Genomic DNA, 57,671 nt, shown 5'->3' with positions numbered 1-57,671 from the left:
TTCTGAATAGGCAGCAATCGGCTTTGAATTCAACCGGTCACGTCAGGCAGAAATCGGCCCAGAGTGTGTAAAAACGCTAAATCGGGTTTTCTATAGCGACACTAGGAGACCGTGCTTAGGTTTTGCAAAATGATCAAGGCTACGACGTTTTCCAGGAACAGTTTGTAGGGCTCAGCAGCCGCTAGGGGTGCCGATGATTTTCATAACCTTTTTCAGATTGTAGACAAGCACATTCAGGCTCATCTCTGCACTTACCCCGTTAAGCTTTCGGGTCAGGACGTGTTGTACCTATCCATTGTTTGAGCGTCTCAAAGGGATGCTCAACAGTCCGTTTTCGGATTCGCATCATCTCCGGCGCGTTGCTCAGCGGGATCTGCATTTCCTCCAGCACGGCTAAATGTTCCCAGCGCCGGACTCACCGCTCCGTACTCAGTGTGCACTGCGGTTTCATGGCGTAGCCCCGGCATTTCGAACTCCAGTAACGGTGCAACATCAGGTTTTTTTCAACATTGGTATAGCGCCAGAACAGCGCCTCTCCAGTCGAGCAAATGCATTCGTTTTTTGCCGCGTCATAGATGAGGGCATCGTTATTGAAACGCCCGTCAGCCTTGGCTCCGGAGGTCATCGGGTTGGGCCCATAGGCGGTTATTTTTGGCATCGTGACAAGCTTGGATTTCTTCGCTTTTGAAATAGCCTCTATCAGCCACTACCGACAGCGCTTCTGGCGCCATCGCTTCGCGGGCCTGCTTGGCCATCGAGCTGAGTTGATCGCGGTCGGAGCCGACGTTGGCGACCTCATGAGCAGCGATCAGATGGTGCTGGGTATCGACCGCTGTCTGCACGTTGTAGCCGACGATTCCAGTGCCGCCAACCTTCGTAGGCCAAACGGGCAAGGCTTTTCAAGTGGTTATCTACCCCCATTGGCTGTAATCCCTCAGTCATACAAAGCTTTGTTGATTGTTAAAATATAATTCTAACAATTAGATAGATTTTGTTTTTCTGCACCCATTTTCGCGAATAACTCTCCAATGAGCGCGCTGCGTCTGCATTGGGCTCTCATGTAAAAGCCCATCTCTTCCGGCTTAAAAGCGTAACAAGGGATTTGAAAAAATGACCTAGGCTCACTCCTTGGCGGTAACACGAGTTGCCAGCCTTCTCAGCCTCACGCTATAGGAGAAGTCAAACATCAACCTTACCCTCAAAAGAACAAGTATTGTTCCCCATAGGAAGTTTATCCTCGACAAAGGTATCGTTAGAGTTCACGTAGCAGGTAGTGACGCCTACCAACTACCTTCTCTCCAAGAGTCGGTAATATCTTCCATACTCTCCGGAAAATTTGTGCTGATGGTGCTAATCAGTCACTCAACCGAAGGCTCGACCACCGGTTGCTTCTACGGAGAGCGGACAGAGTCACTGGCTGAATTCGCGGCTGCCAGCATCTCAACCGAGCTCGCCTCCTTTGAGGGCGGCGAGACGCCGATCGATGACCTGAATTTAGAGGATCAAGTCAACGCCCGCTATTGGAATGACAAATCCTTCCATCAAACACTTCGTCAGACCAGACGGTTCGCCGATGTCGAAGCTTCGAATTACGGCGCTATTTTCTTTGTGGTGGCCAGGACACGATATCGCCATCAGCGTAGTGGGTTTCAGTGCTAAGACTTACAAAGTTCTAGCTGTGCTGTCGGACTATGTCAAATGAATGCTCGACGGTGTAATCGCGCAGCAATGCGATGGTGACGCCCATAGCACCAATCAGGTACCACTTGCAGCGCACATAGTGACAGACCGCGAGCTGGTTACAGTATATGACTCGGCCGGCCTCTGGACTCGGAGCAGCAGGCTAATTACTGAAGCACCTTAATTGAATCTAGGTATACGTTGAAACAAGTTCACTGCTATGCCAACTGCTGGAGATGGAAACCATGAATCTGCAACTCACCGACAAAACAGCCATCATTACGGGTGCGACGGCCGGCATTGGTCTGGCCATCGCTAAAACGTTGGCCAGCGAAGGCGCGGCAGTCACGATCACCGGTAGAAGTAAAGACAAGCTTGACGATGCCGCAGCGCAGATCGCGGCTGTAGCCCCCGGAAGCAACGTCAAGACGATCGTTGCCGATGTGAGCGAAACCCAAGGTGTTGCCAGACTTATCGAAGCACAGCCGGACACAGACATTCTCGTGAACAACCTCGGTTTTTACGAGGCCAAGCCGTTCGCCGATATCACAGATGAAGACTGGCATCAAATGATCGACGTCAACCTGATGTCTGGAGTTCGTCTGTCGCGCCATTACTTTTCACGAATGCTCGCGAAGAATTGGGGTCGCGTGATTTTCATGTCAAGCGAAGTCGGTGCATTCACCCCGCCGGACATGGTGCATTACGGCGTGAGCAAATCAGCGCAGCTTGCCCTTTCCCGGGGAATGGCCGAACTAACCAAGGGTACCGGTGTTACCGTCAACAGCGTGCTGCCGGCGGCCACCCGCTCGGAAGGCATCGTGAGTTACCTAAGGCAGACTGCTCCGAGGCCAGGGATGAGTGATGCCGAGATCGAATCGCACTTTTTCAACACGTATCGACCCAGCTCGCTGATCGCCCGGATGATCGAGGCCGATGAAGTTGCGGCAATGGTTGCCCTTCTGGTCAGCCCGCTTGGTGCCGCATCAAATGGTGCCGCCGTGCGTGTTGAGGGCGGCACTTTTCGTTCAATTCTCTGAGTCGACACCTTGATGTCCAATCTCGGTTTCGTTGACTTTGTGCAAGACAAACCTGGCTGTGCTGGCTTGTACGGTAGCGGATAGCCAAAACGCATCCAGGCTACTTCATGTGCATTGAGTTAACTAATGCTACTCAAAAAAAACAACGGTTCATCATCATGTCCCATCTTCCATTTTCCTTAACCATTCTCACGCTCACAACTGCTATCACTTTCCTCCAAACCGCAAGTGCGGCCGAAGGCATTCGACTGGAGCGCTGGCGTAGTTACGCAGGTGTGAGTTGGGAACCCTCACTTAAAGAGGTTACTGCAGTACCCTTCGTCGACTCGGTAAATGCACCCATTGCCGGGTTGCATTTCGACAACCAAGGTACGGCCTACGTGAGCACTCCCCGCTTGGCCTCAGCGGCTCTCACAGCGACACTGAGCACGCTGGACACCAGCGTGCAAACCGGCCCCGCACGCCTGACAGCATTCCCGTCAGCGCAAGCTAATGCAGTCGCGGGCTCAGCGTCGGATAGCCTGCGAAATGTGCTTGGGTTTTACGTGGATAATCGCAACGGTTGGCTTTGGGCTCTGGACATGGGATTTGTCGCAGGTGAGTTCGAAGCGCCAGCGAATTCTCAGAAGGTGCTAGTACTCGACCTGAAGTCAGGACGCACGGTGAAACGCATTGAACTTGACCAGGTAGCCGACCGCTCCGGGAGCCTTCTGAATGATATCGTGGTCGATGAGCGGCGCCGTGTGGCGTATATATCAGATAGCGGCTCACGCAGTGCGCCGAAAAACAGCGTAGGTCTTATTATCGTGGATTTCTCCTCGGGTAATTCACGGCGTGTATTGGATAGGCACCCTGCGTTGGATGTGGAGCCCGGCGTGAGCGTCATATCTCATGGCGCAGAGGTGTGGCCTGGCAAACCACTGATGATCGGCGTTAACGGAGTGGCGCTGTCCCCGGACGCCGATACCCTTTACTGGACAGCTACAACAGGCACCCGTGCCCGCTCGATTCCTACAGCAATCCTGAGAAAATCCGATTCCACCACCACACAGATCGCAGAGGCAATTGTAGACCTGGGCGCAGTAGGAGGTAACACGGATGGAATCGTCACTGACGCCAAAGGCAATCTCTACATCACCGACGTCACGCGAAATGGCATCGTCAAGTACGACCCCCGAACCAAGGCGATGGCATTGATTGCTTCGGATGACAAAGTGCATTGGCCGGATACGCCATCCTTTATGCCTAACGGCGATCTGCTTTTTACATCAAGCGCACTGAACGACCACCTAGCGGGTTCAGTCAAGCCTGGTACTGAACGTTTTGACCTGTGGCGTCTGTCGATAGGTAAGTAAGACAACTCAGCCAGTTTCGGCACTTGAGCTGATGCGAACCGCTTAAGCAATTTCAATCTTGCACATGTTACTCAACATGCCTGCGTTATTGCCTCGCAATCGTGCCGATCTCTTTTGTGCGTAGCAAAACCAAATTTGGTTTGCCTCGAGAACAGGCAAGCGCCCGAGCATCTGAGGAGAACACTATGAAACAACACAATCCGCCACCGCAGGATTCAGCGGCCAGGCGAATTCTGGTCGGATATCTCGGCCTTTATCCGACGCTTTTGCTGGTTCTGACTTTACTGGGCCCTGTCACCCATCACTTAAGTTTTCCACTCATGGTGCTGGTGGAGGTCGCGGTACTGGTTCCCGTGACCCAGCTCGTGTCTTTTCCGCTCATCAGGTGGCTGCTTTCCCGATTGGAGCGCCCTTAGCGGTGATCTCCTTGATGTTTCACATGAATCCTAAATGCCGATTCAGTCGTGACGCGACAGACATTGAGCGTTTTCGGCGTCAACACTTTTAGCCTGAGGAAAGGACATGCAAACGCTGATGATCAATGGACAGTCGAGGCAAGTCGACGTACCTGAGGATATGCCGCTGCTCTGGGTACTACGCGATGTTCTGGACATGACCGGGACTAAGTATGGTTGTGGGATCGCACAATGCGGCGTCTGCACTGTACATCTCGATGGGCAGCCCATTCGCTCATGCGTGATCCCGGTCGCCGCGGTGGCTGGCCGCCAGATCACCACTATCGAAGCCATTGATGAGACCGCAGTGGGTCAAGCTGTGCAACGAGCCTGGCTGGAGCACGAAGTCGTGCAATGCGGCTACTGCCAGTCCGGGCAAATAATGGCAGCTACCGCCTTGCTGCAGAACAACCCAATGCCGGATGACCAGGCCATCGATACTGCAATGGCAGGCAACCTTTGCCGGTGCGCCACTTACACCCGAATCCGCACTGCCATCAAAAGCGTTGCTCGCAGCTGAAACAGGGAGGAGAACTCGAAATGCCAATGCAGAAAGAATCCACACTTGATATCTCCCGTCGCCGCCTCCTGCAGGGTGGGAGCACCGCCCTCACCGGCCTGATCCTCAGTAGTTGGTTACCACCCCTAGTGTCTAAAAGCGTGGCCGCCGAAGCCGCCACTGCAGGCCGGTTGGGCGATCAGTCCATTGATGGTTTTGGTGCATTTGTGCGTGTTGGCCACGATAGCCGTGTCACCGTGATATCTCCGAAAATCGAAATGGGCCAGGGTATGCAGACTGGCATCGCCATGATGGTAGCCGAGGAGCTTGAGGTAGGCCTTGAGCACGTAACCATTCAGGAAGCGCCACCGAACACTGCGCTGTATGCCGACACGCTGATGCAGTTTCAGGCGACCGGCGGATCCACATCGACACGTTATACTTGGGAGCCGTTGCGCCGTGCGGGCGCCACTGCACGCATCCTGCTCGTGCAAGCGGCCGCACTGCGCTGGCGCGTGGCTCCAAGCTTGTGCCGTGCCGAAAATGGCCGGGTGCTTGGTCCCAATGGCCAAAACGCGAGCTACGGCGAACTGGTCGGAGTGGCTGCAACGCTGCCGCTGCCCACTGAAGTACCTCTGAAGACGCCGGAGCAGTTCAAGCTTTTGGGAACCCCGGCGCGGCGTCTTGATACGCCGTCAAAGGTCAACGGCAAGGCCCGCTTCACCATAGACCTCCAGATCCCCGGCATGTTGGTTGCCTCCACCGTAACCTGCCCGGTGTACGGTGGCCGGCTGCGCTCCGTCGACGACCAGCAGGCTCGCAAGATACTCGGTGTGCGGGATATCGTTCGCCTAGAAAACGCGGTCGCGGTCACCGCCAGCAATTTCTGGGCTTGCCAGCAAGCGCTCAAAGCGCTGCGCATCGAGTGGGATTTGGGAGCGAACGTCAGCATCGATTCGGCGCAACTTGATGAAGCCTTGATCGAGGCCAGCAGCCGGTCTGGCGTCATTGCAAAACGCGAGGGCGATATCGAGCAGGCCCGGCAACAATCGGCCAGTCAGTTCGAGGCCGTCTACGAGCAGGCGATGTTGTCTCATTCGCCACTTGAACCCATCAGTTGCGTGGCCCACGTGCGTCCAGACGGCTGCGACTTGTGGGTTGGAACGCAGGTACCCGTCTTCGCCCAGCAAACCGCAGCGAGGATCACCGGACTGCCCGAGAACAAGATCCAAGTACATAACCAGTTGATTGGCGGCGCATTCGGCCGGCGGCTGGATTTCGACTTCATCACCCAGGCGGTTGCCATCGCTCGGCAGGTCGATTACCCGATCAAACTGATCTGGAGTCGTGAAGAGGATATGACCCACGACCTCTACCGACCTCTGTATGCCGACCGGCTCAACGCTGCGCTCGACCAGCAAGGCCGGCCAATCGGCTGGGAGCACCGTATTGCAGGGGCCTCGGTGCTCGCGCGTTACATCGGTAGCCTACCGTCCAGTGGTGTTGATGCCGATGCCGTAGAGGTAGCGGTGGAGCCCATCTACCACCTGCCGAACTTGCAAGTACGCTATATCCGCGAGGAGCCAGGAGTGGTGCCTGTTTCCTGGTGGCGAGGGGTCGGCCCGCTACGCAGTACCTATGCACTTGAATGCTTTATCGACGAGCTTGCACATAACGCCAAGGCTGATCCGGTGACCTACCGGTTGAGCCTGATGGAGCGCCAGCCTCGCGCGCAGGCAGTGTTACGCCTGCTCGCCGAGAAAACAGGCTGGGGTCAACCCTTACCCGCCGGGCAAGGGCGAGGCATCGCGGTTAGCGCGGTGTTCGGCAGCTACGTGGCAACGATGGTGGAATTGGAGATGCAGGGCGAGACGGCGTTTCGCATCAAGCGGTTAGTCAGCGCCGTGGACTGCGGCCTCGTCATAAACCCGACTTCGGTCACTGCCCAGATCGAAGGCGGGACGTTGTTCGGCCTGTCCGCCTCACTGTTCAACGAGATCCTGATCAAGAACGGCCAGGTGCAGCAAACCAATTTCCATAGCTACCGGCAGTTGCGTATCAGTGAAGCGCCCCCAGTGGAGGTGCACTTGATCAGCAGCTTGGAAACACCGGGCGGAATAGGTGAAGCCGGCACCGCCCTGATCGGCCCGGCCTTGGTCAACGCACTTTTCGCAGCCAGCGGAAAACGCATCCGTCGGCTGCCGCTGAGTCGCATGGGCTATTACCCGGTTTAAGGAAACCTTTATGAAGCTAACAAACATCCTGCTGGCGTTTTTTACGGGCACGCTCGTTGCTCACTCGGCGCAGGCGCAAGAGGACCTGATCCGTCAAGGCGAATACCTGGCACGCGCCGCCGACTGTGTGGCTTGCCACACAGTACCGGGTGGCAAAGCTTTTGCCGGTGGTGTCGAGTTCAAGTTGCCGTTCGGCTCGCTATTTTCCCCGAACATCACACCAGACAAGGAAACCGGCATCGGCAACTGGACTGACGACGAGTTCGTCAGCGCGCTGCAAAAAGGTGTCGGGCGTGACGGCAAACACTATTACCCGGCTTTCCCTTACACGTCTTACAGCAAGATGTCTCGCGATGAAATCCTAACCATCAAGGCCTACCTCGGCAGCCTGGAGCCGGTACAGCAAGCCGCGCGCGAAAACGACATCGGCTTCCCATTCAACCAACGCTGGGGAATGTTCTTCTGGAACCTGCTGTTTCATGACGATGAGCAATTTCAGGTCGACAACCAGCGCTCCACAGAGTGGAACCGTGGCAAATATCTGGTGGAGGGGCCTGGACACTGTGGAGAATGTCACTCCCCGCGCAACCTGTTCCAAGCGGTGAGCAGCGACCGTTCCCTGGCTGGCAATCTGATCCAGGGCTGGAATGCCTATAACATCAGTTCCGATCCGGTGCACGGCATCGGTGCCTGGCCCACCGAGGTGCTGGCTGACTACTTGAAAGAAGGCATGGCGCCTGGTTGGGGCGTAGCTGGCGGCCCGATGGCCGAAGTGGTTGAGCACAGTCTGCGCCACATGACAGATGCCGATCGGCAGGCGATTGCGGTGTACCTGAAGAACACACCGGCGCGCAGCGAAGGGGTGGCACGCCCGGCGCCGACCACGATGACGGAGAAAGGAGATGACAACGCGCTGGGCCGCAAGCTGTTCGCCGATGCCTGTGCCAGCTGTCACCGTTGGGACGGCAGCGGCAACCAGAGTCTGGCAGCCACGCTGATCGGGCTGAAGACCGTCAATGATCCTGCAGCCAGTAATCTGTTGGGTATGCTGCTCAGTGGGCACGGCTCACGAGATACACCAGTTGATCGTCGGATGCCATCGTTTGGCACCCTCTATAACGATCAGGAACTTGCGGCATTGTCGCGCCTGATCCTCAGCCGCTTCGGTAACAATGAGGCGCACGTATCTGAACAAGCGGTCGCCAAGCGACGCACCGAGTCCCTGCATTGACTGGAGGTTGACCATGTCAAGTATAGACGCGCTGCTCGATGCATTGCAGACAGCACAAGACGGTGGCCAGGATTGTGTCCTGGCCACCGTCGTCAAGGTCGAAGGGTCCGCTTACCGGCGCACGGGCGCTCGTATGCTGGTTTCGTGTTTTGGACGCGCCGAAGGAACCATCAGTGGCGGCTGCCTGGAAGCGGCTGTGGCAAAAAAAGCTTGGTGGCTGACGGAGTCCGGGCCGGTGGTGCGCAGCTACAGCACAGCCATCGAAGATGATGATAGCGATGAGGCACTAAGTTTCGGCCTAGGCTGTAATGGCAAGGTACACGTCCTGTTCGAGCGTATGTCCTGCAGCGCTCCTTGCTTACTGACCGACGCATTGAAGCAGGTACGCGATTCGCGGCAGCCCGCCGCACTCGCGACGGTCATTGCCAGTCATCCACTGGGGTTGCACGTGACGGGTGAACGCTTGTTACTGATGTCGGGGCAAACGGTCACGGGCGATATACCTCGCAACGCTCTCGCCGGTCAGATCGGCACCGATTTGCAAAAGGTTCTGCAGCAGAAGAAATCCTCTCTGCACCACTACATCGATGGCCATGAAAAGATCGAGGTATTCCTGGAATACCTGCCTCCTGCTCGCCGGTTGGTGATTTTTGGCGGAGGTCATGACGCTCAACCTCTCGTGCGCATGGCGAAAATGCTGGGTTGGCATGTGTCAGTGGTCGATAGCCGGGCACATTTCGCGCGCCCTGAGCGTTTCCCCGAGGCCGACCTCGTAATGGTGGGCGATATCAGCCGTCCATTTGCCTATGGCGAACTGGTTGAACAGGCCGCGGTGGCCATTATGACCCACAGTCTGATTCAGGATGCGCATTGGCTAGATGGCGTACTGCAGTGCCAGCCAAGCTACATTGGCCAGTTGGGCCCCCGCGACAGAACCGAACGCCTACTCACCGATATCACTAGCCGCCGGGGAGCGCTGTCAACGCTCGACCTTCTGCACTACCCCATTGGGTTGGACCTGGGCGGAGATACCCCGGAAAGCGTAGCCATAGCTGTACTGGCGGAGATCCAGGCAAGTCTAAGTGGCAGATCAGGCGGACATTTACGGCTTAGGCCTACAAAGATCCATGACATAGATTCGTTTGCCGTCAGCAGCCTAGTTAAAAGAGAAGTTAGCGAAGAGGTCCATCAGCCATTCGCCATAAATCGTTGACGATTCATCTAACAAGGAATAATTCATCATGAACCATGAAATACGAGTAGTTGCGGTACTGCTGGCGCGGGAAGGGAAAGAGGATCAGGTCGAACAGATATTGCGCGCCTGCATCCAACCATCGAGAGCCGAAGCTGGCTGCCTAGCGTACACACTGCATCGAAGCATCGATCAACCGGGGCAGTTCGTGTTCTTCGAACGCTGGAGTAGTCGAGAAGCGATAGATTTACATCGTCAGATGCACCATTACAAAACACTGTCCGATGCCCTTATCGATATGCTGATCGACCGCAAGGTGCTCCTCCTGGAGGAGATTCCTAACAGTCCGGAATCACTGTCCAGCTCAGGCAACATGAGTTGAATATCGACCGACATGGCCGACGTTTTCGTAAGCTTCGGCTGAGTCTCACGGCTGCCTGCAACTTTGCCTGCACCTATTGTGTGGCAGATGGTCGGCGTCTGGTCGCGGCGCGTGACGAGCTGACAGCTCAAGCCATGCTCAGCGCCGTCAGGCTATTGAAGAACGTCGCCGGTATAAATGCCCTGCGCATTACCGGTGGCGAACCTTTACTCAGTGACAGGCTCGAACCTTTTCTCCTAGGGTTGGACACGCTGGGATTGGGGGACATCAGCCTCACCACCAATGGTCAGCTACTTACGCGTAAACTACCACTGTTAGTGCGCGCCGGTGTCCGGCGACTTAACGTTTCGCTCGATACGCTCAATCCCGACACCTTTGGACACATCGCCAGAGGGGGCGATCTGAATAGCATCTTGCTGGGATTAGAACAGGCGCGGAAAGCCGGCATCGCGATCAAAATCAATATGGTCCCCATGCAAGACCTAAATCTGGATCAGGTCCTACCGATGCTGCAATTCTGCTTGGAACAAGGTTACGAGCTGCGCTTTATAGAACTGATGCGCATGGGCCATCTGGCGGAAAACCCCAGGGCCTTTCGTAATCGTTACGTGGGGCATGGGGAGCTATTGGATCTTGTCAAAAAGCGCTTTGAATTCGTGCCGGTCGGCGCGCCTAAGGATTCCACCGCGCTCCGATACAAAGTGGGCGATCTGGGAACTTTTGGAATCATTGCTAATGAAAGCGCTCCGTTCTGCCGAAGTTGCAATCGTCTGCGTCTATCATCTACTGGCTGGTTATACGGATGCCTATCGTCGAATCGCGGCCACTACATAGGAGACCTGTTGCAGCAGCCTGAAAATCATACCAACTCGCAACTGGAGAAGTTACTAGCCTATGCCCTAGCGGACAAACAGGAGACTGAGTTTACCGGCAGCGCACTCATCATGAAGTCAGTGGGCGGGTAAGGTTGCTCGCCACACTTTAAAACTCATCCGCTTCCAGAAAATTTCACATTGCCTAAAAGCGCTCAAGTTCTAACATCTTGCGCCTCCCTTTGTTGGTGATAGCCTACCTAGCAGCCGTCCTTTTAGGCTGGTAAACACATGCAAGACAGTAGAGCCATTCCCCAACACCCCCCGTGCAACACAGCCCAAGGCGCAAGGTGGCTGGAAGTTAAGTCTCATATCCCCCCCAAAACCCTTGAGTTTGACAGCGACCCCAGACTCCAATGAAGAGGTCTCATTTCGGTAGTTAATGCAGACACATAGTATTGTTTACAATGTAGAGGCAATGCTCGAGAAACGTACAGCATCTAAACTTGCATGCGCTAATGACTCAGCGAGATCTAAGAGCATTGATTTATAAAGCCTTCGCCCAGTGTTGCCACGATTACATGATTGAAAAGCGATGGAATGTAAGTTATAGGCCGGAAGAATTGGATCGGGACTGATCCGCCACCTCTCGGGTCAAAAAGTCGATCAATGCACGGGCTGCTGCCGACAATTGCCGATGGGGAGGATAAATCACCGAGAATGGTCTGGAGCGTCCCCCCGACTTTTCGAGCAGCGGCACCAAACGCCCCGTTCTAATTCGATCACGGACGATAAAATCGTAGGTCTGGCAGATACCCAAGCCATGCTCAGCCAACGACACAATACCCAGTACGTCGTCAGACACTTGAACTGATGCTTCTGGTATCAACTCACAATCGATCCCTTGTTCACGAAATAGCCAAGGCCCGACCCGCCCGCTGCTGGGCATGACAAAGGGCAGGCACGCATGTGACGCCAAATCTTCCACGCGTTGCGGTATGCCGGCGCGATCCAGGTAACTCGGTGCGGCAACCAGACATAGGCGCGCATCTTCAAGTTTTCGCCCAATGAGACCACTGTCAGGTAATTGCCCAAGACGGATAGCCAAGTCGTAGCCTTCAGCCACCAGGTCAACATTGCGATTGATGATGTTCAACTCGATGCGAACAAAAGGAGACTGTTGGGTAAAGCGGCTCAGCAATGCCGGCAGTCGATAGTGTCCGTAGGTAGTAGGTACGCTGAGCCGTACAAGGCCATTGAGCGCGCCCTCCTGCCCCCGCATTGCCCGCTCCGCATCATCGATCAGTGCGAAAGCCGCACGCGACTGTTCGAGGTAAAGTTGACCCGCTTCGGTCAGGCTCAGTCGCCGCGTGGTGCGTCGCAATAACTGCACCCCCAGACGAGACTCCAGTCGGGAAATCGCTCGGCTGACAACCGAGGCGGTAGTCGCCAGCGCTACAGCACCTGCGCTCATAGACCCCTTATCCACCGAGGTTACAAACACCTCGACGTCAGCGAGATAATCGAATCGACGACTCACTTGAACCTCCAAAGAATAATTCATTTCCCTTGTGCGATTCTATCGCTGATGGAGCCATGAATATAGTCAGCGCAACCTGTAAGCAGATGCTAGACGACAAATATTTTTGGAACTAAGGCACATCACTAATCCCAATCGCCAATCGCCAATCGCCAATCGCCAATCGCCAATCGTGGGGCTACAGCACATGAATTATCTAGTAATACAAAATAACTCTAACTGGTAGATATCCTTGAAACCCAACCTAGAGAAGCTCTGACACGTCTGACGACGCATCGGCCAAGTGAAACTCCTGAAATTTTTCGGCCGTTTAATCACGTGAGGAGTGTTGATCGGCTCCTTATTTCTGCACCGCCAGAATGATCGTTTTGGCATAAAATCTGACGAATATAACTCAATGCTAAACCGTATGAGATTTAGGATATTGACTCCACAAACCTAGAGTATGCATAAATGAGACAACTGCAAACCACCGCTGTGAGCATTATTCTCGCTGGAACATCAGCGTTAGCTTTTGCTGAATCGTTCACTATTCGAAGTGCAGAACTTGAAAATGGTGCGTTCAACGAAGCGAACATGTTGAGTGAACCCTACGGCTTTGGTTGTACCGGCAAAAATGTTACACCATCATTTTCTTGGAGTAACGCCCCTGCTGGAACCAAAAGCTTTGTTCTTACCATCTACGACCGCGATGCACCAACGGGAATAGGCTGGACACATTGGGTTGTTGCAAATATACCGGCCTCGGTGAATAGCCTTCCCACTGGCATTGATGCGAGTGGCAAAAATTTACCTAAAGGCGCTCTTCAGTCACGAACTGATTTTGGTGTATCTGGCTACGGAGGACCTTGCCCGCCTAAGGGATCGACACATAATTTTGAAATAACTCTAACCGCCCTGAAAATAGATGTGCTGCCTCATGTGAGTGCTGAATCCACACCTGCACTGGTGGGATACTTCACTAAAGCTAATGCCATTGGGGAAGCCAAATTAACAATTGCCCAAGGACGGTAAAAACTATATCTGCAGGGTGCCCCCCTACCCTTAAGTACACTCTGCAGTGGTAATTTAATCCCGCACTTGACTCGACCTGAGCTGGCGCCAGCCCACCGTTGAATTGATAAGATCGAATCCAATTGTATCGATTTATTAGGATATGACTGTTGTACCGATAGAGTTTCTGAATCGTTCGGTAGCCCGTGGAAGGCATCTACTCAGCTTTCAATCCCACGATTCAAGTTTTCCGGGATCTCTAGCCGGTCCGCCGTAGTTTTTATTTGCATGCTCGCTGTATGCTCACGATTGGTAGCTAGCGCCTAAAATTGCGGACCTAGAAACGCCACGCTGCTCTGCATCTTTAGGCATAACACAGATTATGCTACAGCTGGCCACTGTACTACACAGTGTGTGTGTGAACAGTTCATAGACAACCAGGCGGCGCAGCTAAAGTCGCTTAAGATCAGTAGTTCACTCCCTAGACTGACTATAGGCGCAGTAACAAGACCAGACGATCTTGAATCACGTTGTACAGCTAATCTACAACTATTTGAACGCCGACATTACAAATCAGTGCGAACGTTAGTGATCTTCCGAAATTAAGAGCACGATAGACTTATTGAATACCGACTTCTTCAGCTTAAGACGAGCCACCTGAGACAGCAACTTTTCAATGTTTTGATGTTCCGGCTTCCGAGATTCGCTATGCGGCTACCATCTTCTCGCCATTAGATTAAGACATAATTATAAACTCGGCAGCCTCGCGTTTCAATTCAGCAAAAAATAAAACTCGTTTCGTAGTCATCTGACACCGTTATCTGGCGAGCATTTCCGTCCAGATGGGTATTGGTGTTTATCAGACCACTACTCTCCTCGTCCGTGACCAAATTGTTCACAGATCGAATCCCTGAAGGGTTAAGTCCGAACTTTTTACGAAAACGAAATGAAAAGCGTGAACTACATTCGTATCCCACCTCGCAGGCAACGGAAGTGATTGGAAAATCGGTAAACTGAAGCAGAGTCAATGCTCGAGACATACGGACATCTGTGAGTAGTTCTTGGAAATGCGTGCCTTCCGTGACCAACCTACGCCTCATCGTGGCCACGCTCATTCCCAACTTCTGAGCAACGTCAGTAGCCGTCCACCCTTCCCCTGGGTTGCTATTAATCAACAGTCTCACTTTTAGGCTGACATTGCTTATATAACTAAGGCTAAAATAGCCACCGTGGTGATCAAGCCAAGCGAGCAATTCAAATAACCTAGAACGGACAACCTCGCTAGGAAACTCACTCTTGGACTTGACGCCTGCGCAAGCATGGTTAAAAGAATCGAGCATTGCTGAGTAATCCGGGTGTATTACCTTTAATTCGGCTATACGTTGCCCCGTCGGTCTACGCTCAAGAAAGTCTCTCACAACATCATCTTCACAAATTAGCCATTCAGCTTTATATACACCACCTGACGCGCAAGGTGTATTAATCTCATCAAAAGTTTGTCCAGCCGCAAAGGCAACTAGATCCCCCTCTTGAACTAAGACCTCTTTACCCGCCCAACGTAAACACTTTTGTCCACTTCGGACAGCCAGCAACGTGGAAGCCTTTAGGTGAACCTTGCGGAAATGCAGCTGCCTTGATTGAGTGATGCGTACGCTCGCCCCTGATCCAGTCGGTTGAATTTCATTGCAACTCATGGTGACCTTCCTCGCACTAAGAGCAGATGGGGGGGGGGGGCAGATAGCACAACCCACTTGATCGGTGAACCTGCACTCTACTTTTTCGCTTCGATCTTAGACCACGAGGTCATTACGACCACCTGACCTCACACACTCCATCTATTTACCGCGAGCGTTATCCTTCGGGCGAAGACATGGATGCTCAGGTCCATTCCAACCCCCGCGGGTATCAGTGCAGACTACATCTTGCCGTTGAAAAATCATGCTGCCCCTGCTTCAATGCCCACACGAGCCGCAGTGATCGACAGCTACAGAGAAACGCCTGTTCCAAGACGTGCTCAACGGTAGCGTGACCGTTCCCAAACGTTGGGACTTCGATTTCAGTCACCTTCACCAAACCTTGCAGGCGCTCAAGCTAGGTGGCGAAAGTAGCAAGTGGATTGTCGACTGAACGATCCAATGTCCAACCCGTTCGACCAGCCATAAAACGACAGCGCCTTAGGCTCCTGACGTGGAGCTCGGCCCGCAGCTGCAGCATGATCCGATAGCGGCGCGGTGGTTATGCCTCAGCGAAGGTTTCCTTTTTTTCCAGCCAATCGATCATCAACTCGCCCCAAGCGATATCGGCCTGCATAGCTTCTTTGGCTTTGGCCGAGTCACGGGTACGCAAGCCGTCTAGCACTTCGAAATGCTTGTGTTTGGCGCTGGCCAACTCTCGCTTGGGCACCTCGGCATGGAACCTGCTGAGCAGCGGCCCCATGATGACCCACATGTTTTCCAGGGTTTTCGACACCACGGGCATCCGCGCCGCAGAAATCAAACCAAAGTGAAACTCCCGGTTGAGCAACGCTGCTTGCTTGTAGTCGACCGCGACGGCCTTTTGAAAAGCATCCTGAATCGCTTCGAGCTTTTCGATTTCGGGCCGAGTAATGCGCTGGGCGGCCACGCCTGCTGCCTCGCCTTCAAGCAAATGGCGGATTAACTGGATTTCACGCAGTTGACTGACCGTCAGCTCCGGCACATAGATCGAGGTCGCCGCTTTCATGTCCAGCGCATGGTCGCTGACCAGACGGAAGATTGCTTCCCGCACAGGGGTGATCGACACACCGAATTCCTCGGCCAACTTACTAATGCGCAGCCGGTCGCCGGGTTGGTACTGCCCGTCCATCAACGCGGTGCGAATAATGGAATACACCTGTTCGCTCAAGTTGCCTTTATCAATGGGCTTATGCACGGTCACGGTTACTCGATCTCCAGATTCAATAAAGGTGCGCCGGCTTGGCAGCTTGACTGACCTGCAGGCCTCAAGCGCTGATAACGCATCATACATCATCGGCTTACTACCGCTACTGCACCTGAGATGCATCACCATCTTGACGAACTCTCGCTTTGAGGATATATCATATATCACAACAAAATTATAAGGGAAAAAAGCAATGCCTATCACCGGTAAAACCCGAATCGTGGTTCATCTGACATACCCTGCCAAGCACCTGCGCACCCCCGAATTTTTCAACCCGCTGCTGGAGCGGCTGGGCCATGACGGCGTGCTGGTGCCCTGGGAAGTCTCACCGGCCAACCTCCCCAAAGCATGGGAAGGTTTGCGCGGGATAGAAAATCTGGCGGGAGTGATTGTCACCGTGCCGCACAAGCTTGAAGTTGCGAAATTGTGCGATGAACTCAAAGGCACGGCCAGTCTGTTGCAAGTATGCAACGTCGCCAAACGCCTGCCAGACGGCCGCTTCAGCGGGCGCATGTTCGATGGCGACGGCTTTGTCGCCGGCCTGAAAAAGCAGGGCCATGACCTGACTGAAAAACGCGTGCTGTTGCTGGGAGCGGGTGGCGCCGCGACCGGCATTGCCCATGCGTTGCTTGCCGAAGCTATTCAAGAACTGGTGATCAGCAACCGCACGCCGGCCAAGGCCGAAGCGCTGGCCCAAGAGATGCGCCAAATGTTCCCCGGTCGGCAGATCAATGCCGGGGCAGCCGACGCCACTGGTTTCGATGTTGTGATCAACGGCACCGCTTTGGGCCTTAAAACTCAGGACCCGTTACCGCTGCCCGTCGAGACACTCGCACCCGGCACTGTAGTCGGCGAAGTGGTGATGAACCCTGACATCACGCCGCTGCTAAGCGCTGCCGCCGAGCGTGGCTGCGTCATCCATAAAGGTGCGCACATGGTCACCGGCCAGATCGATCTACTGGCCGAGTTTTTGTTTTCCAAAACCGGCGTTTGACACTCCCTTCTCTGTGTAAAGGAAATACCATGAAAAAAATTGCAATCGTCACCGGCGGTGGCTCCGGCATCGGCCTGGCCACGGCACAACGCCTGCACGCCGACGGCTATGAAGTGTTCACCGTCGGGCTCGGCGAACCCGAGCAGCGAGTAGAGGGCATCCATTATCAGGAACTGGACGTCATCAACGACGAGGCGGTGACGCGCTTCTTCGAGCAGTTCGAGCGAGTCGACGCCATCGTCAATGCCGCCGGCATCATTGACCACAACCATGAGTGGGAGTTGGACGGCTTCAGCCGTGTCATGGACGTCAACCTCACGGCCGTGATGCGCATCACCAACGCTGCTCTCCCCGGCCTGAAAGCCGCTCGCGGTGCGGTGGTGAACTTTGCCTCGATGCATGGGATTTTTGGTTCCGCGAAGACCCCCGCCTACGCGTCGAGTAAAGCCGCCATCTCAGAGCTGACGCGCTGCATGGCCGTGGCCTGGGCGACCGATGGCGTGCGCGCGAATGCCGTTGCGCCGGGTTGGATTCTCACCAACCTGTCGCGGCGAGCCTTTGAAGATCCGGCACGCTCGGTAGGGATCATGGCGCGTATTCCGATGAAAACTTGGGGCGCGCCACAAGACGTGGCCAATGTGATCGCCTTCCTGGTCTCTGAAGATGCACGCTACGTGACGGGCACGACGCTTCCGGTCGATGGAGGGTATTCGGTCGCCTGACGTCATCTCGTCGATTGAGTACTTGACCACCTAAAAACATCATATATCATGCATCAAACAAGATCGAGCACTCGGCAATCTGCCGTAGAGCTTCGGATAACAATACGCAGTGAAGTGAGAGGTGCTGAATGAATCTGGTTTTTGGCTCGCCCGGACGCTACATCCAGGGCACTGAAGTGCTCGCCCAAGCGGGCACTTATCTGGCGCACTGCGGACGCAGGGCCGTGGTGGTGATCGACAGCTATGTGCTAGGTCTGATCCGCCAACGACTCGATGACACTTGTGCGCAATCCGACGTCGAGTTGCACTACATCACGTTCGACGGCGAGATCACCGCGGACGGAATAGCTGCCTTGAGAGCGTCGACTGCAGAGGTCGGGTTCGACATGATCCTCGCAGTCGGTGGCGGCAAATGCATCGACGCCGGCAAAGCCCTCGCCCACACCTCGGGTCGTACACTAATTACCATGCCGACGGTGGCCTCCAACGATGCACCCACGTCGAAAAACTATGTGGTCTACGACGCTCATCATCAACTCAGTGAAGTAGGTCACCTGCTCGTCAGCCCTCGCTACGTGTTAGTGGACACCTCACTGATTGCCCAGGCACCTCGTCAGTTTTTGCTAGCCGGGATTGCCGATGCGCTGACCAAAAAGTTCGAAGCCGAGCAGTGCTATAAGTCCGGTGGCGTGAATATGTTTGGCGCCCGCCCGGCGCTCTCGGGCTTGGTCCTGGCGCGCGAGTGCTACCACATCGTTCGACAATACGCCGAACCGGCGCTGGCGCAGGCCGGCACTGGCGAGGTAACGGTTGCCTTTGATCACTTGATTGAAGCGGTGCTGTTGATGAGCGGCCTAGGGTTCGAAAGCGGCGGCCTGTCCATTGCCCACGCGATGACGCGCGGCCTGTCGAAAATCCCCGGTGCGCAACAGCAGGTTCACGGCTGGCAAGTAGCTTATGGCTTGCTCGTGCAGTTAGTGCTTGAAGATCGCAATGCCGAACTCATGGGTGACATGTTGAGCTTCTATCAACGCATCGGCCTGCCCCGCAACTTGGCCGAACTGGGCGTACTCAGCATCGATGATTCGGTGTTGATGCAAGTGGCCGAGCCCACCTTGAAAGCGCCTCACGCTCGCAATTTCCTCTCGGTATCGGGCGACGCACTGTCGTGCGACGAACTGATCGGGGCGATGCGCGCACTGGAAGACCTGACCCACTGAGCACTACTCAAAAGCGCCGTTGAACCCACCAATATCCGTGTGACGTTCAAACCCCGCCACTGAGATTCAACTTCAACAAATTAATGCCTGTGATTGGAGGTAGAGATGTCTGCACCCCGCAAAACACTCGAACAGTGGAAAGCCAGTAACTTTGTGCCTTCCGCCGAGACTGTTATCAAGTTGAAAGACCGAGCGAAATTCGTTCGTCTTGAAACAATTCGCCTAATTGAAATCGCCAAGACCGGGCACTACACCTCGGTGTTTTCCGCCGCCGAATTGTTCTCCGCGCTGTACTACGACGTGATGACCATTCGCCCCGACGAACCGAAATGGCCGGGGCGCGACCGCTTCCTGATGGGCAAGGGCCACGCTGCCGTAGGACAGTTCCCGATCCTGGCGGACCTTGGCGTATTCCCCAAGGAATGGCTCGATGAATACACCCGCTTGGGCAGCCCTTTGGGCGATCACCCTGACATGCGCAAGGTGCCCGGCATCGACTTCTCTTCCGGCTCCATCGGTCACGCCCTCTCCGGCGGCCTGGGCATGTGCCTGGCACAGCGATTCACCGGCGAAGTCTACGACGTGTTTGTCATGCTCGGAGACGGCGAAATGCAGGAAGGCCAGGTCTGGGAAGCCGCGATGAGCGCAGCCCATCACAAAGCCAATAACTTGATCGCGATTGTCGACCGCAACGGTTTCCAGCTCGACGGCTCGGTTGACGACGTGATCGGTATCGAACCGCTGGACGAAAAATGGCGTGCCTTCGGTTGGGAAGTGCACGTCATCGACGGCCACAACATCGCCGAAGTAACCGAAACCCTGCGCCGTGTCAAAGCCGATGAGGCCCGTGACAAGCCGGTGTGCATTATCGCCAAAACCGTCAAAGGCAAAGGCGTTTCCTACATGGAAACCGAACCCGGCTGGCACCTCGGTTACCTCGACCCGGAAGACGCCAAACGCGCAATCGCTGAAATTGAAGCCATGGAGATCTGAACATGAACGCCCCTCTATCCCCCAATTCCTGGCAGTACCGTGGCCTCAATGCGCTCAACCCGGGCCTGTCGTACCTGTCCGACGCACTGATTGAACTGACCGAGGCCGGCTACCCTGTAATGGCCGGTTCAGCTGACTTGCAGTACTCCAACGGCCTGAACAAGTTCGCCAGTCGCTACCCCGAGCGCTACCTGCAATTCGGCATCTCGGAGCAGAACATGGTCACCGCCGCTGCCGGCCTGGCCACTTGTGGCGTGATGCCCTTCGTGGCGACCTTTGCTTCCTTCCTCGGCCTGCTGTGCTGTGAGCAGATTCGCATGGACGTCGCCTATTCGGCGCAGCCCGTGCGCCTGATCGGTCACCACACTGGGATCTCCCTGGGCTTCTATGGCACTTCGCACCACGCCACCGAAGACATCGCCACCATGCGCTCCATTGCAGATCTGGCGGTGGTTTCTCCAGCGGACGGGGCGCAATTGGTAGCGGCGATCAAAGCCTCGGCCACCTACGACAAACCGGTGTATTTCCGCATCGGCCGTGGTCGTGACCCGATCGTCTACGAGGACGGCGTGGTCTTCGAATTCGGCAAGGCACATGAGCACTTCGAAGGTGAGGAGCTGACCATCATCGCCTGCGGCATCACCGTGCATCCGGCACTCGCCGCCGCCCGCAAGATGAATGCCGAAGGCCGCTCGGTGGGCGTGATCGACATGGCGTCAATCAAGCCGATCGACCGCGACGCCATTCTGCGAGCTGCTGCACGCAGCAAACGGATGATGACCGTCGAAGAGCACAACGTGCTCGGTGGCCTGGGTGCCGCTGTGGCCGAAGTGCTGGCGGATGAAGGCGTCGGCGTGAAGCTCAAGCGCCATGGCATTTACGACGAGTACAGCCTGATCGCCCCACCGACGCACTTGTACGAACACTACAAACTGGATGCCGCCGGGATCGAGGAAGTGGCGCTGGCGCATCTGAATTCCTAACACACCCACCTGCAGGAACCGGCTCACTGGCGATAGCTTCACTCCGGCGCACCTCAAGTACCGGGGTGTTTCAATCGCTGGCAAGCCGGCTCTTACAAGGTTAAGCACTTCAGGGAGACCGCGTTTTTCAGGGAGATTTACGTAGCCTGTTGTTACCCGCCACCTATCGTGGTTCATGAAACATCTCGGAGCCAACAATGAATAATATCACCGAGACCATGTCCGATCTCTCGATCGGACAGGCCAAAACAAATTCATCCCTGCGCAGAAAATCCTTGATGGCCACCGGCGTCGGCAACCTGCTGGAGTGGTTCGACTGGACGATCTATACCGTTGCTTCGGTGTACATCGCCGCTGCACTCTTCGATAAAAGTAACGCAACTTCGGCCCTGCTCAACACCTTGGCGGTGTTTGCCGCCGGGTTCCTGTTAAGGCCGATTGGCGGCATTTTTTTCGGCATTCTGGCGGACAAGCTCGGCAGACGCACGGTGTTGCTCAGCACTATGTTGCTGATGGCCGGCGCCAGCCTACTCATCGCCTTCATTCCTTCCTACCAATCGATTGGCAGTTGGGCGTCGGCATTGCTGTTGCTGGCCAGGCTGATCCAAGGGTTTGCCCACGGTGGCGAGACCACCACTTCTTACGCTTACATCGCTGAAATCGCCCCACCGAAACGCCGCGGATTGTGGTCGAGCACGGTGTTCCTGGCCGTCGGTTGTGGATCCTTATTGGCGACGTTCTACATGGCGCTGCTGACTTCGTTACTGTCGGTTAGTGAAATGCAGGAATGGGGCTGGCGCATCCCGTTCGCCTCCGGTGGTCTGTTGGCGGTCTTCGCTTTATGGCTGCGCCGCAACATGATGGAAAGCGAGCACAGCCCAAGTGCCGCAGGCGCACCCGAAGCTCCGGCGTGGAGTCGAGGCAAGATCATTCAACACGGCGTTCGTTTGTTTCTCTATGAAGCCGGTGCAACGTTGACCTACTACACCTGGGTCACGTCGGCGTCGATCTACGCCATCAGCATTAAAGGCATGGATCCGCGCAGTGCGTTCACCATGAGTTGCATTGCACAGGTCATCTACCTGGTGTTCCTGCCGATCTCGGGCTGGATCTCCGATCAGTGGGGACGCAAGATTTCCGCGCTGATTTCCTTGCTCGGTATTGCCACCACGCTGTTCCCTCTTTGGAACCTGATTTCGAGTGAGCCGTGGACGTTAATGGTGGCGCAAACCGCGGGCTTGTTGCTGGTGGCCTTCATTACGGGTTGCAAACCGGCATCAATCTCTGAACAGATCCCGACCCGTTATCGCACCCGGATGTTCGGGGTATGCATTTCTCTGGGCGTTGCGGTGTTTGGTGGTACAGCTTCGTACCTGACCACGTGGTTGTATTCGGAGAACATTGGGTGGATGTTCAACATCTATCTGATCGTGGTTGCCGTGATTGCCAGTGCTGTAGTGCTGATGTGGAAGAACAACCACGGCGTGGCAATCGACAAAATCTAAAATACCTCAGTCACCTCATAAAAAGCCCGTCCCCGCAGCACCAGATAGTCTTTGGGACGGGCCTGCCTGTCGCTGTCCCGACCTCGCAACGCGTTCACCAGCGTTGCATTGAGCTCGGCATGGATAAATGCATGACCATGTTTTGAATACGCTCCCGCAGGCAACGTTCTTTGCCAGCACCGGTCACTGCGGGAGCCCCGTTCATCATCTAAACATTGACCAACAGTATTAGCGGATCGTCCGCTCCCAACTTCAAACTACAAAAAAAGGGTCGATACAAATGAAAGAAAATAAAGCGACTATCGTTTTCGCAACGAGTGCTCTTGCACTAACCACCCAGGCACACGCGGACTTCCTGAGTGACAGCAAAGCCAACCTAGGTTTGAAAAACTTCTACTTCAATAACGACAACCGAGACGGAACCGCCGCCCCTTCGAAAACCAAAGAATGGGCGCAGGGTTTCATGCTCGATTACAAGTCGGGATACACCGACGGGCAACTCGGTTTTGGTGTTGACGCACTAGGACTGCTGGGCGTGAAACTGGACAGCGGCAAAGGAAACCACGTCGGCAGCAGCATGATTCCGTCCGACAGAGACAATAATGCAGTGGATGAATGGAGCCGCTTGGGCCTGACCGGCAAAGTAAAAATATCGAAAACCGAATTGCGCCTGGGCACGTTGCTACCGAAGCTACCGATCCTAGTGTCAAACGACGGGCGCCTGATGCCGCAAACCTTCGAAGGCGGCCAATTGACTTCTGGCGAGTTCAAGGACCTGACCCTGATCGGTGGCAGGATCGAGCACGCCACCGGCCGAGGATCCAGCGATCAAACCGGCCTGGCGGCCATTGGTGGTAAACGCGAGAGCAACCAGCTCGACTTCGCCGGCGGCGACTGGAAAATAAATAAAGACCTTACTGCGCAATATTACTACGCCCATTTGGACAACTATTACACCCAGCAATTTTTCGGCTTGATCCACACGCTGGCAATAGCGGAAGGCCAGTCTCTGAAGACTGACCTTCGCTACTTCAAGACGGATTCGTCGGGAGAAAACAGCGAAGGCACTTCGGCCTACCGAATCAGCGGCTACACCCAAGGCAATGATGGCGAGATAGACAACAAGACCTGGAGCGCCGCGCTGGTTTACACCCTGGGTGGCCACGCTTTAACCGCTGGTTACCAAAGCGTGTCCAGTGGCAGTAACTTCACTCAACTCAATCAAGGCGCGCTGCCGGACAAGGGGGCAGGTGGCACCAGCCTTTACCTGTACACCGACCGCCTGATCCAATCCTTCACTCGTGCGGGTGAACGCACAGCGTTCGGTCAGTATGCCTACGACTTCGCGGCCCTCGGCGTCCCGGGTCTTAAGGCTTCCGTCATGTACCTCAGCGGCAACAATATCAAAGTCACGACCGGCTCAAACCAAAAGGAGTGGGAGCGCGATTTCAGTCTCGATTATGCGTTGCAATCCGGCCCGCTCAAGGGGCTTGGGTTTGGCTGGCGTAATGGCAAATCAAACAGCGAGGCATCCCGAAACCAGGATCAGAATCGATTGATCGTAAGCTATAGCATACCGCTGCTTTAACCACTCGATGTCGCTCACAGTTCAAGGATGCTGGCCTGGTGCTGTTATATCAGCGCTGACACAGAGTCAGCGCATACAACGGCCCCTTGCGGTCTATCCGGTGATTCTTTTACACGCGATAAAACGCTAATGAGCGACGTCGCTGGTTTACACCCCCGGTCGCTGTCATGGCCCGGTCGATGCTCTTGTTGTTCAGTGCCGTCAATTTATGGCTGGTCACGTTAAGCCTCTTTTGTCCCCCTCCACAAAGGTGAAAGTATGTGTGAAGTCCACATCTGGATTACCATCGAACGCCCTGTCGAACAGGTCTGGTCGCTACTGGGTGCCTTCGACTGGCTCCCCCGCTGGGTCGATGTCATCGCCAGCAGCACCCTGAGCGACGGAGGACGCCTGCGCCATCTGAAAACCGCTGACGGTGCCATCATTGTCGAGCGCTTGATCACCTTCGACGAAGATGAAAAACATTACAGTTATGCGCTGCTTGAGGGTCCGTCGCCGGTCACCGACTATGTCGGCAGGATGTCAGCCCAGAGCAATCAAAAAGGAGGAACACTGGCATCCTGGTCAAGCACCTTTCTTGTCCAGGAAGCGGACGAAACACAGGTGGTCGCGCGTTTAGAGTCCCTCTACCGCACAGGCCTCGAACGCCTCAAAACCATTGTCGAATCCACGGACTGACCACCGCGAAAGCGTCACTTGCGATTCATGAACGCCTGCAGACGCGGCAGCCTAAAGTCGAGGAATGTCCGGATACGCTAGGGCACATGTTGCCCATCCTGATACAGCGCATGGACTTCCTCGCAATCATGTACGGTTTACGCAAGCACCTCTATCAGACAGTCCTTAGGCAGATCCTCGTCAATGTGAAAGTCCGCACTCAACTGGAGGGGTGTTGCACCGTCAGCTCGACTGCGAAAATTGCCCGCAACTCCCAGGCCTGCGGGCTTACCGGCCGTGGCCAGCCGGCCCCCTAGACGTGTCCGCGCCGCGTGCCATGAGCGCCGCCGAAGTCAAAGACGTCATCCGTGATTTTGCCCAAGCGGCCAGCAATGCAATTGATGCCGGCTTCGATGGTATTGAGCTACATGGTGACAATGGCTACCTGATCGAGCAGTTCCTCAACCCGCTGGTCAACGACCGCACCGACGAGTACCGCAGTGACACCCTCGAAAATCGCTCGCGCTTCCTGCTGGAGGCAGTCGATAGCGTCATCGAGCGTATTGGTGCTCAGCGAACGGCTGTTCGTCTGTCACCTTTTGGTGGCTATTCAAAATGGGTCTGTACGACAACGTCGAGGAAACCTACCTATACGTGACTGACCATTTGTCCCGACGCGGCCTAGCCTACGTACATTTCATGGACCAAACTTCGCGGGGTAGCTCGTCCATCCCTCTGGATTTTCTGCATAAATTACGCAATCACTTCCTCGGCACCTTGGTACTCGCCAGTAGCAAGACACAGGACCGCGTCGAGCAATTTCTCAATGACGGGTTGATCGACATCGCGGCGTTCGGCGAGCCCTTCATTGCCAATCTGGACCTGGTTGAACGACTGCGCAACGGATGCCCACTGCTCAAACCGGACCGCGCATTGTACTGTGACAGAGGTGCTCAGGGGTATACCGACTACTCCGCCTATTCAATCAATTGAGGCTCGCTGAGTAGCATGCCCATGTCAGCCGCTACCTCATGAGTGAGAAAGTCGATCAGCGCGCGTGCCGCCGCTTGCAACTGGCGATGAGGTGGATAGATCACCGAGAACGGTCGGAAGCGTCCACTCGACTGTTCGAGCAGCTCCACTAGGCGCCCGTTTTGAAGTCGCTCGCGAACGATAAAATCGTAGGTCTGACAGATCCCCATGCCGTGTTCAGCCAACGACACAATACCCAGCACGTCGTCAGACACCCGAACATTCGCCTCGGGTATCCACTCCCGATCAACTCCCCGTTCGCGAAACAGCCAAGGCCCGATTCGCCCACTACCGGGCATCACAAATGGGAGGCAGGCATGCGCTGCCAGCTCATCGATACTGCGGGGTGTGCCCGAGCGTTGCAGGTAATCCGGCGCGGCAACCAGGCACAAACGCGCGTCCTCAAGCTGGCGGCCAATCAGGCCACTGTCTGGCAATTTCCCGAGTCGAATGGCCAGGTCATACCCCTCTGCCACCAAGTCCACGTTTCGGTTGCTGATACTCAATTCGATGCGCACTTGCGGGTGCTGCCGGTTAAATCGGCAAAGCAACGCCGGCAACCGATAATGCCCGTAGGTGGTCGGCACGCTGAGCCGGACACGTCCCGTAAGCTCGCCCTCCTGCGCCTGAATGGTTCTTTCCGCATCATTGATCAGAGAAAACGCCGCCTGAGACTGTTCGAAATAAAGCAGGCCAGCCTCTGTCAGGCTCAAGCGTCGGGTCGTACGCCGCAGGAGCTGAACGCCGAGACGCGTCTCTAGACGAGAAATAGTTCGGCTGACAACCGACGGAGTGGTCGCCAAAAACACTGCACCAGCGCTCAACGAACCTTTTTCCACCACGGCGACAAAGACTTCAACGTCAGCGAGGTAATCAAACCGACGACTCACTTTTACCTCCAGAGAATAGGTGATTTCCTGTTGTGCGAGTTTATCGCCCGAATAGGCATGAATATAGTGACATTACCGATCAGCACACAGCCGATCGACTCACTATCAGGAGATCCCATGCGCCCCGCCCGACTCGCCCTTGCAATCACCCTGACTACCGCGGCCCTCAACGCCCAAGCCGCGAACGTATTGGTCGTGCTCTCAGACTCGGACCACCTTGATCTCAAGGACAACAAAGTCTTCGCTACCGGTTTCTATCTGAACGAATTGATGCAGCCGGTAAAAATGCTACTCGAAGCCGGGCACTCGGTGACCTTCGCCACGCCGGAGGGCAAGGCACCGACACTGGACGAATCGTCCAACAACAAGATGTATTTCAACAATGATGTCGATGCTTTGCGTGAGCACAAAACATTGCTGGAAAACCTAAAAATCACCTCTCGGGAGGCGTCGCCGGTGATCAGCCTAGCACGGGTCGAACAGATCGGTTACGAGCGTTTCGACGCTGTCTACATTCCCGGTGGCCACGCACCGATGCAGGACCTACTGCACAGTACCGCGTTGGGTAAACTGCTGAACAATTTCCATGACAACGACAAGACTACCGCCCTCGTCTGCCATGGCCCGATTGCACTGCTGTCGACCCTGGCCGACCCTGTCGCTTTCACCCGACAACTCGAAACCGAACGCAAAACCTCGATCAACGGCTGGACTTACGCCGGTTATAAATTCACGGTCTTCAGCAACCAGGAAGAGGAGTTGGCCAAGGGGTTACTTAATGGCGGCGCAATGAAGTTCTATCCGCAAACGGCCCTCGAACAAGCCGGGGGTTTATTCAGCAGTAACACTTCGCCATGGACCTCACATGTAGTCATCGACCGCGAACTGATAACCGGGCAAAACCCAAGCTCCGCAGTGGACGTAGGCAAGGCGATCGTTGAGCGACTGAAGTCACGGAGTGCCACTAAAGGCTAATACATTCAGCATCGAGATGCAGCTGTTAGTCTGAAGCCCGGGAACCCGCATCCAGCAGCTCTCTCCTGAAAATGATGACGGTCTGAGTCATAGGATCATCCGCTCAAAATAGGTTGAGAGTTGTGCGCATACATAAATGAAATGGGCTCTAGAGCCGCAGGCTTAAGGTTAAAAGCTAATTTTTTTGTTCGCTAAGCGACGGCTCACCGAACCACAACTAGATACTCTTAGTCGGGCGTCGCTGGCATATAAACGGCTCTTTTTTCGAAACATGGCGCAAAGGGTTTTCTATCCAACGCCTATGTAATCACAGCAAAAAAGCATGAGGCCCTATTCATGAGCAAAGTGTCATATGTACCTCCTAAAATCTGGAAGGAAAGCGCCCCCTCTGGTAGTAAATTCTCCAGCATTAACCGACCGACAGCCGGGCCGACCCATGAAAAAAAGTTACCGGTAGGTAAACATCCGTTACAGCTCTATTCGATGGCTACACCCAACGGCGTAAAGGTCACCATCATGCTGGAGGAGCTGCTAGCGCTGGGGCATAGCGGCGCCGACTATGACGCCTGGCTGATCCGCATCAATGAAGGCGACCAGTTCTCCAGCGGCTTTGTCGAAGTCAACCCGAATTCGAAGATCCCGGCGCTGCTGGACCGAAGCGTTGAGCCGGCCATGCGTGTTTTCGAGTCGGGTTCTATCCTGCTTTACTTGGCTGAAAAGTACGGTGCGCTTCTGCCTGCAGATCCGGCAGAGCGCACTGAAACCCTTAATTGGCTTTTCTGGCAGATGGGCGCCGCGCCATATCTGGGCGGCGGGTTCGGGCATTTCTACGCCTACGCGCCCGAGAAGTTCGAATACCCGATCAATCGCTTCACGATGGAGACCAAGCGGCAATTGGATGTCCTCGATCGGAAACTAAGCGAAAGCGCTTACTTGGCCGGCGATAGCTACACTATTGCCGATGTCGCGGTATGGCCCTGGTATGGCCAATTGGTACTGAACGAGCTTTACTCGGCAGCGGAGTTTCTTTCAGCATACCAATACACCCACGTGCAGCAATGGGCGGCGAATATTGCCATTCGACCTGCGGTAATCCGTGGACTGCGAGTAAATCGGACGTGGGGCGATGAAGCGAACCAATTACCCGAACGGCACCACGCCGATGATTTAGGCTAAGTTAACCGCCGCTTCGCGATAAACTGCATTTTTTATGCGAGCCTAAACGGCTGATGCTGCGGAAATAAATAGCGTCCCCTATCTGTCTTGCTTGCGTTTGGCGGAACGAGGCCCTACCACACGCTAGATTCAAAGGTCACGCGAGCGCTTGTACTCCTTTGTGAGCATCGGCGCCTTTGCAAATGGTGACTCGCCGCAGCAGTCGAAACTGAAGCGCCAGCAAGGCGGGCGGTAATCGCTGTCAGGGTCTTCAATGCAGAGTGTGTACAATCCGTATGTTTCCGCACCGAGGCGCATTTTCAAGAGCAGTACGACTATACCGACGCCGCGCTGGCCAACCAATTGCACGCTCTTGGCCGAGCTCCACAACGCTCACGCAAGGCCTGACGCCCCGCCAGCACGGATGGAGGCAGACCGCAGACTGAACTGCAATTTAGGGGTAAAGCTGCAACCATGCAGACGGTATTTCCAGCAAAGCATCTTTGTTGTCTCCTAGATGTTAGGACCAGCTTCTTCGACCTGTGTGTCAGATCCCCCTATCATTATGCTCAATCTCGAATTTGCAAAGTTTATCTTTTAAAGCAGAACAGTTGACCACATAAACTCCTTTCGTCGTATGCACGAACTTGATATTTCTCAAGGACCTCCGAATGCCTACTCGTCAGGAAGAAGTTTGCACCGCAACTATCGATCAGCTGCACGGGCCGCTCTGACTCGGTTCACGTTCCTTCGCGACAGGCAACTGTTGGCCAACCGAAGCTATTGGCGGCAACGCATCTCCGACCTTCCCGACAGGTCATTCGGTGTGGTCGTCTGAGCGCTCAACGTGTCCAGTCACCAAGGGTCACATCCACTTCAATGTAGCGCGCTGCCCAGTGCACATCCCGCCAACCTACATACTCCATCAACGCCTTACTGCTCCATTGATTGCGACTGGCCCAGGTGGCAAAGCCACGGCGCAGTGAATGCGCGGTGTAACCCCCACCAGCAACACCGCTGCGCAGAAACGCCAGACGCAAAATACGCGATTCATTATTAGGTTTGCCTCGCTCTTCCACTAAGTGACCCCAGCGATCAATGGCGCGAAACACCGGCCCTTTGATGATGCCACTGACCAACAGCTAGTGCTGGTAGGCATCGACTGAGCATAGTCGCTTCGGCTCCTTCTCCGGCTGGTTCTCTCATGCTGTGGAAAAACGTCTCCCCACCGCGCCTGTAACCATCCTTTTGCAGAGGTCATCCACATGAAATCGATCACCCTGATTACCGGTGCATCCAGCGATTTTTGCGCCCTTGCCGCCCGCGCACTGGCCGATGCCGGCCACAGCGTCTACGCCAGCATGCGGGAAACCCTAGGCCGCAACTCGCCACAGGAGGATGAGGTGCAGCGCTACGCCGAGCAGCATCAGGTAGACCTGCGTTACGTTGAGCTCGACGTCGCGTCAAGCGAATCGGTCGAATGTGGCGTCGCGAAAACCATCGAAAATTGCGGTCTGCTGGATGTGATCATCCACAATGCCGGGCACCATGTCCTTCGGTCCCGCCGAAGCCTTTACGCCCGAGCAGCTCGCCCAGCTCTATGACATCAACGTCCTGAGCACTCAGCGGGTCAACCGCGCCGCGCTGCCGCAGTTGCGCAAGCAGGGCCAAGGGTTAGTGCTGTGGGTGTCGTCCAGCAGCGCGCGGCGGCACTCCGCCGTACCTAGCACCCTACTTTGCAGGGCCGAGATGTTCCGCCGCATCGGCTTGGAAGACCTACTCAAGGCCGCTTCTCGCTGAGGCAATCCGTCCAATATGACGGCCCAAGGAATTCCTTGGGCCGTCATCGCTCCCGAAAAATTGATGATTGAGAGGAGCACGCTCATGCGCCAGACCAATTTCATGCCAATATCTGACAAGCACTCAATCACTTGGATGCATGCCGCAGATGGCTTTCAAGTTTTCTGATTTAACTTGCGTAACGAAATTGGTAATTAGCCCATAAATGATCTGGCCCTTCGTTCCTCCGTCCTAATTGATTAGCAGGCTCAGCACCATGCTGCCCAATGACCATTTTTTGCGCCCCTGCACTCACTTTTGCTGCAAAACCGACTCGCCCGCCTGCGGCGGAAGTCTCAGGTTATCCAATAATGCAACGCCTGCAATCACTGCGACCAACAGAAACGTTAGCTGGAAATCGGCGGTTTCTGCCTGCCCTGTGGTGCCGTGGATATTCATAGCGAGACGTAGCAGCAATGCGCCGGTGGCCACCCCCACCGCCATACTCAGTTGGAAGAACATACTGAACAGGGTTGAAGCACCACTCATCTGCTCCTTGGGGATTTCGGCAAAGGCCAGTGTGTTGAACAAGGTGAACTGCATGGAGCGTGACAGACCGCCAACGAACAGGATGAACAGAATCAGCGCCCAACTCATGCGCTCATCCAGCAATGCACACGCCGCAATCGCCAGGACGCCGAGGATGCCGTTGATCATCAACACAGGGCGCAATCCCCAACGTCGCATCACCATAGTGGTGAACGGTTTCATTGCCAAATTGCCGGCAAATACGGCGAGCACCAGTAACCCCGCATCGAATGCAGAAAGACCGAAGGCCAGTTGAAACATCAACGGTAGAAGGAACGGCAAGGTGCTGATGGAAATTCGAAAAATCGACCCACCCCACAGGCAGACACTGAAGGTACGAACGCCCATCACATCCAGCGCTAGTAACGGTTGCGTATGCCTACGCATATGTCGCCAGGCAAAAACACCAAGAATAAAACCTGCACCGCTTAGTGACAGGCCCTGCAATAAATTGGCACTACTTTGCCCCAGCATTTCTACACCGTACAGCAGCGCAGCGCTGGCGACGCCAACCAGTAGAAAACCACTGAAGTCGAATGTCCGCGAACCTACGTCGTCTCGCTTGGGAATCAACACCAGAGTCGCAATCAAGGCAAGCAAACCCAACGGTAAATTAAGGTAGAAAATCCACGGCCAAGAAGCGTGGGTGACGATAAAACCACCCACGGGAGGTCCGAGTACCGGAGCGACCAGACCGGGCCAGGTGATGAATGCTATCGCCCGCACTAGGTCTTTCTTCTCGGTAGCGCGAAGCACCGCCAAACGCCCCACCGGTACCATCATCGCTCCGCTGATACCTTGCAACACGCGCGCGGCGACAAAGGTTTCCAGGCTGTCACTCAACCCGCACATCAACGACGACACGCTAAATAGTACGATCGCCGAACTGAATACAAGTCGCGAGCCGAATCGATCAGCCAACCAGCCGCTGATAGGAATGAACACCGCAACGGAAAGCATGTAGGCGCTCATGCCCACGTTCAAGTCTACTGCTGCGACACCGAACGTGCGGGCCATGTCCGGCAATGCAGTAGCGATCACTGTGGCATCCAGGTTCTCCATGAAGAATGTTACGGCTACCAACAAAGCAATTAATGTTGAGCGGCGTTGGGACATCTAAGTAACTCCTGTACTTACACATCTAGACAAGACTTCGCGTTTTTACACGCTTTGGGCCATATCTATGTGAATACTCCATCTACGATCCAAGGCTCGCGTTACTACGCGAAACCCTTAGCTCTTTCATGAACCGTGGTCACTCAAAAAGAACCAGCGCGCACCAAGTTTGATCCTTTATTGATCGACGCTTGGCGCTCGAACAATGTCCACGCAACCTAGTTGTTAATACCCTGCCACATTGCGCGCCGAGCCCGCTGTCGGCTCTGTATACACAGGGCCGAGGCGATCAAGACGACCGCTCCAGGCGGTCAGCGCCCACGCGACCAACACCACCAGGCCACCAATCCACGCGGTGTGGATCAATCCCATGTCAGCAACGATCAATCCACCGCCCCACGCACCACCGGCAATGCCGAGGTTAAACGCCGCAATGTTTAGCCCCGACGCCACGTCCACCGCATGTGGGGTGTGATGCTCAGCCTGACGCACCACATACACCTGCAAGCCCGGCACATTACCAAACGCCACCCCACCCCAAACCAGCACGGTGGCTAGGGCCAGCCATGAATTGCCGGCGGTGAAGGTCAGCACGAACAGCACAGCGGCGAGCAATGCGAAGATGATTTTCAGGGCGCTGATCGGGCCGCGTTCGTCGGCCAGTTTGCCACCACAGATATTACCGATGGCCACGGAGATCCCGTACACCAACAACACCAGGCTGACGGTGCTGGCGCTGAAACCGGAGATGTCCTGAAGAATCGGTGCCAGGAAGGTGAAAGCGATGAACGAGCCGCCGTAACCGACCGCCGTCATGGCATACACCAGCAGCAGGCGTGGTTGTTTCAGTACTTGCAATTGCTGCAACAGCGAAGCCGGTTTGCTGTGGGCGATGTTTTTCGGTACATAAATCAGGCTACCAATGAAGGCTATCAAACCCAGCACCGACACGGCGAGGAAGGTTTCACGCCAGCCGAAGTTTTGCCCGATGAACGTCCCCAGCGGTACACCTGTCACCAAGGCCACGGTCAGGCCGGTGAACATGATGGCAATTGCACTGGCAGCTTTCTCTTTCGGCACCAAGCTGGTGGCGATGGTTGAGCCAATCGAAAAAAACACGCCGTGAGCCAAGCCGGTGACGATCCGCGCGATTATCAGCGATTCGTAACCTGGAGCCTTCCAGGCCAGCAAGTTACCAAGGGTAAACAACACCATCAGCGACAACAGCAGCAATTTGCGTGGGACCTTGCCGGTCAGGGCGGTGAGTACCGGCGCGCCAATGGCGACACCCAGGGCGTAAAGGCTGACCAGAAGCCCGGCCGTCGGCAGGCTGACCCCAAGGTCGGCACCGATAGTGGGTAACAGGCCAACGATGACGAACTCGGTCGTCCCGATGGCGAAGGCGCTAAGGGTCAGCGCGAGCAGGGCAATGGGCATGGCTGCAACTCCGGAAGAGTTTGAGTGATGGGGCGCAGTGTCAGGGCTGGGGGCTTTCGGAAAAATAGCAAGGCAGGCAATTGATATTTGACCGAAAAACAAAGATCTAAAAATCGCTGCCTGGTGACTGGCATTTACCCTACTTTCGACGAGGAACTGTTCACCTTACGGAGCGGGAAATCACTCGATGGATGCCCGCGCCTGATGAGTAACTCCAGCAGTATGCTGGGTGCCGGTTCAAAGAAACCGTCCCGGTAAAAAACAAGGTGCACAGTGACGAACTACTGAAAAGCACCGACTCGGTGTTGATCGACAGCAAGCCTGAGTAACTAGAACAACGTCGAGCCCATTGATGATTTCTGATCACAACACCTTTGCGTAAATCAACGTTCTCCTCATGGATACCTGAAGGGATACTACCGGCCTTAAGTGTGGCGCACCCATGACCACTCAAGGCCTGTAACCGGATTGAAATGGCTTCAATCCGGTCTTTCATGAGGACTCACAATGCACGCTGATTTCGCCGCCTGGTCTTGGACCGCGGGTAAAGGTATCGACGGTTTACAACTGATCCGCAACCCCCTTGTGCAACCTGGCCCGGACGAAGTTCTGATTGCCAACCGCGCGCTGGCGTTGAACCCGGTGGACTGGAAAATCATTGAATGGGGCCACTCGGCATGGAAAACCGGCCACGTGCCGGGTGTGGATGGCATGGGGATAGTAGTCGCAGCAGGCGCCGGTGTGCAGATCAAGCCGGGAACCCGTGTGGCGTATCACCAGTCACTGGAGCGAGATGGCAGTTTCGCCGAGTTTTGTTTACTGGATGCCGCAACCGTGCTGTTGGTGCCCGCTGCGCTCGATGACGGCGCCGCCGCGTCCTTGCCTTGCCCCGGCTTGACCGCCTGGCAGGCCCTCGAAAAAGTGCCCACTGCCGCATCCCGCGATGTGCTGGTCATTGGCGCAGGCGGGGCAGTAGGTCTTTTGCTGGTTCAATTGGCGGTACAGCGCGGATTTCGAGTCTGGGCAACAGCCTCCACAGCCCACCATTCGAGCTTGAAAGCGCTGGGTGCTGTGGGGGTTTTCGACTACCGCGAAGCGGATTGGCAACAAGCGCAAGAGGCCGCTCTAGGTGAACGTCGATTGCACGCAGTATTCGACACGGTCAGCGGCGAACATGCCGCCACCCTTGCCTCATTGCTGGGCTACAACGGTCACCTTGTGTGCATTCAGGATCGTCAGGAAACGGCGCCATTGCCTGCCTTCAGCACCGCTATTTCATTGCATGAGGTGGCGCTCAACAGCTTTCATGCCCACGCCAGCCTGAACGACCGACAAGTGCTGCGGAAAAATGGTGAACGACTGTTAGAGGGCTTGCTGGACGGTAGCCTATTGGCGCCCAAACGTCAGGTCTTCGACTTCCGAAATCTTCCGGAGGCGTTGCGTGCACTCAAACAAGGTGCAGAAGGAGGCAAATGGATTGCCCAATTGAACGACTCCGACCCCATCCTTTCTGCATTCCAGTAAAAGCGACAACGCCCGAGCCCCTTTGATCGGCGCTCGGGCGACAGCCTGACACAATAGGGTTTAGGCCTCCGCCAGGCTTTCCTTTTTCTCCAGCCAGTCAATCATCAGCTCGCCCCAGGCGATATCGGCCTGCAACGCGCCTTTGGCTTTGGCCGAGTCACGGGTGCGCAAGCCTTCCAGGACTTCGAAGTGTTTGTGCCTGGCACTGGCCAGTTCCAGTTTGGGTACCTCAGCGTGGAACCTACTCAGTAGTGGTCCCATGATGACCCACATGTTTTCCAGAGTCTTGGACACCACTGGCATGCGGGCAGCGGAAATCAATCCGAAGTGAAATTCACGATTGAGCAAAGCCGCTTGTTTGTGATCGACTGAAACCGCCTTTTGGAAAGCATCTTGAATAGCTTCGAGATGTTCCAGTTCCAGTTTGGTAATACGCTGAGCGGCCATACCCGCCGCCTCGCCTTCGATCAAATGACGGATCAACTGGATTTCCCGCAGTTGACTGACAGTGAGCTCTGGAACATAAATCGATGTCGCCGCCTTCATGTCCAGCGCATGATCGCTGACCAGGCGGAATATCGCTTCGCGCACTGGCGTGATCGACACACCGAACTGTTCGGCCAACGCGCTGATGCGCAATCGATCCCCGGGTTGGTATTGTCCGTCCATCAACGCGGTGCGGATAATGGAATACACGCGTTCGCTCAAGTTGCCTTTATCAATGGGCTTATGCACGGTCACTGTTACTCGATCTCCATGAACGATGATGGTGCGCCGACGGCGGCAGAGATGATTGACTGCCAACCCGGGGCGCAGATAACGCATCCTACATCATCAAATTGCACCTGCCACTCCGGCAGGTGAGTCACTCAAATACGTGCGTCACGACGACCGACACCCTGCAACAGCACGGCGATGACGATAATCGCACCTTTGATGATCTGCTGCGGATAGGCCGGCACGCTCAGCAAGTTCATGATGTTGCCGATCAGCCCCAACACCAGCACGCCCACCAAGGTGTAAAAAATCGTCCCCTTGCCCCCCGTCAGCAATGCACCGCCGATGACGCAGGCGGCGATCGCGTCCAGTTCCAGTGCCATACCGGCGCTAGGCGTCGCGACCCCCGAACGCGAAGCAAGCACCACTCCGGCCAATGCAGCGAGCCCACCGCAGATCCCATAGGCCGCCAGTTTGTAGCGTTCTACCGGAATACCCGCCAGGCGTACGGCCGTCTCGTTGCTCCCGCTGGCAATCGTCAAGCGTCCATAGGCGTTGTAACGGAGGATCAAGGCAAACACCAACGTCACCAGCGCTGCCAGCCACACCGGCCATGGAATACCGAGTAATCCATCGGCCAGCCGACCGAAATCACGCAGCAGTTGAGCGCTGATCAGCTTGTCATCCAGCCTTTGAGGTTGACCATTCGACAAAATAAACGCCAACCCACGCGCAACCGTCATCATGGCCAGCGTCGCGATAAAAGGCGCCATGCGGAAATACGCGATAAAGGTACCCGTCACCAACCCCATCACCACCCCAGACGCCACCGCAATCGCGACGGCAAGCAACAACCCGAAACTACCTTCGACCGGCATTACGTTGAGGGTCATTGCAACCACGATACCACCCACGGCGGCCACCGAGGCAACGGACAAGTCGATGCCCGCCGTCAGGATCACAATCAACATACCGATGCTGACCAGCAGCAAAGGAGTTAACTGGCGCAACAGATTGCCAATGTTCTGGTACGTGAAGAAGTCAGCGGAAAGGACGCTAGCAACGATAGCCAGCAATACCAGCATCACCAAAGCATTGTGTTCTAGAAACAAGCGCTGCAATGAACGCCGGTTCGCCTTGCTCTCGTGAGCGCGGCTGTTTTCCTGCAAAAGCTCAGCCGGGACATGCTTGGAATTAGGGTTACTCATGGTGTTCGACTCCCATCGCCAGGCAAATCATTTCTTGTTCTTTAATACGTTCGCCCGCAAGTTCACCGGCAACCGCACCTTCGCGCATCACCAGCACGCGATCACACATACCGATGATTTCAATCATTTCCGAAGACACCATGATGATCGCTACACCCTGTTCGGCGAGGTCGTTGATCACCCGGTAGATTTCAGTTTTTGCGCCCACATCCACTCCGCGGGTGGGCTCATCGAGAATCAGCACTCGACACCTCGCATCAACCCATTTCATCAACGCGACTTTCTGCTGGTTACCGCCCGATAGGTCGCCGACCAACTGTTCTATCGAGTGAGTCTTGACCGCCAATTGCTGGCGCAAATATTCGATGCCCTGGGTCTCCCGCGCGCTGGAAATCCAACCCATGTTCCCGGTGTAGGGACTGTCTGGGCGAAGCGCGCCGTTGACCCTGATCGACATTTCCAGCAGCACGCCCTGGTGTTTTCGATCCTCGGGCAACAGGCCGATGCCATTGACAATGGCTTCACGGGGGGTCTGGTTGTGGATTTCCTGCCCATCGAGTCTAATCGTGCCGGAGGTTTTTTTGTCGGCACCAAAAATCGCCCGCATGGTTTCTGTACGGCCTGCACCGACCAGTCCACAGAAACCCAGGACTTCACCGGCACGCACCTCAAAACTCACATCGCGCACCAGACGTCCGGCACAGAGATTCTCGACTTTCAGCAACACCTCCCCGATTTGCTTGTTACGCGCAGGGAACAAGTCGCTGAGTTCTCGACCGATCATCATCTCGATCAATCCGCGCTCGGTAATGTCGGCCAGATCCAGCGTACCTACGGTCTTGCCATCCTTGAGTACCGTGGCGCGATCGCAGATCCGGAAGATTTCATCCATGCGGTGCGAGACGTAAACAATGCATGCCCCTTTGCGGCGCAACTCATCAAGGATTTTGAACAGCTTCTCCGCTTCATGGGAGGTGAGTACCGCGGTTGGTTCGTCAAAAATCAGCACCGATGATTTACGTGACAGTGCCTTGCAGATCTCGACTGCTTGTTGGTAAGCCACCGGCAAACTGCCGACCGGTTGGCGTACATCGATATCGCTGAAACCCAGCTCATCCAGAATTGCCCGAGCTTTTTTGCGCATTGCAGCCCACTCTACAAATCCCTTGCTCTTGCCCAGATCGTCTATGCAGATGTTCTCGGCCACCGACAAGTGCGGGGCCAGGGCAAACTCCTGGTAGATGATCGAAATACCCAGTTTGAGTGCATCCCCAGGTTTACGAATATCGACTTTTTCGCCGTTCAGACTTACCCCGCCGGCGTCCCGCACATAGGCGCCAGAAAGGATCTTCATCAACGTTGACTTGCCCGCGCCGTTCTCACCCATCAGTGCATGGACTTCACCCGCACGGGCACAAAAACTGGCACTGCTCAGCGCGCTGATACCACCGAATTTCTTCGAGATGTCGAGCATCTCTACGGCAGGTTTGTGCATCGCATTCATTTTCTTCACCGTCTATAAACTGTCATTGATCGGTCTATAACCGCTGTCAAAGACAGCAGTAACAGACCGGTTCCATACCGTTAAATCACTTCATGGCGGTTTTGATCTGCCCGATGGAACGGAACGGTGGAACGTTGTCGGTGGACGGTGGCAGGCTGTCAGCCTTGATATAGGTGTCGACGTTGTCCGGCGTGATCAGAGTGACCGGGAAGTAGGACGCCAGCGGCAGGTTGTTGGCATCCAGGCCCTTTTCAAGGATCTGGTGAATCAACTCGATGGCGGCAACCCCGGTTTCGGAGCCACTGTTGGTGGCGCTCACCATCAATTTCCCTTGCTTGATCAAGTCCAGCGCCACCCGAAAACTGCCTGCACCGGAAGCGACCATGACGGTGTTTGTCTTGCCGGCATTTTCCAGCGCGTTGATCGCACCGATGGCAATGAAGTCGTTCTCGGCCAGCACCAAATTGAGCTTATCGCCCTGGGACGCGAGAATATCTTCAGTCGCGGCCAGACCACCCTCTTCGGTCCAGTCACCACGTCCCCAGGCCAGCACGTTAAAGCCACCTTCCGGCCAGCTGAAGCTGCCTTTGGCTTTGACTTGTTGGAACAGCTTGAAGCCCTTGAGCATTGCGTCTTCTTTGGAAAGACCCAGCTTGCGCTCTTGCGAGCGGGCATAAACGAGCCCGGAGATCATGCCGTTCATTCGGCTTTCGGACGTGGAATTACCCATCACGCCAATGACCATAGCCGCGTTGATCACGCTGGCCGGATCGGACTTGGAGGCGACATAACTACCGGCCTCAAAACCACTGCCATAAGGGTTACCCGTGCTGGTGGTGATCACCGGAGCCTCGGAATCCGGGGCGGTACCTACAGTAATGACCGGAATCCCTGCAGCCACCGCACGCTCAATATCAGATACCGAGCCGAGGACATCGGTAGGGTCGATCACAATCAGATCGACACCCAGGGTAATGAAGTTATCGACCTGTGCACTCTGCTTGGCGACATCACTGTCAGCCACTTGTAGTTCGATATCGTAGTTGTACTTTTTCGCGATGGTTTTCGAGTCGTCGATCATCGAGACAAACCAGGGGTTGCCCAGAGTGATTTCAGTCCAACCAATACGCAGACGCTCGCCCTTTTTTTTCAGCGGTAAGGCTTTGTTGATCGAAGTGCGATCTGGCATATCGGGATCAATCACACCCGATAACGCCGTGTTAGGAATCAAGCTATAGATTTCATGCTTGCTGGCTGCCCACGCGTGTGTGCCGATAAGCGTCGCCAGGGTAAAAGTCGTGATCGAACGGACAGCTGACAGCTTCATATTATTATTCTCCAGTGCGCTGATTTGAACAATGTTGCGGGTCTTTCAGGTAGCCGCCCCCGCGGTCTCTGTCGCAGACAGGACCTGTTTCGAAGGCGGCCATGAAAGTCCGGCCGACTCTAGAATTCGATCCAGGCGGATTTGAGCTCCGAATACTTGTCCAGCGCGTGCAGCGACCGGTCGCGGCCATTGCCCGATTGCTTGTAACCACCAAACGGCATGCTGATATCGCCACCGTCGAAACAATTGACCCAGACACTGCCGGCACGCAGCGAACGGATTATCGAGTGGGCCCGCGACAGATCGTTAGTCCATAGGCTTGCGGCTAGGCCATAGGGCGAATCATTGGCGATACGCACAGCGTCCAAGTGATCCTTGGCGGTGATGACTGACAGCACTGGACCGAAGATTTCTTCCCGGGCGATGGTCATGTCGTTGGTGACGTTGTCAAAAATCGTCGGTGGAATGAAAAATCCGTCGGCCAATACGCCCGTGGCGCGTTCGCCACCTAGGATGAGTCGTGCACCTTCCGCGGAGCCTTTTCTGATGTAACCCAGCACCCGATCCATCTGCGCCTTGTCGACCATGGCACCCAACTGCGTAACCGGATCGAGCGGATCACCAATCGCGATGGTCCGGGCAACTTTCAACACTTCGGCAACAAACTCGTCGCCAATCCCCTCCTCGACGATCAGCCGCGATGGCGCAACGCAAACTTCACCCTGATTGAAAAACATCGATTTGGCGGCAGTGGTCGCGGCCCTTTCTAGATCGCGGCAGTCATTGAGAATAATGTTCGGGGTCTTGCCTCCGCACTCCAGCCACACCCGTTTCATGTTCGACTGCCCCGAATACTGCAGGAACAATTTTCCTACTTCACCTGATCCTGTGAAGACCAGCGTGTCGACGTCCATGTGCAGGCCAAGCGCACGGCCAGCGGTCGGGCCAAAACCCGGGAGCACGTTGAAGACGCCTGGCGGAATGCCCGCCTGTGCTGCCAGTTCGGCAATGCGCAAGGCTGTCAGTGGTGATTGTTCGGCGGGTTTGAGGATCACCGAGTTGCCCATCGCCAGAGCCGGTGCGACTTTCCACATCGCCATCAACATCGGGAAGTTCCACGGTGTCACGGCGGCGACGACGCCGATGGCCTCGCGGGTAATCATCCCCAGCGCGCCCGCCCCAGACGGCGCGATTTCGTCATAGACCTTGTCGCAGCACTCGGCGTACCACTGCAGGCACTCAAGCACCGCATGCACATCGAACCCGGCACTTTCGGAGACTGGTTTACCCATGTCCAGCGTCTCGAGCAAGGCCAGTTCCGTCATGTGCTGCTCGAACAGCGCTGCAAAGCGCAGCATGACTTTCTTACGATCCTTCGGCGCCAGTTGCGACCACACGCCACTGTCGAACGCCTGGCGCGCGACCTTGACGGTGAGGTCTACGTCTTCGGCCTGGCAGGACGCTACGTGGTTCAACACCTGGCCGTTACGTGGAGAAATGTTGGCAAATGTCTCGCCGCTCAAAGCGTCGACAAAACGGCCATTGATGAATGCTTGCCCCGGTAGTTTCAGGGAGGCGACACGCTTCTGGACCGCAGCGATATCAACGAGAGTGTTCATGCTGTTGCGTCTCCTGTTTGATCTTGTTGTAGGCATAGTGTTTTTCGAGCATGCAAAAACCGGCCAACCCAAGTGACAGGTCGGTCAAACAATGTCTTCAGAACTTCGTCAGGCGCGAGACTAAACGCCGATTATCAAGCGATCGGCAAAGACTGCGCCTGTGAAACAACGACGTTTAAAAACACATTCTTATGATGTCGGCGACTTCCTCTTTGCTGGTGATTTTCTTCGGGTGGCAGGCCAGGTCCTGGTTGAAACTGGTCCATACCGTTTGCGCAAAGTCATCGATCTGATGTTCCTGTAGGCCATAACTGCGGAACGTATCGGTGACGCCCAACGTGGTGAACAGTTTTTCAAGAATCCCTGGCAGACGCTGCGCTCGTTCCATCTCCGTGAGGCTCTGCGTCGACGGATCGAGAATCTCGGCCACTCGGGCAAACTTGTCTGCGCACACCGGCAGCGTCCAGCCAATCACATACGGCGTACTGGCCGCGACGGTACCGCCGTGGGGTGCGTCAGTCATCGCCCCCAACGGTTGACCCAACGCATGGGAAACCGTTACGCCAGCACTTGCAATCGCCATTCCTCCGAGCGTCGATGCAAAGGCCATACGTGCGCGCGCTTCAACGTCATCGCCGTGTTCGACGCAGCGCTGGGCGTCCGTTGCAAACAAACGAATCGATTCCAGGGCAACCATCTCGACCCAAGGGGTACAGTGAATACTGATGTACGCTTCCAGCGAGTGGCAAAAGGTGTCGACCGCAGTCAGAGCGGTGAGCCTCGCTGGTTTCGAAACCAGGATCTGTGGGTCGACCAAAGCAACATCTGGATAGATGAACGGATTGACGATGGCGCACTTAAGGCCCAGTTCGGGATTGTTGATTACCGCAAAAGGAGTCGCTTCGGTTCCAGTCCCGGAGGTAGTCGGCACTACCAGCAGCGGCAACCCGCGGCTTTGCGGTCGAGTCACCACTTCGCCCAGGCGTTCGGTGTAATCCCAGCAATAACCACCATGTACGGCAACGAGGGCAACCGCTTTTGCTGAGTCAATGGCACTGCCGCCACCGACCGCCACCACGACATCACAACCCGCTTCGCGGACAAGCTCAACGGCACGATCGATCGTGGTATGTCGAGGGTTGGGCACGATATCGTAGAACTCGAGATACTCGATGTCGTGCTCGGCAAAACTGCTGGTAATTTGTGCAACAAGGTCACTGCCCTGAAGAAATGGGTCCACCATCAGGAAGACTTTTTTTCCGAATGGCTCGACCTTTTCACCCATGTGTCTGATTGCCCCGGCCTCGAAATCGAGTGTGACCGGGAGATTTGCCTGAAATGCTTTCATCAGTTCACCTTTTGTTGTGGCTCTGCGTTGCAAACCGGCTCAACCCACCCGCAACGAACCGCCTTTTTTATAGAGTTCTCCAAGGTCGCTGGCCGAGATCAGCGCAGCCTTCATTTCATCGAAAGTGACCTCAAACGGCTCAACCTTGCTGGTCTGGTTCGGGTCAGCAGCGGTGCGTGCCACACAGTCGAGTTCGTGTGGGGTGATATCGGCCAGGCCGAGGTCTTCGAAGGTGACTGGTAAACCGATGCTCAGGCAGAACCTCAACACTGCATCCAGTTCACCGCTGGATTTGCCTTCAAGCACCAGCATCACCAGCGTTCCGAAGGCCACGTACTCGCCGTGGTACATCGTCGCGCGGTTGCCCAGTTCGCTGAATCCGCAATACACCGCGTGTGCAGTGGCGACGCCATTGCTCTCGAAGCCAATACCGCTCATCAAGGCATTGGCTTCCACCACGCGGTTGAAGGCTTTAGTAACGCATTTGTTTTCACTGGCTCGCTTGGCTTGCATTCCGTCTTCAAGCAGTACTCGGTAGCACAGCTCGGCGATGGCCATGGAAGTCATCGTCGATTTGGCGCCGGAGCCGCCCTCCTTCATTCCGGCGCCCGCGTTACCGAGAAAATTGTCCCGGTACGATTCAACGCAGGTGCGGGCTTCGAAATAGGTCGATAAGGCATCCCCCATCCCGGCCACCAGCAACCGCACCGGGGCCTGGGCGATGATCCAGGTATCTACCACGACTACATCCGGGCTGCGCTCATAAAACAGCACATCGTCAAATGCGCCTTCCTCGGTGTACAGCACCGAAAGTGAACTGGTGGGAGCATCGTTGGAAACAATGGTGGGCACGATACACAACGGAACCCTGGCTTGATGCGCCACAGCCTTGGCGGCATCCAGGACCTTGCCGCCGCCCACGCCGATCACCCCATCGCATTCAAAGGTGTTCATGCTCGTCGTCAATCGCCGGATTTCCTGACGGGTCACTTCGCCGGAAAAAATCGCGTAGTGCAATTGGGTGTGCTCAGCCTCGAAGCTGGCACTCAGCGTCTGCTTCAGGCTATCCAGGCGCCCCTGGGTGGTAACCACCAATAACCGCCGACCAAACCACGCCACGTGCCGGTGAAGGCGGTCTAGCTCTTTGTAGCCCTGGATATAGCGGCTGGGAGCAGCAAATATCTGTGTCATATCAACGTTCATCCTTGCCTCTTCGTGGAGGCTTTTTGTTATTGATTTGAGGACGTGTCCGGGAAGTTCTTTACCCAACGGACTGATGATATATCATATTTTATTTTTTACTTTCAACCGTTTTTCTGTCTCACCCGTCTGCGCGAAATCACCTGGGTTGACGCGCGGGGGCGCGTAGAATATATGATGTATGAAAACAAGAAATCACCGTCTGGAGAGATACATGCACGATTACGTTGTCATTGGAGGCGGGTCCGCCGGCTGCGCGTTGACCGGCCGATTGATCGAGGCTGGCGCATCGGTTCTACTAATTGAAGCCGGGCCGAGAGATACCCATCCGCTGATCCACATCCCCGCAGGTTTCACCCGACTGCTGTCCAGCCCAATGCTTTCACGCCACGAAACTCAACCACAAACCGCCATGGACGGGCGCAAACGAATTCTTCCTCAGGGTCGGGTACTGGGGGGAGGAAGCTCAGTGAATGCGTTAATCTATATCCGCGGCCAGCAAGAGGATTACGACGACTGGGCAAGCAGCGGCTGCAATGGTTGGTCTTATCGCGAAGTACTGCCTTACTTCAAACGCGCCGAAGACAATGAACGCTTCGATAACCGCTATCACGCAACGGGCGGCCCGCTAGGTGTCTCAGACCTCAAGCAGGTTTGCGAACTGTCTCGCGGATTTGTGCGTGCTGCGCAGCAGGCCGGTATTCCCTTCACAGCAGATTTCAACGGTGAACGCCAGAACGGCGTCGGCTTCAACCAGATCACCGCTCGCAACAATCGCCGTTGCAGTGCGGCTGTGGCTTATCTGCGCGAGGCTGAAAAGTCTGATCGCCTGACGATCATCACCGACGCCACCGTGCAACGAGTCCTGATTGAAGGCAATCAAGCGGTGGGGGTTGAGTACACACACAAAGGCCAGGTGGTGCAGACGCGTTGCAGTAAAGAAGTGATTCTCAGCGCTGGCGCTATTCAGTCACCCAAGCTGTTGATGCTTTCCGGTATCGGTCCGGCCGAGGAACTTGAACGCCATGGCATTCCCTTGCTGCATGCCTTACCCGGCGTTGGTCAGAACCTGCAAGACCATGCGGAAGTCGGCACCATCGCCTACTGCCATGGCAAGTATGGTTACTACGGCCAGGACAACGCCTTCAACACCGTCAAGAATGGCCTGCAATACCTGATGTTTGGCAGTGGTCCGGTGAGTTCGAATGTCACCGAAGCCTGTGCTTTCGTCAACACCGACAACGCGCAAGAACGGCCAAACGCTCAGATGCATTTCGTGCCTATCGTGTTTTTCGACCTCGATCAGGACACGATCAAAAAGCCCGGCGCAACTATCAATACCTGCGTATTGCGCCCCATGAGCCGTGGCGAGATCCGTCTGACCGACAGTAAGACCGACACGCCACCGTGCATTGATCCACACTATTTCGCCCATCCAGAAGATCGCCGTGTAGCGATCAAAGGCTTGAACCTTTCACGCGAAATTCTCGCCCAACCGGCGATGCGCAAATACGCCGGTGAAGAGGTCTTTCCTGGATTGAACGTACGCAGCGATGAAGCATTGCTGAGTTACATCGGCCAGCGCGCCAAGACCGTTTACCACCCGGTGGGCACGTGCAAGATGGGTGACGACGAGATGGCCGTCGTAGACCCTGAGTTGCGCGTTCGCGGCCTGTGCAATCTGCGGGTGGTCGATGCCTCGATCATGCCCAATCTGATCTCCGGCAATACCAACGCACCGTCCATAATGATTGGTGAAAAAGCCGCGGACATGATTCTCGGGCGATACGCGTTGGCAGCCGCCCGCTTATAGCCCTTGCCACTCGCCGCTATCCACCATTGAAATAGGAATTTCGTAATGCCTGTAAGCGGTAAAACCCGAGTCGTCGTTCATCTCACTTACCCGGCGAAACACCTGCGCACTCCCGAGTTTTTCAACCCATTGCTGGAACGCCTTGGCTATGACGGCGTGCTCGTGCCCTGGGAAGTTTCGCCCGCCAACCTGGCCACCGCATGGGAAGGTTTACGCGGGATCGAAAACCTGGCGGGAGTGATCGTCACTGTTCCGCACAAACTGGAGGTCGCAAAGTTGTGCGATGAACTCAAAGGCACAGCGAGTCTGCTCAACGTGTGCAACGTTGCAAAACGTCTGCCTGACGGGCGCTTCAGCGGTCGTATGTTCGATGGCAACGGCTTTGTCGGGGGCCTGAAAAAACAAGGCCATGCCCTTCATAACAAGCGTGTGCTGCTGCTAGGGGCAGGTGGCGCGGCGACCGGTATCGCCCATGCGTTGCTCGCCGAAGATATTCAAGAACTGGTAATCAGCAACCGCACCTCGGCCAAGGCCGAAGAGCTGGCCCGCGAACTGCGGCAGATTTTCCCCAATCAGCAGGTCAATGCTGGCCCTCCCGACGCGACCGGTTTTGATCTGGTGATTAACGGAACAGCCTTGGGCCTTAAAGCGCAGGACCCTCTGCCCCTACCGGTCGAGACCCTGGCGCCCGGCACGGTGGTCGGCGAAGTCGTGATGAACCCGGACATCACGCCGCTGCTGAGCGCCGCCGCCGAGCGTGGCTGCCTCATCCATAAAGGTTCGCATATGATCACCGGCCAGATCGATCTGCTGGCCGAGTTTCTGTTTTCCCAATGTGGCGTTTAAGACAAAGCGCTGAGAGTATCCATTAGCAGGAGCTGGAGGTGACCAACGACGAAGCGGCGAATGATTTCTTCGTACAGTTCCAGCGGGGCGACGCCATCGTCAACGCCGCCGAGATTATTGATCACAATTGCGAGCTGGAGTTGGAAGGCTTTAGTCAGGCCATGGACGTCAATCTGACTGCGGCATTGCGGATTACCAATGCCGCCCTTCCCGGCCTGAAAGCCGCCCGAGGCGCGGTAGTCTACTTCGCTTCGATTTGGGCATTTTCGGCGCACGCCCCGCGCTGTCGGAGGGTGCTTTGCCCGCAACGTACTCCAATTGTCGTTACCTACCCCCTAGCGCATTCACCAACGCCGCTTGATTCTGCCACTGAGCGGTCTTGACCTGGGACAGCGCATTCTGCGCCGCCAGTTGTACCCGCTGAGCCTGTAAAACATCAAGGAACGGAGTCTCTCCCGCCTGCCAGGCTCGCTGAATCTGCTCGGCAGCTGAGCTGGCTTGACTGGCCGCACTGGCCAGGAAAGTCTGACGTTCGGCATTGCGTTGGGCAGCAGCCAGCGCTGACTCCACCTCGGAAACGGCCGTCAACACGGTGCGTCGATAACTCAGCAACGCCTGCCGCGCCTCGGCATCCCGAAGATCGACCACGTTGCGCCGACGTCCGCCGTCAAACACCGGCACGCTAGCATTCAAGCCGGCCAGCCAGAACGTCGAACTGGCCAGATTGGCGGCGCTAACACCATCAATCAAAGACCCCAGGGCCGCTGACAGGCTCAATCGTGGCAACAGATCCGCTTTGGCTACACCAACTCGCGCATAGGCCGCAATCAAGCGTGCTTCGGCGACGCGAATGTCAGGACGCCGACGCAACAGATCCGCAGGCGTACTGGCGTCCAGCAACGACACCGTCGAGACGTTCGCCGGACGCTCCTTGAACTGCTGATAAAGCGTCTCGGTCGGCTGGGCGAGCAGCACTGACAAGCGATGCAGCGAACGTTGCCAGTTCAGCTGCAGCGCTGGCACTTGGGCGGCGGTGGAATCGGATTGCGAGCGTGCACGAAGCAAATCCGCTTCAGGACTGTCCCCCGCCGCATACAGCTGCTCAGTCAGCTGCAAGGTCTCAGCCTGGCTGGCCGCACTTTGCTTGACGATCGCCAGGCGCTCCTCCAGCCCTCGCGCTTCGGCGTAGGCCTGGACCACTTCAGTGATCAGCGCCACACGCACACCCCGCGCCTCTTCCTCTGTCGCGTTGAGGTCGGCGTCGGCAGCGCGCACACCTTCACGGATACGGCCGAACAGATCGATTTCCCAGGCCGCACTTAACCCCAATGAGGTCGGCTCGGTGATCAGCGAGTCGGTGAAACCCGCCTGATCCGCCGAGATACGCTGACGAGCGACACTCGCCCCCAAATCGATCTGAGGGCTGCCGGAAGCTCCGGCGATGTTGCGCAGTGCACGCCCGGCATCGATCCGCGCCAACGCAATCTGCAGGTCAAGGTTTTCCCCCAGGGCGCGCTCCACCAGACGGTCGAGCAACGGGTCCTGATAAAGCTTCCACCAATTGTCTGTCACGCTGGCGGGTACAGCCGTTTGAGCGTTGACGAAACTGTCGGCCGGCAAGTCGCTCTTGGGCGGCATGACCGGCGAGGCGCAGGCACTCAGTAGCGCGGCCCCAAGTACCAGGCCTGGAACGCTGAGATAATTATTCATGGGCCTCACCCTGTTCAGAATGGTTGGTTTTAGACTGTGCCTGACGCTCGCCACCGGCCATTCGGCGGATCAACACATAGAAGACCGGAGTGAACAGCAGACCGAACAGCGTGACGCCGATCATCCCGAAGAACACCGCCGAACCGACTGCCTGACGCATCTCGGAACCCGCGCCCTCAGACATCACCAACGGCAACACACCGAGGACGAAGGCCAGCGAAGTCATCAGAATCGGGCGCAATCGCAGACGACACGCCTCGACGACCGCATCAACTATGCCTTGCCCCTCTTTCTCCTGCTGCCTTGCCACTTCGACGATCAGAATCGCGTTCTTCGCCGCCAGTCCCACCAGTACGATAAAACCGATCTGAGTCAGGATATTGATGTCCTGCCCCATCAGACGTACGCCACCGGCAGCGGCTAGCAGACACATCGGCACGATCAACAGAATCGCCAGTGGCAGACTCCAGCTGCCGTACTGTGCAGCCAGTACCAGGTAGACAAAAATCACACACAACGGGAAGACCAGGAGGCCCATGTTGCCGGCAGTGGTTTGCTGATAGCTCAGATCAGTCCACTGATAGGTGATGCCGGCTGGCAGCGTCTCATCAGCTAGACGTTCCATCGTCTTGATCCCGAACTCGGAACCCAGCCCCGGCAATGTATCGCCGTTGATTTCCGCAGTAGGAAACAGGTTGTAGCGCGGGAATCGCTCCACACCCAGCGCCTCATGCAGACGCGTCACGCTGGCAATCGGCACCATCTGACCGGCATCGTTGCGCACCTTGACCCGTGACAGATCCTCTGGCGTGACCCTGTACGGCAAGTCCGCCTGCGCCGTCACCCGATACGTACGTCCCACGAGGTTGAAATCGTTGATGTAGGACGAGCCAAAGTACGTCTCGATGGCCTGGTTGATCTGGCTGCTTGGCACGCCCAGCATTTCGGCGCGTTCACGATCCAATTCAACGAACACCTGTGGCGTCCGGGCCGAGAACGGTGAATAGACTCCGGTCATGCCTTGAGTGGCGTTGGCGGCAGCAATCAGGTCGTCGGTTGCTTTGGCCAATGCTTCGGTACCCAGCCCGGCAGTATCCTGCAAACGCATGGAGAAGCCGCCCGTGCTACCCAAGCCTTGAACCGGTGGTGGCGTGGCGACAATTACCGTTGCACCGCTGACCGCTTTCAAACGTTCACGCAAGTCTTCGGCGATCTTGTCCGACGTCAACCCATGCACTTTACGCACGGACCACGGTTGGAACACTGGCGCCAGGCCGGCCGAGTTCGATGAGCTGGTACCGGTCACCATCGAGAAACCGGAGAACGTCGGTACTCGGTCCACACCCGGCACATCCAGGGCAATCGCCTCGATCTGCTGAGAGATTTCGTTGGTCCGCTCCAGAGAGGCACCGTCAGGGAGTTGCACGATGACCACCAGGTAGCCACGATCCTGAACCGGGATGAAGCCCTTGGGCGTCGACACCATTAGATAAGCGGTCGCGGCAATCAACACCGCGTAGATCGCCAGCATCAACGGAGTTTTTGCCACGAGACCACGCACGCTGCCGGCGTAGCCTGAAGAGAGTTTTAGGAAGCCGCTGTTGAAGCCATCAGCGGCACGCTTGAGCACACCAAAGACGCCTTTTTTCGGCTTCTGATGGGCTTCAGGATCATGTCGACGCAGAATCATCGCCGCCAACGCTGGAGATAGCGTGACCGAATTGAACAGCGAGATCGCTGTGGCCACCGCAATCGTGATCCCGAACTGGCGGAAAAACTCACCCGAGATACCCGGAATGAACGCGGTCGGAATAAATACCGCACACAACACCAGGGTAATGGCGATCAACGCGCCGCCGATTTCCTGCATGGTCACGATGGTCGCTTCCAGCGGGTTCTTGCCATCAGCCAGATGTCGCTCGACGTTCTCCACCACCACAATGGCGTTGTCGACCACGATCCCCACGGCCAGCACCAGCCCGAACAGGGTCAGGTTGTTGATCGAGTAACCGAGCATCGCCATGACCGCGAAGGTGCCGACCAGCGACACGGGGATGGCCAGGATCGGAATGATCGACGGTCGCCAGCCTTGCAAAAAGATCATGATCACCAGCACCACGAGGATGACCGCCTCGTAGATGGTCTTGCCCAGCTCGCCGATACTGTCGGCAATAAACGCCGTCGGGTTGTAACCGATGCTGTATTCGATGCCTTCGGGGAAGTCCTTGCCGATTTTCTCCATGGTCTCTTCGACCACTTTCATCGTCGCCAGCGCGTTGGCGCCCGGACGTTGCAGCACTTGCAAGCCGATCGCCGGGTTACGCAAGTAATAGGTGTTGTTGACGTACGCCAGCCCGGCGATTTCCGTGCGTGCGACGTCCTTGAGACGCACAAGGCGTCCGGCAGTACCCGATTTGAGGACGATGTTGTCGAAGTCGGCAGGCTCTTTCAGTCGACCCTCGAAGATCAGGTTTGGCTGAAACGCCTGAGACGCCACCGGAGGCTGGGCGATCACCCCGCCGGCCACCTGGGTGTTTTGCGAACGCACGGCGGCGATGATCTCTGCCGGTGTCAGGTTGAAGGCCGCAACGCGCTCTGGATCGAGCCAGATGCGCATTGAATATTCGCGAGCCCCCAGCGGGTTGATGTCGCCGACACCGTCGATACGCTTGAGGACATCAGCGACATTACGGATCGCGAAATTCGACACATACAACTGATCGTAGGTGCCCTTCGGCGACGAGATAAAAATCGTCGACAGCTGCGTCGGCGATGACTTGCGCACCGTCACACCACTGCGCTGTACCGGTTCCGGCAGGCGCGGGGTGGCCAGCGCCACACGGTTCTGCACCAACACCTGGGCCTTGTCGACATCAGTGCCGCTCTTGAAGGTCACGGTCAGGTTCAGGCTGCCATCGGAAGTCGCCTGACTGTACATGTAGAGCATGTCTTCAACGCCGTTGACTTCCTGCTCGATCGGGATCGCCAGCGTCTCGGCCACAGTCTGCGCCGAAGCGCCGGGGTAAGTTGCGGTCACCACCACGGTGGGCGGTGCGATGTCCGGGTACTCGGACGTCGGCAACACTAGATAAGCCAGGCCACCGATGATCATCAAGACGATTGAAAGCACAATCGCCAGCACCGGTTGTTCGATGGATGTGCGTCCCAGGCTCATAGCGGCGCTCCCTGGGCTTCAGGGGTTTTCGCGGCCTGAGCCAACACACGATCCTGGGCCGTCGCGGTATCGCCAGACCGAACGCGTTGCAGACCATCGACGATCACCCGATCCTGCGCCTGCAAACCGCTGGAGATCTCGCGCAAACCGTCATGCAGTTTACCGAGGGTGACGGGCCGGATTTCGACCTTGTTCTGCGGGTTGAGTACATAGACAACTTTGCGAGTCGCGTCGACGCTGATCGCGGTGTCCGGCAGCAACAGTGCCGGGTAAGCCGCCTGGCTGGAGAACTGCACCCGGCCAAATTGCCCGGGGCTGAGCTGCAGATCTTTATTACTGACCCGCGCCCGCTGGCGCAATGTGCCCGTGGACGAGTCGAGCCGGTTGTCGATGAAATCCATGCGCCCGGTCATGCTCGGCTCGACTTCACCCGGCAAGGCAATCCGCACCTGACTCTGGTTGGCCGCGCTATTGGCCTGCCGACGGTATTTGAGGTAGCTCTGCTCATCAATATCGAAGTAGATATCAATCGGGTCAATCGAGACGATGGTGGTCAGCAACGTGGCGCTGCTGTTGCCGCCGTTGACCAGGTTGCCTTCACTGATCAGCTTGCGGCTGATCCGGCCGCTCATGGGCGCGGTGATGCGGGTGAATTCCAGATCCAGCTTGGCTGCGCTCAACGCCCCCTCGGCACTGAGGACTTCGGCTTGCGCGGCCTGACGCGCCTGCAAGCGTTGGTCGTAGAGACTGCGGGCGATGGTTTTCGATTCGATCAACACATTGGCCCGGGCGAATTCCTGCTCGGCGAGTGCCAGTTGCGAGCGCACTTGAGATAGCTTGCCCTGCGCCTGGACCACGGCAGCCTGGAACGAACGCGAATCGATCACGAACAGCAAGTCGCCTTTCTTGACGATGGCGCCATCCTGAAACGCGACTTTCTCCAGATAGCCGCTCACCCGCGAGCGAACCTCCACCGAATCGGTCGCCTCGAAGCGCCCGGTAAAACTGTCCCAGTCAGTGATCACCGACTTGACCGGCTGACTAACCGTCACGCTCGGGGCAGCGGTCACGTTGCTGTCTTTATCCGGACCACAACCGCTCAAGGCCGCCATCAGCGCAAGACTGAGCGCTGAAAACGCCGCGCCTTTTATCACCTTCGATTTGATTGGGGATACTGTCGGTTCCCCCGTTGTATGCAAGTTCACTTTTGTGCTCTCCGAAGTTAGCAAAACTAAAACAACAGTTCATTTATTTAGAACAGGCTTAATTAACTTCGGACAGCGCGTTCATTCAGTGCTTTATTGCGATCAACAAAGGCGCCAGACTCTTCCGCCTGAACTGAAAAAGATGCAGAAAGAGCAGTCAGGGTAGCCAGCAGGGCAACGGCTTTTTTGAAGTACGTCATAAGGGACAATCTCGGTAGTGATTAAGATGGAATAGATTTTCCAACACCACCCGCCGAAGATAAACCGCAGGAATACGAAAACAATATTGACTAAAAAACAAGAGCGAGCGCTCTAGCACAGGAATTTTGTAAATACCACCGCACTCATCCGGCACCGGACGACAATGACTTGTGAAATGCATTCACCGCTGAGTGCCACTTATTAAGGATGGATCAATACATAAATAAAAATAAACCGGGATTATTTAATTTTCAAAAAATCAGGAGATGGCCTGTCGACCATCTCCCCGAGCTATCAGCGGTCAATACCTCCCAGGCAGAGATACTTTATCTCAAGATAATCTTCGATCCCGTACTTGGAACCTTCACGACCCAGTCCCGACGATTTTACCCCGCCGAACGGCGCCACTTCCGTCGATATCAACCCCTCATTGATCCCGACGATGCCACACTCAAGCGCTTCAGCCACGCGCATGATCCTTCCAATATCCCGACTGTAGAAATACGAGGCCAGACCGAACTCGGTGTCGTTTGCCATCTCGATGGCTTGCGCCTCGGTACTGAAACGGAACAGCGGTGCCACGGGACCAAACGTCTCCTCACGGAACACCTTCGACTCCCTTGGCACGTTCACCAAAATGGTCGGCCGGTAGAAACTGCCCCCCAACGGATGGCGTTCACCCCCCACCAGGACAGAGGCTCCGCGCTCAACGGCATCGGCGACATGCTCCTCGGCCTTGCGCACGGCGGCGTCGTCAATCAGCGGGCCGATCGTCACACCGTCCTCAAATCCGCTGCCCACTTTCAGGGCCTCGACGGCGGTTTTCAGTTTGGCGGCGAAAGCATCATAGATACCGTCCTGGACCAGCAGACGGTTAGCGCACACACAGGTCTGCCCGGCGTTTCGGTACTTGGACGCGAGCGCACCCTGCACCGCAGCATCCAGATCAGCATCGTCAAACACGATAAAGGGGGCGTTGCCGCCGAGTTCCATGCTGGTCTTTTTGATCGTCGGCGCGCATTGGGCCAACAGTGTGGCACCGACCTCGGTGCTACCGGTAAAGGACAACTTGCGCACGTCCGGGTTGGAGGTGAGTTCGGCCCCGATTTCACTGCCCGGCCCCGTAATCACGTTGCACACGCCGGCAGGCAGACCGGCACGCTCGGCCAGCACTGCAATTGCGATCGCCGAAAAGGGTGTCTGACTGGCGGGACGCAATACACCGGTGCAACCGGCCGCCCAGCCTGGCCCGGCCTTGCGGGTGATCATCGCTGCCGGGAAGTTCCACGGGGTAATCGCGGCAAACACCCCGATGGGTTCTTTCTGAACGATGATTCGGCTGCTCGTTGAATGGGAGGCGATGGTATCGCCATAAACACGCTTGCCCTCCTCCGCGAACCATTCAATGAAAGACGCGGCATAGGTAATCTCACCACGACTTTCGGCCAGCGGCTTGCCTTGTTCGGCGGTCATGATCCGCGCCAGATCTTCGCGGTGGGTAATCATCAACTCGAACAAATGGCGCAGTTTTACCGCGCGCTCTTTGGCAGTGAGCGCTCGCCACGCCGGTTGCGCGCGCTTGGCGGCGGCGATGGCCATGGCGGTCTCACTGGCCCCAAATGAAGGCACGCGCCCCAGTACCTTGTCGGTGGCCGGGTTCGTAACGGTAATGCTGCGTCCCTCACCCACCTCCAGCCACAGGCCGTTGATGTAGTTCGCCTCACGGAACAACGTGGGGTCGTCGAGCGTTGCCAGGAAGTTTGTATCGGCCATGCTGTCACTCCTCAAAATTCAATAACCTGACGCACCGCGCTGCCGTCATGCAGGCGGTCGAAGCCTTCGTTGATGTCCTCCAGTTTGAGTCGGCCGCTCAGCAACCGATCCACCGGCAAGCGACCATCGCGATAAAGCTCAATGAACCGCGGAATATCGCGGATCGGCACGCAAGTACCGATGTAGCTGCCTTTGAGCGTACGTTCCTCGCCCACCAACTGAACCACATTGACGGACAGTGCCGAACTTGGCGGCGGCAGACCTGCAGTCACGGTCATACCACCGCGCTTGGTCATTTTCATGGCGTTATCAAGTGCCCGGATCGAACCGGCCATTTCGAAGACGTAGTCGGCGCCGCCACCAGTCAGTTGCAGTACCTGCTCAACGGCGTCCGCGTCGCCGCCGTTGACCACCGCGGTGGCGCCGACGTCTTTGGCCAATGCGAGTTTTTCTGGTGAAAGGTCAACGGCAATGATTTTGCTCGCCCCAGCAGCTCTTGCACCCAGCACTGACGCCAGGCCGACGCCACCCAGACCAATCACCACGGCGGTTGAGCCGACCCGCAATTGCGCGGTATTGACCACGGCGCCGACCCCGGTCAACACCGCGCAACCAAAGAGTGCCGCTTCGATAAAGGGCAGATCTCGATCGATCTTGACCACCGAGTTGCGCGACACCACAGCGTATTCGGCAAATGCCGAAACCCCCAAGTGATGATGCACGTGACCTGCAGGACTGCTCAAACGCACTGATCCGTTGATCAGCGTACCGGCCGCATTCGCTTTCGCACCCGGCTCACAGAGGGCTGGACGACCTTCGGCGCATGGCAGGCAATGCCCACAACTGGGCATGAACACCATGACCACATGATCGCCCGGCTCAAGGTCGCTGACTCCCTCGCCCAACGCTTCGACCACGCCAGCAGCCTCATGGCCGAGCGCCATGGGCATCGGCCGAGGACGGTCGCCATTGATCACCGAAAGGTCGGAATGACAAAGACCTGCGGCACGGACACGCACCAGCACTTCGCCCGGCCCCGGAGGCGCCAGCTCGATGGTCTCAATTACAATTGGCTTGCTCTGGGCATAAGGCGGCTTAACATTCATGTGTCTTAGAACAGCAGCTCTGACTTGCATCTTGTGTCTCCGACGCAGCTGGACTCAATAGTGAGTACTCATCACTATGCCGCAGGCAGCCGGTGTCAGAAACGCATCACCGGGCGCAGCTGTTTGGAATTGAATTCGCAAAACAGTCGCTCCGGATGCACTTATAGTGGTGTCGCTGTCACTCCTACGTCGCTGGACGCCGCATGTCAGATCGCCCTCATCAAATCGTCAGCGATCTACCGCGCAGAACACGATCCGTATCATATTTGTGTGCGCCGCTCGCTCCTCCCTTACAGCGGGCCTGGCCTTCGGTATGGCCTTCCTGTTGCAGCTCCATCAACCGTTGTGGGCGCCTGTTTCAGCCTTGATCACTAACAAGGAAAATCTGGGTGACACCTTTTCCGAGTTCCGTAATCGGGTGATTGGCACAACGCTAGGAGCGACACTGGCGATCCTCTGTCAGATATCCATGCAACATCTGCACTTGGCGCCTTCTACCGAGTTAATGATCGTCACGGCTGTGACTGCAGCGGTAATCGCCAATCGTCCGGAATGGCGGGTTGGGTTGTGGACTGCAGTCATTATCCTGTTGAGCAAGGATGTGGGCTCGACCATTTTGGAGACAGGACTCATGCGTTTTCTGGAAGTCACATTAGGCTCGACGGCTGCTATCGTGATAGCCGCTCTCGAAACGAGAGCCCGGCGGTTCTGGTCTGATACCACAAAGCACTGAGTGGTTATTCGGGGGCGCTTAGTGAGCTCCGCAGCGCTCTCGTCAAAACACAGTTGTTATTCTAATTCTCAAATCTTGTGCTCCCCCGCAGCGTTCTCCGCAATCAGCCCAATGCTTATCCTGAACCCACAAACAACATCGCAGCGTCCTCTGAAAAGGACACCTGAATGAGGGTTTCAAGATGACCGAAGTAAGCACCCGAAAAAAACTGGTAGAGGCTGCACCTCATGCCTCGTTTAATCTCGATGCGATCGTCAAGACATTCCCCGAGACTGCCGAAACGCTGCTAGTTGATTCAAGGCTGACTGACGAAGACGAGGCCAGCGCCCGGGTCTTCCGTGTCTACCATCCGACACCTGCGCATTACCACGCGACCTGTGATGAGTACCTCATCGTCATGTCCGGGCGCGCCAGGTTTTTCATGGGCGACCGTGAACCGTTCGAGGTCGGTCCCGGCGAGATGCTGTTCTTCAAGCGGTTCACCATCCACGGAATGCCAGAGATCCTTGAGCACCCGCTGTTCATGGTGTCTGTCGATACACCGCGACGTGACCCCAGCGACATCATCTTCGTCGACCCGACCGCAGGCACTGCCGCGTCGTTCGTCAAGGCGCTGTCATGAACACCCATCAACTGGAGATCTTTGCGACGTTTCCGGTTGAGCGTCCGGGTAATCCGACGGTGATGCCGGATGGG

The 57,671-nt window shown here is 56.0% G+C and carries 52 protein-coding genes and 1 pseudogene (1 of these 53 running past the window's edge); 32 read left to right on the top strand and 21 right to left on the bottom strand.

Features of this window, described 5'->3' with window-relative positions:
* Positions 1–171 precede the first annotated feature (171 nt).
* Positions 172–866 (bottom strand): annotated as a pseudogene (locus tag KVG88_RS14120) (transposase); the annotation flags it as partial.
* 478 nt (positions 867–1,344) lie between these two features.
* Here KVG88_RS14120 and KVG88_RS14115 point away from each other — a divergent pair.
* From KVG88_RS14115 to KVG88_RS14070, 10 genes are all read left to right on the top strand, one after another.
* The gene (locus KVG88_RS14115) at positions 1,345–1,659 is read left to right on the top strand and encodes a type 1 glutamine amidotransferase family protein (protein WP_217871809.1); all 315 of its coding nucleotides are present in this window, start codon (positions 1,345–1,347) and stop codon (positions 1,657–1,659) included.
* Between the two features lie 266 nt (positions 1,660–1,925).
* On the top strand, positions 1,926–2,720 hold the full coding sequence (locus tag KVG88_RS14110) for an SDR family NAD(P)-dependent oxidoreductase (protein WP_217871808.1): 795 nt from the start codon (positions 1,926–1,928) through the stop codon (positions 2,718–2,720).
* Positions 2,721–2,827: 107 nt separating this feature from the next.
* Positions 2,828–4,075, top strand: coding sequence for an L-dopachrome tautomerase-related protein (locus KVG88_RS14105; RefSeq protein WP_217871807.1), 1,248 nt, complete (start codon positions 2,828–2,830; stop codon positions 4,073–4,075).
* Positions 4,076–4,260: 185 nt separating this feature from the next.
* A complete protein-coding gene (locus tag KVG88_RS14100) occupies positions 4,261–4,491 on the top strand; it encodes a hypothetical protein (protein WP_217871806.1) in 231 nt (76 codons plus the stop codon).
* Between the two features lie 106 nt (positions 4,492–4,597).
* Complete coding sequence (locus KVG88_RS14095; protein WP_217871805.1) at positions 4,598–5,050, top strand: (2Fe-2S)-binding protein; 453 nt, start codon at positions 4,598–4,600, stop codon at positions 5,048–5,050.
* Positions 5,051–5,070: 20 nt separating this feature from the next.
* Entirely contained in the window at positions 5,071–7,263 is a 2,193-nt protein-coding gene (locus KVG88_RS14090; RefSeq protein WP_217871804.1) for a xanthine dehydrogenase family protein molybdopterin-binding subunit, read from the top strand.
* A 10-nt stretch (positions 7,264–7,273) separates the two neighbouring features.
* Complete coding sequence (locus KVG88_RS14085) at positions 7,274–8,494, top strand: cytochrome c (RefSeq protein WP_217871803.1); 1,221 nt, start codon at positions 7,274–7,276, stop codon at positions 8,492–8,494.
* A 13-nt stretch (positions 8,495–8,507) separates the two neighbouring features.
* A complete protein-coding gene (locus tag KVG88_RS14080; protein ID WP_217871802.1) occupies positions 8,508–9,707 on the top strand; it encodes an XdhC family protein in 1,200 nt (399 codons plus the stop codon).
* A 28-nt stretch (positions 9,708–9,735) separates the two neighbouring features.
* Entirely contained in the window at positions 9,736–10,068 is a 333-nt protein-coding gene (locus KVG88_RS14075) for a putative quinol monooxygenase (protein WP_217871801.1), read from the top strand.
* Entirely contained in the window at positions 10,065–11,033 is a 969-nt protein-coding gene (locus tag KVG88_RS14070) for a GTP 3',8-cyclase MoaA (RefSeq protein WP_217871800.1), read from the top strand. Before KVG88_RS14075 ends, KVG88_RS14070 begins: the two co-directional genes overlap by 4 nt.
* 454 nt (positions 11,034–11,487) lie before the next feature.
* Here KVG88_RS14070 and KVG88_RS14065 read toward each other — a convergent pair whose 3' ends face one another.
* On the bottom strand, positions 11,488–12,420 hold the full coding sequence (locus KVG88_RS14065) for a LysR family transcriptional regulator (protein ID WP_217871799.1): 933 nt from the start codon (positions 12,418–12,420) through the stop codon (positions 11,488–11,490).
* A 453-nt stretch (positions 12,421–12,873) separates the two neighbouring features.
* Between KVG88_RS14065 and KVG88_RS14060 the strand changes: the two genes are divergently transcribed.
* Positions 12,874–13,434 (top strand): YbhB/YbcL family Raf kinase inhibitor-like protein, encoded by a 561-nt coding sequence (locus KVG88_RS14060; RefSeq protein ID WP_217871798.1) that lies wholly within the window; start codon positions 12,874–12,876, stop codon positions 13,432–13,434.
* Positions 13,435–14,189: 755 nt separating this feature from the next.
* On the opposite strand, the gene KVG88_RS14055 is transcribed toward KVG88_RS14060, so the two are convergent.
* Both KVG88_RS14055 and KVG88_RS14050 read right to left on the bottom strand, forming a co-directional pair.
* Complete coding sequence (locus KVG88_RS14055; protein WP_217871797.1) at positions 14,190–15,107, bottom strand: helix-turn-helix transcriptional regulator; 918 nt, start codon at positions 15,105–15,107, stop codon at positions 14,190–14,192.
* A 541-nt stretch (positions 15,108–15,648) separates the two neighbouring features.
* Positions 15,649–16,461, bottom strand: a complete 813-nt coding sequence (locus KVG88_RS14050; RefSeq protein ID WP_225933985.1) for a GntR family transcriptional regulator — start codon at positions 16,459–16,461, stop codon at positions 15,649–15,651.
* 64 nt (positions 16,462–16,525) lie between these two features.
* On the opposite strand from KVG88_RS14050, the gene KVG88_RS14045 reads away from it, so the two are divergent.
* From KVG88_RS14045 to KVG88_RS14000, 10 genes are all read left to right on the top strand, one after another.
* A complete protein-coding gene (locus tag KVG88_RS14045) occupies positions 16,526–17,326 on the top strand; it encodes a shikimate dehydrogenase family protein (protein WP_217871796.1) in 801 nt (266 codons plus the stop codon).
* Between the two features lie 29 nt (positions 17,327–17,355).
* Complete coding sequence (locus tag KVG88_RS14040) at positions 17,356–18,048, top strand: SDR family NAD(P)-dependent oxidoreductase (RefSeq protein WP_217871795.1); 693 nt, start codon at positions 17,356–17,358, stop codon at positions 18,046–18,048.
* Positions 18,049–18,176: 128 nt separating this feature from the next.
* Positions 18,177–19,268, top strand: coding sequence for a glycerol dehydrogenase (locus KVG88_RS14035; protein ID WP_217871794.1), 1,092 nt, complete (start codon positions 18,177–18,179; stop codon positions 19,266–19,268).
* 105 nt (positions 19,269–19,373) lie between these two features.
* Positions 19,374–20,261: a transketolase gene (locus KVG88_RS14030; RefSeq protein ID WP_217871793.1), complete on the top strand. Its 888-nt coding sequence runs from the start codon at positions 19,374–19,376 to the stop codon at positions 20,259–20,261.
* 2 nt (positions 20,262–20,263) lie between these two features.
* On the top strand, positions 20,264–21,244 hold the full coding sequence (locus KVG88_RS14025; protein ID WP_217871792.1) for a transketolase family protein: 981 nt from the start codon (positions 20,264–20,266) through the stop codon (positions 21,242–21,244).
* A 197-nt stretch (positions 21,245–21,441) separates the two neighbouring features.
* Complete coding sequence (locus KVG88_RS14020) at positions 21,442–22,749, top strand: MFS transporter (protein ID WP_217871791.1); 1,308 nt, start codon at positions 21,442–21,444, stop codon at positions 22,747–22,749.
* Positions 22,750–23,029: 280 nt separating this feature from the next.
* Positions 23,030–24,337 carry an OprD family porin gene (locus KVG88_RS14015; RefSeq protein ID WP_217871790.1) on the top strand — a complete coding sequence of 436 codons (1,308 nt, stop codon included), beginning with the start codon at positions 23,030–23,032 and terminating at the stop codon, positions 24,335–24,337.
* A gap of 258 nt (positions 24,338–24,595) precedes the next feature.
* Complete coding sequence (locus KVG88_RS14010) at positions 24,596–25,015, top strand: SRPBCC family protein (protein WP_217871789.1); 420 nt, start codon at positions 24,596–24,598, stop codon at positions 25,013–25,015.
* Positions 25,016–25,331: 316 nt separating this feature from the next.
* Entirely contained in the window at positions 25,332–25,652 is a 321-nt protein-coding gene (locus tag KVG88_RS14005) for an oxidoreductase (protein WP_217871788.1), read from the top strand.
* A gap of 41 nt (positions 25,653–25,693) precedes the next feature.
* Entirely contained in the window at positions 25,694–25,987 is a 294-nt protein-coding gene (locus tag KVG88_RS14000; RefSeq protein WP_217871787.1) for a hypothetical protein, read from the top strand.
* On the opposite strand, the gene KVG88_RS13995 is transcribed toward KVG88_RS14000, so the two are convergent.
* On the bottom strand, positions 25,972–26,916 hold the full coding sequence (locus KVG88_RS13995; protein ID WP_217871786.1) for a LysR family transcriptional regulator: 945 nt from the start codon (positions 26,914–26,916) through the stop codon (positions 25,972–25,974). The genes KVG88_RS14000 and KVG88_RS13995 overlap by 16 nt on opposite strands.
* Positions 26,917–27,033: 117 nt before the next feature.
* On the opposite strand from KVG88_RS13995, the gene KVG88_RS13990 reads away from it, so the two are divergent.
* A complete protein-coding gene (locus tag KVG88_RS13990) occupies positions 27,034–27,891 on the top strand; it encodes a type 1 glutamine amidotransferase domain-containing protein (RefSeq protein WP_217871785.1) in 858 nt (285 codons plus the stop codon).
* Between the two features lie 336 nt (positions 27,892–28,227).
* The gene (yghU, locus tag KVG88_RS13985) at positions 28,228–29,067 is read left to right on the top strand and encodes a glutathione-dependent disulfide-bond oxidoreductase (protein ID WP_217871784.1); all 840 of its coding nucleotides are present in this window, start codon (positions 28,228–28,230) and stop codon (positions 29,065–29,067) included.
* Positions 29,068–29,888: 821 nt separating this feature from the next.
* Here the strand turns inward: yghU and KVG88_RS13980 are convergent.
* Positions 29,889–30,185: a tyrosine-type recombinase/integrase gene (locus KVG88_RS13980; RefSeq protein ID WP_217871783.1), complete on the bottom strand. Its 297-nt coding sequence runs from the start codon at positions 30,183–30,185 to the stop codon at positions 29,889–29,891.
* Between the two features lie 126 nt (positions 30,186–30,311).
* On the opposite strand from KVG88_RS13980, the gene KVG88_RS31200 reads away from it, so the two are divergent.
* Together KVG88_RS31200 and KVG88_RS31195 are read left to right on the top strand one after the other, a co-directional pair.
* Entirely contained in the window at positions 30,312–30,650 is a 339-nt protein-coding gene (locus KVG88_RS31200) for an SDR family NAD(P)-dependent oxidoreductase (protein WP_264084105.1), read from the top strand.
* On the top strand, positions 30,583–30,846 hold the full coding sequence (locus tag KVG88_RS31195) for an SDR family NAD(P)-dependent oxidoreductase (RefSeq protein WP_367616841.1): 264 nt from the start codon (positions 30,583–30,585) through the stop codon (positions 30,844–30,846). The genes KVG88_RS31200 and KVG88_RS31195 overlap by 68 nt, the downstream gene beginning before the upstream one ends.
* Before the next feature lie 291 nt (positions 30,847–31,137).
* Here the strand turns inward: KVG88_RS31195 and KVG88_RS13970 are convergent, their stop codons facing one another.
* On the bottom strand, positions 31,138–32,529 hold the full coding sequence (locus tag KVG88_RS13970; RefSeq protein ID WP_217871782.1) for an MFS transporter: 1,392 nt from the start codon (positions 32,527–32,529) through the stop codon (positions 31,138–31,140).
* A 225-nt stretch (positions 32,530–32,754) separates the two neighbouring features.
* Positions 32,755–33,966 (bottom strand): MFS transporter, encoded by a 1,212-nt coding sequence (locus tag KVG88_RS13965; protein ID WP_217871781.1) that lies wholly within the window; start codon positions 33,964–33,966, stop codon positions 32,755–32,757.
* Positions 33,967–34,473: 507 nt separating this feature from the next.
* Here KVG88_RS13965 and KVG88_RS13960 point away from each other — a divergent pair.
* Positions 34,474–35,490: a zinc-binding dehydrogenase gene (locus KVG88_RS13960; protein WP_217871780.1), complete on the top strand. Its 1,017-nt coding sequence runs from the start codon at positions 34,474–34,476 to the stop codon at positions 35,488–35,490.
* A 60-nt stretch (positions 35,491–35,550) separates the two neighbouring features.
* On the opposite strand, the gene KVG88_RS13955 is transcribed toward KVG88_RS13960, so the two are convergent.
* The 7 genes from KVG88_RS13955 to KVG88_RS13925 form a co-directional block, all read right to left on the bottom strand.
* Positions 35,551–36,225 (bottom strand): GntR family transcriptional regulator, encoded by a 675-nt coding sequence (locus tag KVG88_RS13955; protein ID WP_367616840.1) that lies wholly within the window; start codon positions 36,223–36,225, stop codon positions 35,551–35,553.
* 134 nt (positions 36,226–36,359) lie between these two features.
* Positions 36,360–37,415, bottom strand: coding sequence for an ABC transporter permease (locus KVG88_RS13950; protein WP_217871778.1), 1,056 nt, complete (start codon positions 37,413–37,415; stop codon positions 36,360–36,362).
* Positions 37,408–38,919 carry a sugar ABC transporter ATP-binding protein gene (locus KVG88_RS13945; RefSeq protein WP_217871777.1) on the bottom strand — a complete coding sequence of 504 codons (1,512 nt, stop codon included), beginning with the start codon at positions 38,917–38,919 and terminating at the stop codon, positions 37,408–37,410. Before KVG88_RS13945 ends, KVG88_RS13950 begins: the two co-directional genes overlap by 8 nt.
* Positions 38,920–39,004: 85 nt before the next feature.
* On the bottom strand, positions 39,005–40,246 hold the full coding sequence (locus tag KVG88_RS13940) for a sugar ABC transporter substrate-binding protein (protein ID WP_217871776.1): 1,242 nt from the start codon (positions 40,244–40,246) through the stop codon (positions 39,005–39,007).
* 119 nt (positions 40,247–40,365) lie between these two features.
* Positions 40,366–41,865: an aldehyde dehydrogenase gene (locus tag KVG88_RS13935; protein WP_217871775.1), complete on the bottom strand. Its 1,500-nt coding sequence runs from the start codon at positions 41,863–41,865 to the stop codon at positions 40,366–40,368.
* Positions 41,866–42,040: 175 nt separating this feature from the next.
* Positions 42,041–43,213, bottom strand: a complete 1,173-nt coding sequence (locus KVG88_RS13930) for an iron-containing alcohol dehydrogenase (protein WP_217871774.1) — start codon at positions 43,211–43,213, stop codon at positions 42,041–42,043.
* Between the two features lie 39 nt (positions 43,214–43,252).
* Positions 43,253–44,404: a glycerol dehydrogenase gene (locus tag KVG88_RS13925; protein ID WP_217871773.1), complete on the bottom strand. Its 1,152-nt coding sequence runs from the start codon at positions 44,402–44,404 to the stop codon at positions 43,253–43,255.
* A gap of 223 nt (positions 44,405–44,627) precedes the next feature.
* Between KVG88_RS13925 and KVG88_RS13920 the strand changes: the two genes are divergently transcribed.
* The 3 genes from KVG88_RS13920 to KVG88_RS13910 are packed head-to-tail and all read left to right on the top strand — an operon-like array spanning position 44,628 to position 47,455.
* Entirely contained in the window at positions 44,628–46,226 is a 1,599-nt protein-coding gene (locus KVG88_RS13920) for a GMC family oxidoreductase (RefSeq protein WP_217871772.1), read from the top strand.
* A 45-nt stretch (positions 46,227–46,271) separates the two neighbouring features.
* Positions 46,272–47,072 carry a shikimate dehydrogenase family protein gene (locus KVG88_RS13915; RefSeq protein ID WP_217871771.1) on the top strand — a complete coding sequence of 267 codons (801 nt, stop codon included), beginning with the start codon at positions 46,272–46,274 and terminating at the stop codon, positions 47,070–47,072.
* 38 nt (positions 47,073–47,110) lie between these two features.
* Positions 47,111–47,455, top strand: a complete 345-nt coding sequence (locus KVG88_RS13910; RefSeq protein WP_367616839.1) for an SDR family oxidoreductase — start codon at positions 47,111–47,113, stop codon at positions 47,453–47,455.
* Here KVG88_RS13910 and KVG88_RS13905 read toward each other — a convergent pair.
* From KVG88_RS13905 to KVG88_RS13880, 6 genes are all read right to left on the bottom strand, one after another.
* Positions 47,397–48,782, bottom strand: a complete 1,386-nt coding sequence (locus tag KVG88_RS13905) for an efflux transporter outer membrane subunit (protein WP_217871770.1) — start codon at positions 48,780–48,782, stop codon at positions 47,397–47,399. The two genes, KVG88_RS13910 and KVG88_RS13905, sit on opposite strands and share 59 nt — an antisense overlap.
* Entirely contained in the window at positions 48,775–51,957 is a 3,183-nt protein-coding gene (locus KVG88_RS13900; protein WP_217871769.1) for an efflux RND transporter permease subunit, read from the bottom strand. The genes KVG88_RS13905 and KVG88_RS13900 overlap by 8 nt, the downstream gene beginning before the upstream one ends.
* The gene (locus tag KVG88_RS13895; RefSeq protein WP_496197684.1) at positions 51,954–53,027 is read right to left on the bottom strand and encodes an efflux RND transporter periplasmic adaptor subunit; all 1,074 of its coding nucleotides are present in this window, start codon (positions 53,025–53,027) and stop codon (positions 51,954–51,956) included. The genes KVG88_RS13900 and KVG88_RS13895 overlap by 4 nt, the downstream gene beginning before the upstream one ends.
* 197 nt (positions 53,028–53,224) lie before the next feature.
* Complete coding sequence (locus tag KVG88_RS13890; protein ID WP_217871768.1) at positions 53,225–53,362, bottom strand: hypothetical protein; 138 nt, start codon at positions 53,360–53,362, stop codon at positions 53,225–53,227.
* A gap of 295 nt (positions 53,363–53,657) precedes the next feature.
* Positions 53,658–55,136, bottom strand: a complete 1,479-nt coding sequence (gabD, locus tag KVG88_RS13885; protein WP_217871767.1) for an NADP-dependent succinate-semialdehyde dehydrogenase — start codon at positions 55,134–55,136, stop codon at positions 53,658–53,660.
* Between the two features lie 11 nt (positions 55,137–55,147).
* Positions 55,148–56,242, bottom strand: coding sequence for a zinc-dependent alcohol dehydrogenase family protein (locus KVG88_RS13880; protein WP_225933984.1), 1,095 nt, complete (start codon positions 56,240–56,242; stop codon positions 55,148–55,150).
* Positions 56,243–56,408: 166 nt separating this feature from the next.
* Here KVG88_RS13880 and KVG88_RS13875 point away from each other — a divergent pair, with 166 nt between their 5' ends.
* From KVG88_RS13875 to KVG88_RS13865, 3 genes are all read left to right on the top strand, one after another.
* Entirely contained in the window at positions 56,409–56,975 is a 567-nt protein-coding gene (locus KVG88_RS13875; RefSeq protein WP_367616838.1) for an FUSC family protein, read from the top strand.
* Between the two features lie 181 nt (positions 56,976–57,156).
* Positions 57,157–57,597, top strand: coding sequence for a cupin domain-containing protein (locus tag KVG88_RS13870; protein WP_084377462.1), 441 nt, complete (start codon positions 57,157–57,159; stop codon positions 57,595–57,597).
* Positions 57,594–57,671, top strand: partial view of an L-dopachrome tautomerase-related protein gene (locus tag KVG88_RS13865; RefSeq protein ID WP_217871764.1) — the 5' end (the start) only. Its footprint extends 981 nt past the window's final position; the window shows 78 of its 1,059 coding nt (coding positions 1–78); it begins with the start codon at positions 57,594–57,596; the stop codon falls past the right edge of the window. Before KVG88_RS13870 ends, KVG88_RS13865 begins: the two co-directional genes overlap by 4 nt.

This window comes from Pseudomonas azerbaijanoccidentalis, from assembly GCF_019145495.1.
Classification (GTDB): Bacteria; Pseudomonadota; Gammaproteobacteria; order Pseudomonadales; family Pseudomonadaceae; genus Aquipseudomonas; species Aquipseudomonas azerbaijanoccidentalis.
This window is presented reverse-complemented; position numbering and strand designations above follow the sequence as displayed.

Coding starts and splice junctions, on each gene's coding strand:
- KVG88_RS13890 (WP_217871768.1), bottom strand. CDS start 53,362: ATGACGTACTTCAAAAAAGCCGTTGCCCTGCTGGCTACCCTGACTGCT.
- KVG88_RS14015 (WP_217871790.1), top strand. CDS start 23,030: ATGAAAGAAAATAAAGCGACTATCGTTTTCGCAACGAGTGCTCTTGCA.
- KVG88_RS14055 (WP_217871797.1), bottom strand. CDS start 15,107: ATGAGTTGCAATGAAATTCAACCGACTGGATCAGGGGCGAGCGTACGC.
- KVG88_RS13905 (WP_217871770.1), bottom strand. CDS start 48,782: ATGAATAATTATCTCAGCGTTCCAGGCCTGGTACTTGGGGCCGCGCTA.
- KVG88_RS14105 (WP_217871807.1), top strand. CDS start 2,828: ATGTGCATTGAGTTAACTAATGCTACTCAAAAAAAACAACGGTTCATC.
- KVG88_RS13930 (WP_217871774.1), bottom strand. CDS start 43,213: ATGAAAGCATTTCAGGCAAATCTCCCGGTCACACTCGATTTCGAGGCC.
- KVG88_RS14100 (WP_217871806.1), top strand. CDS start 4,261: ATGAAACAACACAATCCGCCACCGCAGGATTCAGCGGCCAGGCGAATT.
- KVG88_RS14085 (WP_217871803.1), top strand. CDS start 7,274: ATGAAGCTAACAAACATCCTGCTGGCGTTTTTTACGGGCACGCTCGTT.
- KVG88_RS13920 (WP_217871772.1), top strand. CDS start 44,628: ATGCACGATTACGTTGTCATTGGAGGCGGGTCCGCCGGCTGCGCGTTG.
- KVG88_RS13935 (WP_217871775.1), bottom strand. CDS start 41,865: ATGAACACTCTCGTTGATATCGCTGCGGTCCAGAAGCGTGTCGCCTCC.
- KVG88_RS13900 (WP_217871769.1), bottom strand. CDS start 51,957: ATGAGCCTGGGACGCACATCCATCGAACAACCGGTGCTGGCGATTGTG.
- KVG88_RS13870 (WP_084377462.1), top strand. CDS start 57,157: ATGACCGAAGTAAGCACCCGAAAAAAACTGGTAGAGGCTGCACCTCAT.
- KVG88_RS14045 (WP_217871796.1), top strand. CDS start 16,526: ATGCCTATCACCGGTAAAACCCGAATCGTGGTTCATCTGACATACCCT.
- KVG88_RS31200 (WP_264084105.1), top strand. CDS start 30,312: ATGAAATCGATCACCCTGATTACCGGTGCATCCAGCGATTTTTGCGCC.
- KVG88_RS14075 (WP_217871801.1), top strand. CDS start 9,736: ATGAACCATGAAATACGAGTAGTTGCGGTACTGCTGGCGCGGGAAGGG.
- KVG88_RS13915 (WP_217871771.1), top strand. CDS start 46,272: ATGCCTGTAAGCGGTAAAACCCGAGTCGTCGTTCATCTCACTTACCCG.
- KVG88_RS14025 (WP_217871792.1), top strand. CDS start 20,264: ATGAACGCCCCTCTATCCCCCAATTCCTGGCAGTACCGTGGCCTCAAT.
- KVG88_RS14115 (WP_217871809.1), top strand. CDS start 1,345: ATGGTGCTAATCAGTCACTCAACCGAAGGCTCGACCACCGGTTGCTTC.
- KVG88_RS14110 (WP_217871808.1), top strand. CDS start 1,926: ATGAATCTGCAACTCACCGACAAAACAGCCATCATTACGGGTGCGACG.
- KVG88_RS13970 (WP_217871782.1), bottom strand. CDS start 32,529: ATGTCCCAACGCCGCTCAACATTAATTGCTTTGTTGGTAGCCGTAACA.
- KVG88_RS13965 (WP_217871781.1), bottom strand. CDS start 33,966: ATGCCCATTGCCCTGCTCGCGCTGACCCTTAGCGCCTTCGCCATCGGG.
- KVG88_RS14095 (WP_217871805.1), top strand. CDS start 4,598: ATGCAAACGCTGATGATCAATGGACAGTCGAGGCAAGTCGACGTACCT.
- KVG88_RS13950 (WP_217871778.1), bottom strand. CDS start 37,415: ATGAGTAACCCTAATTCCAAGCATGTCCCGGCTGAGCTTTTGCAGGAA.
- KVG88_RS14050 (WP_225933985.1), bottom strand. CDS start 16,461: ATGGTGATGCATCTCAGGTGCAGTAGCGGTAGTAAGCCGATGATGTAT.
- KVG88_RS13925 (WP_217871773.1), bottom strand. CDS start 44,404: ATGACACAGATATTTGCTGCTCCCAGCCGCTATATCCAGGGCTACAAA.
- KVG88_RS14035 (WP_217871794.1), top strand. CDS start 18,177: ATGAATCTGGTTTTTGGCTCGCCCGGACGCTACATCCAGGGCACTGAA.
- KVG88_RS14060 (WP_217871798.1), top strand. CDS start 12,874: ATGAGACAACTGCAAACCACCGCTGTGAGCATTATTCTCGCTGGAACA.
- KVG88_RS14030 (WP_217871793.1), top strand. CDS start 19,374: ATGTCTGCACCCCGCAAAACACTCGAACAGTGGAAAGCCAGTAACTTT.
- KVG88_RS14005 (WP_217871788.1), top strand. CDS start 25,332: ATGAGCGCCGCCGAAGTCAAAGACGTCATCCGTGATTTTGCCCAAGCG.
- KVG88_RS14010 (WP_217871789.1), top strand. CDS start 24,596: ATGTGTGAAGTCCACATCTGGATTACCATCGAACGCCCTGTCGAACAG.
- KVG88_RS14000 (WP_217871787.1), top strand. CDS start 25,694: ATGGACCAAACTTCGCGGGGTAGCTCGTCCATCCCTCTGGATTTTCTG.
- KVG88_RS13940 (WP_217871776.1), bottom strand. CDS start 40,246: ATGAAGCTGTCAGCTGTCCGTTCGATCACGACTTTTACCCTGGCGACG.
- KVG88_RS14080 (WP_217871802.1), top strand. CDS start 8,508: ATGTCAAGTATAGACGCGCTGCTCGATGCATTGCAGACAGCACAAGAC.
- KVG88_RS13960 (WP_217871780.1), top strand. CDS start 34,474: ATGCACGCTGATTTCGCCGCCTGGTCTTGGACCGCGGGTAAAGGTATC.
- KVG88_RS13880 (WP_225933984.1), bottom strand. CDS start 56,242: ATGAATGTTAAGCCGCCTTATGCCCAGAGCAAGCCAATTGTAATTGAG.
- KVG88_RS13945 (WP_217871777.1), bottom strand. CDS start 38,919: ATGAATGCGATGCACAAACCTGCCGTAGAGATGCTCGACATCTCGAAG.
- KVG88_RS31195 (WP_367616841.1), top strand. CDS start 30,583: ATGCCGGGCACCATGTCCTTCGGTCCCGCCGAAGCCTTTACGCCCGAG.
- KVG88_RS14020 (WP_217871791.1), top strand. CDS start 21,442: ATGAATAATATCACCGAGACCATGTCCGATCTCTCGATCGGACAGGCC.
- KVG88_RS14090 (WP_217871804.1), top strand. CDS start 5,071: ATGCCAATGCAGAAAGAATCCACACTTGATATCTCCCGTCGCCGCCTC.
- KVG88_RS13990 (WP_217871785.1), top strand. CDS start 27,034: ATGCGCCCCGCCCGACTCGCCCTTGCAATCACCCTGACTACCGCGGCC.
- KVG88_RS14040 (WP_217871795.1), top strand. CDS start 17,356: ATGAAAAAAATTGCAATCGTCACCGGCGGTGGCTCCGGCATCGGCCTG.
- gabD (WP_217871767.1), bottom strand. CDS start 55,136: ATGGCCGATACAAACTTCCTGGCAACGCTCGACGACCCCACGTTGTTC.
- yghU (WP_217871784.1), top strand. CDS start 28,228: ATGAGCAAAGTGTCATATGTACCTCCTAAAATCTGGAAGGAAAGCGCC.